Here is a 56,483-nt window from a genome sequence, read left to right as displayed (position 1 = left end):
AAGTTCCGCGCCCAGTTCGCCGCGGACGTGCCGAAGGACAAGGCCGGGCTCATGGCGGCGGGGCAGCGTCCGATCGCCGCGGCGGCGCTGGAGGAGAAGTCGACGAAGGCCGCCTGGAAGACGATTCCCTCCTGGTCGCTGGTCACCACCGAGGACCTCAACATCCCCGTGGAGGCCCAGCGTTACATGTCGGCCCGCGCCCGCTCCCGCACCACGGTCGTCGACGCGTCGCACGCGGTGTCCGTATCCCGGCCGGAGGCCGTCGCCCGCATCGTCCAGCAAGCGGCCCGCACGGTCCGCTGACCGGCCGCCCCGCCCCTTCACCACAGCCGTGCCCGCCCGGGCACGCACCAGCAGACACCCGACGCACTTCCCACCGAAAGGCAGTAACCACCATGGCGTTCATCACCGTTGGCCAGGAGAACTCGACCAGCATCGAGCTGTACTACGAGGACCACGGCACCGGCCAGCCCGTCGTGCTGATCCACGGCTACCCGCTCGACGGCCACTCCTGGGAGAAGCAGTCCGCCGCCCTGCTGGCCGCCGGACACCGCGTGATCACGTACGACCGGCGCGGTTTCGGCCGCTCCAGCCAGCCCACCACCGGCTACGACTACGACACCTTCGCCGCCGACCTGAACACGGTCCTGGAGACCCTCGACCTCAACGACGTCGTCCTGGTCGGTTTCTCCATGGGCACCGGCGAGGTCGGCCGCTACCTGGGCACCTACGGTTCCGCCCGGATCGCCAAGGCCGCCTTCCTGGCCTCCCTCGAACCCTTCCTCCTCAAGACCGCCGACAACCCGGGCGGCGTCGACGGTGCCGTCTTCCAGGACATCGAAGAGGCCGTCACCGCCGACCGCTACGCCTACTTCACCGCGTTCTACGAGAACTTCTACAACCTCGACGAGAACCTCGGCACCCGCATCAGCGAGGAGGCCGTCCGCAACAGCTGGAACGTCGCCGCCGGAGCCTCCGCCTACGCCTCCCTGGCCTGCGTGGCGACCTGGTCCACCGACTTCCGCGCCGACCTGCTCAAGATCGACGTCCCGGCACTGATCCTGCACGGCACCGCCGACCGCATCCTGCCCATCGAGGCCACCGGAGACCTCTTCCACCAGGCACTTCCGCAGGCCGATTACGTCGTCATCGACGGCGCCCCGCACGGCCTGCTGTGGACCCACGCCCAGGAAGTCACCCAGGCCCTCCTCGCCTTCCTGGCGAAGTGACCCGACGCTGACGGCCCTGGTGGGGCCGGGAGCTGATGCGCGTACCCCGCCGTCGTGACCACGACGGCGGGGTACGCGCATCCCCGGGAGCCGGAGCGACGCCCAGACGTCCCGAGCCGCTCCGCTGAGGTACGGCTGGAGGACGTACGACTGGGTGACGTACGGCTGGAAGTACTAGTGAGGGACCGGGCACACCCCCGAGGCGACCGTGTTGTAGCTGGGTGTGGCCTTCAGGGTGGTCGTTTTGCCGAGCTGGTTGAGGATCTCGTCGGACAGCAGGTCCTGCTGGCCCTTCAGCGCGTCGGCGACCTTCGTGTCCTTGGGGAAGACCATCTCGGCGGCGACGTTGTCCTGCACGATCCGCGCGAGGTTGTCGAGCGCGGTGAAGATCGGGTCCACGGGCGGCTCCAGGCCCGGCAGGTCGATCAGGTGGGTGGCGACCTTCGCCGCGTTCATGCAGTCCTTGAGGATGATGGTGTTCTGGTTGAGGAGGCTCGTGGTCCACTGCGACAGGACCACGCAGTACAGGTCGGCCCACGCCGCCTCGCCGACCTTGGCGCGCCAGGTCTTCATGATGGTCTGCACGCCGCTGATCTGGGCCTGCGAGGCGTGCTCCATGTTGACGCGGATGTCCGGGTACACGCTGCCGGAGAACGCCTCGAACGACGCCATGTCGAACGTCTTGGCCGTGATCGAGGCGTTGATGAACTTCAGGCCGCCGGTGAGGATGTTGCCGCAGGACGTGGCCAGCGCCGGGGGCAGACCGGCGGAGGCGAGCTGGCGGCGGGCCGTGGTGAGCCGGGTGGCGTACGCCTGGAGCGGCGGGATCCACGCGGTGGACTTGTCGTCGTTGAACGCCACCATGACGAGGTCGTGGGGGTCGATGCGGTTCGCGTTGGGCAGGTTCGGGATCTTGTCCGCCAGGTAGGAGGCGATCACCGAGAAGATGCCGAGCGGGACGTGAGCGATGGACTTCGCCAGCTCGAACGTCTCCGACACGGGGTTGGTGGACTCCTGGCCGTCCTTGGTCACGAGGGTGAACCGGCCGCCCTTGGCGTCGTTCTGCACGACGACCACGGGGGAGAGATGCTTGATCAACTCCGCTTTGAGGGTGGCGTAGTTGGTGCGCATCCCGGCATTGACGGCGAGCATCGACGACCGTGCCGTCTGCTGGCTCACCGCCTCGGCACCGGCGTCGACCGGCGGGACGTCCGCGTAGCTCGGCGAGGCGGAGTAGCCGAGCAAAGCGGCCGTACCGATACCGGTGGCGCTGCCTATGAAGCCTCTGCGGGTAGCCATCTTCGTTTTCTCCATGGGGTCTTGCTGATCTGTTTCTTGCGGTTCTTTGATGGGGGGATCGCATTCATGGGGGGACCTTCACATGGGGGGATGGGGGGAGTGGGGGTGTGGGGTTTACGGGCGCGGTAGGGCGCGCCCTTCGGCGTGGGCAGAGAACAGATATTCCCTGCCCACGCCGAAGTCAGATGATTCGAGCGTTACTTGATGTCGCTCTGCTGCGGGACGACCACGCCGAAGCGGTCCTGGATCGTGGCGAGCGCGGCCTCGTGGACCTGCTTCGCGGGGATGCCGTTGGGGTTGCCCTTGACCGGCAGCGGCCGGGTCGCGGAGGCGTCGCCCACCACGGTCGGGTTGTAGCCGTTGTAGACGGCGCCCTCGGTGGTGAACAGGGTGCACATGTGCGTCATAAAACCGGCGATGATGACGTTCTTGCGGCCGGTCTTCTTGAGCTGCTCGTTGAGGTTCGTGTCGTGGAAGCCGTTGGGGACGGCCTTCTCGACGACGGCCTCGCCCTTGGCGGGCTTGAGCGCCGGAATGATCTGTCCGGCCTTCGACGTGAGGTCGTAGCCCTTCTCGACGATGTGGATCACCGGCGTCTTGGCCTTGCGGGCCCGTTCCAGCAGGGCCTTGGTGCTGTTCACCGCCTCTTTCCAGCCGGTGAGTTCCATCGGGCCGCCGGTGTAGACGTTCTGGTAGTCGACGAGGACCAGCGCGGCGTTGGACAGCGTCGCCGGGGTTTCGTCGAGCTTCATGAGCTGACGCAGCGTCGTGGTGTTCTTCGCGACGTTCTCCCCGGCGGTCGGCGCGGCGGTCGGCGACGCCTTCTTGTCCTGCCGGTCGGTGCTGGTGGCGGCCTGGGTCTCCCCACCGCACGCGGTCACGGTGACGGCGAGCAGAGCGGTGGCGCCCAGGGCGACGAGCGTACGCAGCGGCTTCATCAGTTGATCTCCTTCTGGGAGGCGACGACGACCCCGTACAGGTCGGCGATGGTGGCGAGGGCGCCCTGGTGCACCTGCTCGGCCGGGACGGCGGTGCCCGCGACGGGCAGCGAGCGGGTGGCGGTGGCGTCGGCGGCGACCGTGGGGCGGTTGCCGTTCAGGAACGCGCCCTGCGCCGTGAACGCGACGCACATGTGGGTCATCCACCCCGCGACGACGACGTCCTGGCCTTCCGTGAGGTGACTCGCCAGCTCTGTCCCGACGAACGCGTTCGGGACCTGCTTGACGACGACCGGCTCGCCGTCCACCGGGGCGACCTTCGGGTGGATCTGGCCGATCTCCACCCGGATGTCGTACGGGGTCCCCTCCCCGCCGTCGTTGATGACGTGCACGATCTTCGTGCCTGCCGCGCGGGCTCGGGCCAGGAGCTGCGCGGCGGCTTCGAGGGACTCCTCCCATCCGTCGAGTTCCATCACGCCCTGGGTGTAGGTGTTCTGGAAGTCGATCAGGATGAGCGTCGACTCGGCCAGCGTCGCGGGCGTCTGGTCGAAGCCGTTCAGCTCGCGCAGCGTGGTCCTGGACATGGGTGTACCGCCTTTGTGTCGCGTAGGGAGAGACACAGCCCGCGTCCCCGGTCCTGCCGGTCTGGGGGGCTGTGTCCACAACGCTACGAGCTGGAGGCGATGTCAACAATGACGTCTAACATGCAGATACCGACCTGGGGCCGGACGGCACATCGGACGGCACACCGGACGCCCCAGCGGACGGCACAGCGGAAGCGACAGCAGGGGGAAGCATGGCGGACACCGCGAGACGGCTCATCGTGATCGTGATCTTCGAGGACGTGGACCTGCTCGACGTCACCGGGCCGCCGGAGGTATTCGCACTGGCCCGCCGGGAGACCGCGGACGCGGCCGGCTACCACGTGGTCCTCGCGGCCGAGACCATGGACCCGGTCACCACCGGCGCCGGTGTCCGCGTCCTGCCGGACCTCACCTTCGACGAGGTCGCGGCACGCGGCATCGACACGCTCATCGTCCCGGGTGCGGTCGAGGTCGACGACGACGGGCGGGTCCACCCCCTCGTCGACCCCGCACTGGTCGATCGGGTGAAGGCGCTCGCCGCGCGGACGCGCCGGATCACCTCGGTGTGCGTCGGGGCGCATCTGCTCGCCGCCGCCGGGCTGCTCGACGGCAAACGGGCCACCACGCACTGGTCGACCGCGCAGCAACTGGCCGCCGACCATCCGGAGGTGAAGGTCGACGCCGACCCGATCTTCATCCGCGAGGGCAACGTGTGGACCGGCGCCGGGATCAGCGCCTGCCTCGACCTCTCCCTCGCCCTGATCGCCGACGACCTCGGGGAGGCCGTCGCGCTGCGCGTGGCCCGCCAGCTCGTGATGTACCTCAAACGCTCCAGCGGCCAGAGCCAGTTCAGCGTCCCGTTGGAGCAGGTCTCCACGACCCGGCGCATCGAGGACCTGCGCCACCACATCCTGCGCCACATCTCCGAGCCGCTCACCGTCGTGGACCTCGCCGCGTACGCCCACGTCAGCGACCGGCACCTGACCCGCCTGTTCAAGACCGAACTGGGCACGACCCCGCACGCGTACATCGAGTCGATGCGCGTCGAGAAGGCCCGCCACGAACTGGAGTCCTCCGACGCCACGCTCGACCGCATCTCGTCCCTGTGCGGCTTCGGGACCACCGACACCCTGGTGCGGGCCTTCCGCCGTCGCCTGAACACGACGCCGACGGAGTACCGGCGCCGGTTCCGGGTTCCGCAAGTCCCCTGACGGATGCGCCTTCTGCGGGGGACTCGCTCAGAGCACGGGAGCCTTGTCCAGATACGGGTTGGCGGGTTCCGGGACACGGGTGACGGACACGGCGTCGAGCGCGAGCGCAGCGGAGGTGGTGCCGAACGTGCCGCCCGGCCGCCAGCGGGCGGTGACCCGTACCCAGGCGTCGGCGGGCGGCGCCTGCGCCCCGTGCACGGTGACGCGGAGGGCCTGCGAGTCGGCGGCGCAGCAGGAGACCAGGAGCCGGGTCAGTTCCCAGGTCCCGGCCTTGGTCCCGGCGGACTCCCGGGCGGGAGTGACGAAGCCCTGGAGGACCAGGGTGCGGCCCTTGAGGCTGCCGCTCTCGTCCTGCTGGAGACGGGCGACGAGCTCGGTGAGGGAGAGGGGTACGGGGCTTCCCGCGGCGGGCAGCGGGTCGAAGTGCTCGTAGTCCTGGACGAGTTGCGGCTGATCGCGAGACGCGGTGTACGAACCCAGCGCGGGCGGGGCGAAGAGCAGCAGGAGCAGCGCGGGCGGCAGCAGCAGCCAGGCCACGCGCGGGCCCCGGGAGTGGTCGTGGCCGTGCACCTCCGCTTCGGCTTCGGCGTCGTGGCTGTGGTGATGCGCGTACTCGTGCGAGGCCGGGCCGTGGGCATCCTGCCGTATCGACTCGGAGGTCGCGGCGGACTTCTCGGTGCCTTTGCCGGGGGCCCCCTGCGTCCGCTCCCGTGCGCGCGGTACGACGTCGCGCGCGAGCCCCGCGAGGCCCAGGGCCGCGAGCAGGAGTCCGGTCGCGATCAGGAACGGCTGGGCGCTCTCCTTCACGTACCGCAGACACACGTCGCTGAACAGTGACACCCGCAGGACCGCCACGCCGAGGGTCAGCAGGAGGAGGGGCTGGGCGTGACGTCTCACAGCAGCCACCATCCGGTTCACAGCAGCCATCACCCGGCTCACAGCAGCCACCATCCGGTCAGCGCGGTGCACGCGACGGCCGCGACGGCGGTCGTCGCCGAGAAGCGCCAGGCGAACGCCCGGCCGAAGGTCCCCGCCTGGAGGGCGATCAGCTTCAGGTCGACCATCGGGCCGACGACCATGAACGCCAGCCGGGCGGTCGGCGAGAACCCGGTCAGCGAGGCGGCGAGGAAGGCGTCCGCCTCCGAACAGACGGCCAGCACGACGGCCAGGGCGGCGAGGAAGAGCACCGAGAGCCAGGGTGAGGACGAGAAGGTCTCCAGCACCGACTTCGGCACGGCGACGTTGAAGGTGGCCGCGGCCATCGCGCCCAGCACGAGGAAGCCGCCCGCGTGCAGGAAGTCGTGCTGGAAGCCGACCCGGAACTCCTCCAGGCGGCTGTCGCCGTGTTGATGGCCGGTGTGGCGTGCGGGCATCCGCAGCCATTGCGTACGTCCGAACCGCAGCCAGAGCCAGCCCATCAGCACCGACGTCGCCAGCGAGGCGACCAGGCGGGCGACGACCATGTCAGGGCTGCCGGGGAAGGCGACGGCCGTGGACACGAGGACGACGGGGTTGATCGCGGGGGCCGCCAGGAGGAAGGCGAACGCGGCGGACGGGGTGACTCCGCGCTGGATCAGACTCCTGGCGACCGGTACCGAGGCGCACTCGCAGCCCGGCAGCACGATTCCCGCGGCGCTCGCCACCGGAACCGCGAGAACAGGATTGCGCGGCAGCGCCTTTCCGAACACGTGGGCCGGGACGAAGGCGTTGACCGCGCCGGATATGAGAGTGCCCAGCAGCAGGAACGGCAGGGCCTGTACGAGGATCGCCACGGTGATCGTCTGCCAGGCGCGGAATCCGGGACCGGTCAGCAGTTCGTCGCCCCCCGCGGCCCAGGCGATCGCACACACGGTCACCACCGACACGGCACCCGCGACCCGGACCGAAGCCGGAGTGCCCCGGCCCGGTGAGATGCCCGGCGGGGCCTGGATCAGACCGGTGGGCGGTTCCATGGGGGCTCCGGGGCGGAAGGCGTCGGGAAGGACGTCACCCTATCCGGACCGTCCCGACGCGCACCTTCCCGGGCCCGCCGGGGCCGCCCCACCTCTGGGCCCCGGTGGTCACGCCTCCGCGTGACCACCGGCTTAGCGGCCCGGCCGAAGACCCTCCGCCTCACCGGCTCGGCACCCAACTCCCAACCGGTACGAGGGAGTCGCCCGGAGCGGGAGGTGTGCAGCGCGTTATCGGGGAGCCCAGGGCCCGATCGCTTCGTTCATCGCGTCCGTCATGGCGAACTGGAGCAGCGGACCGAAGGTGATCCGGCCGACGCCGAGGCGGCGGAAGCGCTCAAGGTCGTGCTTGACGGGGTGGGCCGTCGAGTTCACGGGAACGGTGACGGCACTGGTCACCGCCGTGAGCAGCTCGTCGTTGTCCTGAATGCCCACCGGGTAGACGCTGTCGGCACCTGCCTGTTCCAGGGCCCGCAGCCGCTCGATCGCTTCGTCGAGGACGCCGGGGGCGTCCTTCGCGTGCAGGAAGAGGTCGGTGCGTCCGTTGATCCAGACCGGGATTCCGGCCTTGTCGGCCGCCGCGCGGAGGCCGGCGATGTAGTTCGCGTGCTCCTGCGTGGTCCGCACGCGTCCGCCCTCGGAGTGGACGGTGTCCTCGACGTTGAGGCCGACCCCGCCGACCTCGGTCAGCCCGGCGATGAGGTCTGCGGGCTCCTGCCCGTAACCCGCCTCCAGGTCGACGGAAACGGGGACGTCGACCGCCGCGATGATCGGCCTGACGGCGGCGAGCACTTCCTCGAAGGTCTGGCCCTCGTGGTCGCCGGCTCCTCGGGAGTCGGCGAGCGGATGGCTGCCGATGGTCAGCGCGGGGAATCCGGCGGCGGCTGCGGTCCGCGCGGACCAGACGTCCCAGACGGTCGGCAGTACCAGGGGCTTGTACTCGGCATGCAGCTTCTTGAGGCGCTGAGCGCGCTCAACGGCGGTGTGAAAGTCCATGCCGAAGAAGCTACCTCCTGCGGTGCCGCAGACAAGTGCCACCGCAGACAAGTGCTGCCGCAGGCAAGCGCCACCGCAGGCAAGCGCTGCCGCAGGCAAGCGCCATCGCCGTCCCTTGCCGGAGGCGGTGGGCGGAGCCCCGGCCCTGTGCCCCGGCAGTGCGAGCGGCGACGTGCGGACGCCGATCCAGCCGTCGCGCGGATGCAGCCGTCGTGCGGCTACGACGTGGAGTTGTCGGAATCGTCTTGCGCCAGGGGGTGAGTTCCCGATAGAAACTCACTGGTCCGAGTAAGTTCCTAAAAGAGACTCACTGGAGTCCGCCGGAGAAGGGCGTCGTATGAACGAGACCCCGACAGTCCCGGGGCGCGTCCGCCCCAGCCCCGAGCCCCCGCACCAACCGGCCGCCCCCTCCGCCCACTTCTGGCGCTACTGGGCCGCCTCCACCGTCAGCCACGCAGGCACCGCCGTCACCGCACTCGCCCTGCCCCTGGTCGCCCTCGTCGTCCTCGACGCCACCGCCCTCCAGGCAACCCTCCTCGCCGCCGCCGGTCAGATCTCCTGGCTGCTGCTCAGCCTTCCGGCGGGCGTGGTCGCCCAGCGCGTACCACTGCGCCGTCTCCAAGTCACCCTGGATCTCGTACGGTTCGCCGCCCTCGGGTCCCTGCCGCTCGCCTGGTGGTTCGACGGGCTCACCTACGCCCATCTGTTGCTCGCCGCTCTGGTCACCGGCGCCTCGACCGTCCTCTTCGACATAGCGAACTCGACGTTCCTGCCGGCCGTCGTCCCGGCCGAGCAACTCGCCGCGCGCAACAGCCTGATGTCCGGCACCGATGCCGTCACCGAGACCGGCGGCCCCTCCGTAGGCGGCCTCCTCGTCCAGGCCGCAGGCCCGGTGGGTGCGCTCCTCGTGGACGCCGCCAGCTACCTCGTCTCCGCCGTACTGCTGCGCACCCTCCCCGAACGCCGCCCCGCGCCCCGTACCGGCGACAGCGCAGGGCGACAGATCCGCGAGGGCTGGCGGTACGTGACCCGGCACCCGGTGATGCTGCCCTGCATGCTCTGGGCGACCGCCACCAACTTCGTCTGCGCCGCGCTGATCGCCCTCACCCCCCTCTACCTGGTCCGCGAGGCCGGGCTGACGCCCGCCCAACTCGGCCTGGTGCTCGCCATGGACGGAGTCGGCGCACTCGCCGGATCCTCGCTGGCGGTACGGATCACCCGGCGGTTCGGCACCGCGCGCGGGGTCGTCGGGGCCTCGCTGGCAGGCGGCGTCGCGGCCGCGGCCCTGATCCCGCTGACCACGTCCGCCGCCGACGCCTACTGGTTCGCCCTCGGCAACGCCGGTTTCGCCTTCGGCGTCGTCATCGGTTCGATCACCACCCGCACCTACCGTCAGACGGAGTCGCCGCCCGAGCTCCTCTCCCGCGTCATGGCCACCGTCCGCTTCGTCTCCTGGGGCGCCCAGCCCGTCGGCGCCCTCACCGCCGGCCTGCTCGCCACGTACGCGGGAACGCACACAGCTCTGTCGGCGGTGTGCGCGGCAGCCGTCCTGCCGCCGCTCTACCTGCTCACGGCCAAGGCGGGCCGCCGCCGGGACTTCGCCTGAGCGCGTCAGGGCCCAGGACGCCGTACGGATTCTGCTACCGGAGGACGAACCCGGTGCCGAGGTCGTCGTCGGGGTCGAGTGTGAAGCGGTGCTCGCCGGTGCGGTAGGCGGTCCCGGTGACCTCGGGAATGACGGCCCGGTAGCCGTCCGCGCTCAGCTCCGAGGCGATGCGAGCGGTGAAGCGGCTGCCTACGAGGGAGTCGTGGACGAGGGTCTGGCCCGAGGTGAGAGAGCCGGTCGCGGCGAGCACGGCGACCCGCGAGCAGGTGCCGGAACCGCACGGGGAGCGGTCGACCTGGCCGTCGGCGAAGACGGTGACGTTGCGCTGGTGCGGATTGCCGTCGGAGTCGGTGCCGAGGTCTTCGTAGAGGATGGTGCCGTAGATGCCGCTGAGGCGGTCGTCGACGGGGTGGCGGGCGTGGGCGGTCTCGTTCAGTGCCCACTTCACCTCGCGCCCGATGCCGATGAGGTCGGTGTAGTGCTCGGGTGTCACGGTCAGTCCGACGGCGGCTGCGTCGAGATGGGCGTAGATGGCGCCGCCGTAGGCGATGTCGACGACGACGTCACCCCGGGAGGTGGCCAGGGCGACCTTCTCCGCGAGGCGGTAGCTGGGCACGTTGACGAAGTCGATCCCGGTGATCCTGTCGCCGTCGCTCCGCACCCGCAGGGTGACGCGTCCCGAGGGGACGTCGATGACGACGGTGGTCGTCCCGGAAGGGTCGCGTGCGACGAGGCCGCTCCCCACGGCCCACGCCGCGAGTGCGATGGAGCCGTGGCCGCAGGCCGTGGAGAAGCCGTCCTTGTGCCAGAACAGCACTCCGAAGTGGGCGCCTTCGTCGTCGGGCGGAGTGATGAAACCGCCGTACATGTCGGCATGCCCACGAGGTTCGCAGCACAGCAGCCTCCGCAGGCGGTCGACCTCCGGGTCGGCCATGGCGAAGACGCGGCGCTCGGCGACGGTGGTCCCCTCGATGGCGACGAGCGGGTCGCTGACGATACGGAAGGGCTCGCCGCCGGTGTGGTAGTCGACGGTGCTGATGCTGAAGCCCTGCTGTCCGGGCATGGATGTCTCCTTGCGCACTGGTCTGCCGTACCACCACGCCGCACGGCCAAAGGGATGCGGATGCTCACTGTCCGGTTCTCACCGTCCGGCGAGTTAGGTGTAATACATTACCCAACACCAGTCAACGGCTGGGTGTGCACCGCGAGGACCCGGGGCGGGCCGCACGCCGAACTCCCGGCCCCTTGCGGGACGTTCAGGAAGCAGGCTCCGCGTGCCCGGCCCAGATGCCCCGGCTGTGGGCGAGGTGATCGCGCATCAACTCCACCGCGAGCTCGGCCTGTCCGGCCTCGATCGCATCGATCAGCGTGATGTGCTCCTCGCCGGACTGGGTCAACTCGCCCTGGTCCGCCAGCTTCTGGAGCCCCCGCATCCGGGCCTGATCGCGCAACTGGGCAACCATCGCCACCAGACGGCCGTTGCCCAACAGCTCCAGCAGCCCGAGGTGGAACTGCCGGTCCTTGTCCAGGAACGCCGCCAGGTCGCCCTTCCTGGCTGCCGAGGTGATCTCCTCGGCAAGCCGCCGGAACTCCGGGACCCGGGCACCGCCCAGTACCCGTACCACGTCCGCCATCGCCGGAGCCTCCAGCAGCGTACGGATACGGAAGATCTCGTCCAGGTCGTGCTCGCTGAGCTGCGGCACCCTGAAACCCCGGTTGCGGATGACCTCGACCATGCCCTGATTCGCCAGGTCCATCACCGCCTCGCGCACGGGAGTGATGGACACCCCGAGTTCCTCGGCGATGCTGATCACGCTGCGGACCTTGCCCGGCTCGATCTGTCCGAGCGTGATCCGGGCCCGCAGCTCCTCTCGGGCCTGCTCGCGGAGGCTGACGGACCTCAGGCGAGTGGTGGGCGCGGCGGCAGGTCGGGAATCGGTCACGCCTTATGCATAACACAGGGCCGCCCGTCCTCGGTCGGCCCTCTTCCCGATCGGGAGCAGCTCTGTAAGGTGTAATACCTTACTGACTTCCTGTCGCCGTTCGGGCGGCCGACGACGGACCCGACGAACCCCTCCACCGACGATGCGGAGATCCCATGCAGACCGTCACCCTCTCAGCGGACGAGGTCCGCGAAGCCGTCACCATGCGCGAGGCCATCAACGCGGTACGCGACGGATTCATCGGCCTGGCCGCCGGGGAGTTCGAGATGCCCACCCGCACCGTCATGCGCGACGGCCAGTTCCTGGTGATGAACGCCCACCACCGGGCGAGCGGCTCTGCCATGACCAAAACGCTGAGCCTCAACTTCGACCGCACACCTGCCATCGCCGGCACGGTGGTGTGGACCGAAACCAGGCGCACGGACACCCTGATCGCGGACGCCGGAGCCGTCACCACCCTGCGCACCGGTGCGGCCGTAGGCGTCGCCACCGACCTCCTCGCCCCCGCCGACGCGGGCCGGCTCACCCTCATCGGTGCGGGCGGCCAGGCCCCCGATCAGGTCCGTGCCGTCCACGCGGTGCGCCCCCTGCGCGAGTTGACCGTGGTGGACACCGACGTCCGGCGCGCCGAAGCCCTTGCCCGGATGCTCGCTCCCGAACTGCCCGCGACCCGGATCCGTACCGCCAACGATCCCGAGACGGCAGTCGGCGATGCGGAGATCGTCTGCTGCGCCACTCCCGCGACCAGTCCGCTCTTCACCGAGGAAGCCCTGCCCGCCCGGGTCCACGTCAACGCCATCGGCGCCTTCCGCCCCACCATGCGTGAGCTGCCCGACGGCCTCCTCGCCGACAGCACTGTGGTGATCGACGAGCGCGAGGCGATCCTCGAAGAGTCCGGCGAGATCCTGCACGCCCTCAAGACCGGGGCCCTCACGGAAGCCAGCCTGACCGAACTGGGCACCGCCCTGTCCGCCGCCGAGGCGCTGCCGGGCGGTCGTACGGTCTTCAAGACCGTCGGCGTGGCCATGCAGGACTGGGCCGTCGCCCGCATACTGGCCGACAAGTTCCTGACGTGAGACCGGTGACGGCCCCGGTGCGGCGGGGCACCTGGGGCCCGTGAAGTTCACGTTCGGGAGCCCATATCCGGATGGTATGAGGTGGATGACAGTAGGCGCGGGGCGTGCGGAGTCCTAGGTTGCGTGGTCAGTGCCGGGCGGTGCGGCGACCTGCCTGCCGTGCCTGCGTACGACCGCTTCGAGATGAGGTCCTCGTGAGCCGTAGAGTCTCCTTCCGCCTGCTGACCGTGTGTCTTGCCCTGGCCCTGGGAACGGGCACCGCAGTCGCCTCGGGTCCCGCCGAGACCGTCCCCTCGGGTGACACCCGGCAGATACGCGTCCCGGATCCCTACTGCTACGACGAACCGTCGCAGCCCAATGCCGACCTGAGCGACCTCAAGGCGTCCTTCAACTCCTCGAACTGGATGCGGACCCTCCAGGCGATGTACAAGCGGCGCTGGCCCAGCGGAGAGGCGCTGGCGATCGCCCAGGCCAACGACCAGTACTGGAACCAGTTCGTGGACAGGCGGAGCTTCGAGGGGTTCGCCGAATCGATGATGGTGGCGATCCACGAGGAGACCCACATGTGGGACCTCGACCCGTCCCGAACCGACTGGGACGTGCGCACCGCGGCCTGGATCAACGGCGGCCGGCAGGCGCTGGCGGTGCCCCTGCACGGCGGCTTCCCCCGCAAGGAGATCCTGCCGCTGATCAAGGACAGCCTCAGTTCCACCATGGACGACATCTATCTGCGCGACAGGACCCAGGGGACGTACCGCCTCCAGGGGGTGCTGGCGGAGCAGAACGCCGGGCTGACCGGGCTGCCCGCGGTGACCGTGCTCCAGGAGTACATCAAGGGAGTCGGCGCCAGTAATGCCCGCGACATCGCCGCCACCAACCTGCGGTACCTGCTGCTCTACCTGCGCGTCGCCAAGGACAAGCACCCCGACTACTGGGCCAGGATCAAGGCCGAACCCACGCTGCGCGACCTGGTCCTGACACAGTTCCTGCGGACGGCCTACTGGCTGGAGAAGTCCGCGCCCTACACCGGCAAGCTGGGCAGCCGGGACGCCGACCGGATCACCGCGACGAACTACGCCCCGCAGAACATCGCCGTACTGGAGGAATTCACCGGCCGCAAGGTGCGCCTGGATGCGCAGAAGCACTGCACCGCCTGACGGGCCCTCGCGGTCAGGTCGCGGTGGAGGAGGTGCCCGGGGTGTTCGCGCGGACCGCGGTTGCGGAAGCACACCGGGCACCTCGTGCGTCTCAGGACTGGCAGACGCCGCGCTCGTGGTCGAACGTGGCCGTCGCCTGCGAGTACTTCCACTGCGGCGCGAGCAGCTTCTCCTTCAGCTGGGCGGCCGCTTCGGGGCTCTCCACCACGTAACCGAAGTCCTGGAGCCAGGACGGGTACAGGTTCTTCGAACCGATGTAGAACGCCGCGTCGTCGACCGCGACCAGCTTGTGGTGCTGGGCGTACGGGTGGCCGTCGGCCCAGGTGGCACCGGCCGAGCTGCGGAAGGTGGCCAGCTGGAGGGTGGAGCACATCGCCGTGCGGGCGGCGGTCTTGTCGCCGGTCAGCCGGGCGAGGCGGTCGCGCAGGGTGTCGCTGATCTCGTTGAGGGACTTGATCTGCGAGTAGCCGCCGCTGCCGACCGCTCCCCGGTTGGCGGGGTCGCTGACCACGATGCGTACCTTCACGCCCGCGGCCATCTTCGCGGCGAGCGCGTCGTAGAGCCGGATGTCGTAGCGCGGCAACGGCGGGCAGGTGGCGTTGAGGTCCTGCTGGGAGATCTCGATGTGGTCGCGGGCGCTGGCGACCAGGGCGCGCAGGGCGCTCTCCTCGGGGTTGACCGTGTCGTAGTCGCGGTCGGCGTTGGTGTTGTCGTGCAGCCCGACGACGCACTTGGTGTCCGCTGCCGTGGGCAGGGTCGGGCGGTAGCCGGACGCCGGGTCGTTGTCCTTGATGCCGACGCCGAGGCCGCCGACGGCGATGACGGGGACGTTCCCGGTGGGCTTCGGGGTGGCGGTGCCCGTGGCCAGGGACGGCATGCAGTCGGCGCCCTTGGAGGAGGCGAACCAGACGGAGGCGACGTTCTTCTTGTTCGCGCAGGTCCAGGACCACAGCGTGTCCAGGTACGAGCCCGCGGACTTCGCGGCGGGGCCGGTGAGCGCCAGGTCGACGTCGGTCACCGGGTGGGTGGTGGTGAGGTAGTCGTCCTTCCAGCTGTTGATGCCGCCGGTGACGACCGACTGGTTGTCGACGACGAGCAGCTTGGAGTGGTTCCAGGAGAAGGCGGTCTTCGAGGTGGTCATCGACGCCACGTTCAGCGTGATGCTCGCGGCCGCGTCGCCCAGCTTGGCGGTCAGTTCGTCGCGGAACTTCGACGGCACCACGTTGAGGTGGTAGATGGGCGCCGCGCCGACGAGGACGCGGACCTTGAGCTTGTTGCCCGAGGCGACCGACGCTTTGAGGCCGTCGGCGATCGCGTCCTGGAAGGCGCCGTTGGGGAACGGGGCGAGCGTGGATATGTCGACGGTGCCCGTCGCCCTGGCGATGTTCTCCGTCACCTTGGCGAGCAGGCGCTCGGTGCCGGGCCGGTCGGTGCACTTGTCGTCGCCCCAGCAACCGGGGGTCTGGAGCAGCCAGTCGGAGGCATCGAGAGCGGAGGAGTCGAGCCGGTTGCCCGAGGTGCGCTCCCAGACGCCGCCCTCAAGGCCGGGCGAGACCTCGCGCAGCGCTTGCTCCACGGCGTCCAGGTGCGGAGTCGCCGATGCCCCGGCGGGGGCTGCGGAGGCTGCGAGAGCGGGGGCGGCGGGGAGTGCGGACAGGATGAGTGAGCAGGCGGCGAGGCGGCCGGTGAGACGGACACGACGGCTCAACTGACGGTGGATCAATTCGGTTCGCATTTCTGGTAGGCGCCGACGGGCGCACCCTCAAGATCAACTTTCGGAGACTACCAACGAGTAGGGGAGGCGTCGGACCGCCCGCCGACGCCTCCGGCCGAAAACACCCCCTGGTCCTCACGTGTCAGCCGGTCGTGTACGCCATGGCCAGACACTTCTTCTCGTCGGTCGAGGACTTCCGGGGCTTGCCGATCATCCGGCCGGACATGAACAGGCGGCCGTGGGCGTAGAGGATCTCCGCGCCGGAGGAGAAGGCACACTCCTTGCCGTGCGCGCTTCCCCAGACCCGGCTCTCCAGCAGGGGCACCGGCTGGAAGACGGCACCGTCGATGCTGACGATCTGCCTGCTGCCCTCGCCGGCCAGCGGAGCTCTGTACGCGATGACGTTGCCGCCGTCCATACGCAGCGGGTACATCTCGTGCCGCTCGCCCGCGTCCGCCTTGTCGGAGGTCGGTTTCCCCGTGGTGAGGTCGAGCGAGACGATCTCGTTGGTCCGGGGGAACTGTGCCGTGCCGACCTGGTGTTCCTTGGTGGGGAGGTAGATCCTGCCGTTGCCGACGACCGCACCGTGACAACCGTCCACCTCGTCGAAGGGGCAGTCCGCCGCGTACCGGTCGGCCGGCGCGGGGATGATGGTCCTGAGCTTGCCGGTCTTCTCGTCGATCGAGAAGAAGTCCGAGATGCCCGAGCCGCCGCCCGAGGCGCTGCTGAGCTTGGCGGCGACGACCAGCGGCCTGGTGGAGACGATCGACGGGTAGTCGAAGCCCCTGGGCATTCTGAACGTCGAAATCGGTGTGCCCGTGGCCGTGTTGACGTTCTGGATCTCCACGTACCGGTTCTCGTACGGACCGCACCTGCGGACCGCCACGAGCGCCTCGCCGCCGCCGTATCCCTCGTCGGCGCACTTCTCGGTGTTGCTCCGGGGCTTCCACAGTTGCCTGCCGTCGGTCAAGTCCCAGGCGGCGCCTCCCTTTTCGCCGGAGGCGGCGACGGTGTTCCCGCTCAGCGTGACCTCGTCGAACCGCACCTTCTCGTTACCGGTCGTGTCACCCGTGACGGACGTGCTCCACAGGAGTCTGCCCGTGGTGAGGTCGATCGCACCGACTTCGGTGCAGGGCACGATGTCCTTCGTCGTCCCGGGCTTGCCTGCCTCGAAGGCGATCGCGGTCCTGTTGTCCTTGGACGTGTGGCGCGAGGCCGCGCAGAGCTGGCCCGGCAGCGGGATCGTCCACAGGGGGGTGCCGTTGGTGATGTCGTACCCGCTGATCGAGGTGACGCCCGTCTTGACGTACACCGTGTCGGTCAGCCAGGAGCCGGTGACCTTCGTGTCGTCGGTGACGACGGGCTCGGGCAGTTGGAAGGCCACCCTGGACCGGGTGCTCGGGGGCGCCTTCTCCTTGCCCGGGCCGTCCACGGCCGCCTTTCCGCCCCCGCCGTTCCCTGGCGGGCCGGACGCGCCGTCGGCAGCGTTCCGCTGCCCGCCTTGGCCGCTGTTCGCGTACCAGATCCCTCCACCGATGATCAGCACTGCGGCGACCGCCGCGGCGATGACGACCCGCATCCGCGTGGTCAGCTTCCTGCCGCCGCCGGGGCCGGGGGGCGGCGGGCCGAACGCGCCGGGTGGGGCCTGCCGGGGTGGGCCGAACGCGCCGGGTGGGGCCTGCCGGGGTGGGCCGAACCCTTCCGGGGGCTGGTGGGGGGAAGGATTCGGGTACGGAGGCGGCTGCGTCATGAGTGTGTACCTCTCACTTGCCGAACACCATCACGATCTTCTTCGTCTTCTCCTCGGCGTCCGTGATCGCGGTGGAGACGGAGCTGTTGGCAAGGTAGAAGGCATCGTTCGCGTAGACGTAGCGCGCTTTCCAGAAAGTGCTCTCGATCGGCGCCGTCGACGCCGGATGCTGGAGCAGCACCTTCGGCGCGCCGCCCGTCGGAGGGAGGGAGGCGACCGAGCCGCCCCTGTCGGTGGAGGCTGCCAGGTACAGCAGGAGATCGCCGCCCGTCCCCAGTTGGAGCGGTGTCATGGTGCGCCCGGTGGGAGCCGCAGCACGCCACTTGGGCTTGCCGGTGTCCAGGTCGAAGGCCACGACGGCGTTCGCGGTGCGGCTGGCGCTGGAGTCGGTCGCCAGGTAGAGGGTGTTCGTGTCGGCGGCGACACCGGTGCAGTCCTCCAGGCCCTCGGCCTTGGCCGCGAACGTACCGGTGCACGTGGGTTCGTACGTGTCGTCGCCGACCTGGATGCGAGAGCGGAGCTTTCCCGCGTCGGTCAGTGCGAGGACGGCCCGCTTCTTGGTGTTGCTGTCGTCGCGCTGGTACGCGGAGAGGACGAGCGGACTGACCGAGTAGACCTTCTCGACCCTCCAGCCGAGGTCGAGCCGGTAGGCCCACTTGATTCTGCCCGTGACCGGGTCGACCTCGCTGACCTCGTTCTGTACCTGGTTGGGGTCGCTCGTCGGGCACGAGGCGGCGGCGATCAGCCTCGGCCCTCCCGCGAAGGCGTTCGGCTGACAGCTGCCCTGCGCGCGCCTGCCCCACAACTGCTGCCCGTCGGCGAGGGAGAAGGCGAAGGACTGCTGGCCACCGGCCACGGTCACGGTGCCGCCGCTGATGGTCAGCGTGATGTCGGAGGGCAGGGGGGAGTTCGCATCCTTGGGGATCGGTTTCTTCCAGCCCGCCTGCCCGCTCCGCAGGTCGATCTGCTGGAGCCCGGTGCACTTCTCGCGGTTGCCGGGCTTGTTGACGCCGACGACGATGGTGCCGTTTCCGGCGGGCGCCGGGGGAGCGGCACACAGCCCGGTGGGCATGGCCAGGGCCCACTTGCGTGTGCCGTCGACCGCCGAGTGGCCGGTGACGGACTCGTGGACGCCCACGACGACGGTGTCGCCGACGACCCACGGCCCGAACACGTCGGCACCCTTGCCGGGCAGGTCCACGTCATTCCTGAGCAGCCAGTTGACCTTGGCCTCACCCGGCTTGCGCCCTGCGTTGAGGTCCTCGTGCTGGCCGCCGCCGGGGTCACTGCCCGCTCCCTGACCGGCGGAAGGCGGCGCTGAGGTCTTGGCGTCCTGGCCCGGTCTGGCCTCCGGCGGGGTCTTGGCCTTGCCGCCGACCGCTAACCAGACACCGCCGCCGATCACGAGCAGAGCCGCCACGACCGCGCCGACGATCGCTGCGCGCCTGCCCTTGAACCAGCCGCCGCCACCGCTGCCACCGCCGGGCAGAGTGGGGGCACCCGGGAGTTGCTGCGGGGGTTGGCCGCCGTGGGGATTGAGCCGACTGCCGTACGGGCCGGGGGACTCGGGCACCGGTGTGACCGGCGGCCCGCCGTAGGAGCCGGGCCGGGAAGCGTACGGACCGGGCAGGCCGGGCGCCTGCGGGGGTCCGTAACCGGACTGGCGGGGGTGCGGCGGCAGGCCCTGCGGAGCCCCGTGAGAAGGGTCCTGCGGCACGCCGAAACCCTCCGGCGGCGGCTGGCTGGGCGGGTGAGTCATCCGTGCTCTTCCCTTCGTACGGTGCGCTGACCATCTGCCGTATGCGGCGGGTGAGCCGCCACCGCCCCCGCCGCTGCCTTCGCCGTCACCGCTTCGTTCACGCGGGACCACGGGGCGCCTGCCCTGCTGGGGTCCCGAGCGGAGTTGGCTGCGTCGACCCTCGCGTTCACCTCCGGGCCGCTGAAGCGGCCGTGGTTGCCGGAGGCCGGACAGCCGGGGTGACGGCCGCCGAAGCAGTCGGGCCGGAAGGTGCTGTGTACGTCGATCACCGTGCCACCTGCTGTCAGCCGATTCTGGGGAGGGCAGTCCGGGCCCGGAGGGACGATACCTCTCGACGTAAGCCTTCGTACCGCGCAGGAAGCAAAGCGTGATCGCGATCACGGTGAGGATCAACACTCAGGGAATCCAGCGGAGTTGGGCCCGCGTGGACTCTGGGGAGTTCGGCCCATGGTGAGTGACTGGAGCAGTGCGTCGGTAGGAGTGACGACCCGTCCGAGGAGTTGTCCCCCGGGCTGGACACTGGGGCCAAGCCGCCGACACGGGACGCTGGACCGCATGCGCCCGTACCTGCGGTACGACTACTCACCGTTGCGGGTGGCAGAGTGCATGGCTGCGGCGACGCCTGGGGAGATCGGCGTGCACAACACCCCTGCATCCTCTGGGAGATCTGCCGACATGCATCGCCGAGCCGCCGCTCTCGCTCTCGTCATCGCCTCAGCGTTCCTGACCGCTGCCCCGGCGTCCGCCGCGGACGCCCGTGCCCTGCCCGCCCCGGATCGGGCGGCGGCGCCGGGAGACGTCTGCTTCTACTCCGAACCCAACTACGCCGGGGCGAGCTGGTGCTACCGCCCGTTCGGCTACGTCGACGTACCGGAAGCGGTGCACAGGAAGGCCGCCTCCTTCGAGTCGAACGCCGATGTCGCCGTCTACGCCCTTCACTGGACCGGGCCCGGCCAGTGTCTCTACCGGACCATCTGGACGGGCGACCGGAGCACCAGCTGGGAATGGCGGAGCAAGCTGGACGCGGTGCAGAGCACCAAGCCCTCCGACTGCCAACCCGGCTGACCTGTACGGCCGAGCAGCCCTGCCCCGCCCCGGTCCGGCCGGGGCGGGGCAGGGCGGGCCCGTCAGTAGCCGACGGTGATCCGTTCCTGGACGAAGGTGCCTTGCTCCAGCGTGTCCAGGACCGCGGCTGCGAAGTCGCCCACCGAGATGCGGCTCTCGCCGTCGGCGTCGGCAATCGGGGTGTCCCGGGCCTCGACCCGGAAGGAGCCGGTCTTCGGTCCGGGAACCAGGTGCATCGGCGGCGGGCTGACGTAGGTCCACTCGACCGGCGTCCGCGCGGCGCGCAGCAGGTCGAGGGCCTCGGTCTGGTCGCGCGCTGTCTCCAGGTACGCGGCGGGGAAACCGGGTGCGTCGACGAACCGCTCGCCCGGTGCGTACTCCAGGCTGCCGCCACCGCCCAGGAACACCAGCCGGGAGACCCCGGCATCCGGCAGTGCCTTCAGCAGAGCCTGCGCGCTCCTCGGCACCAGGTGGTCAGGACCCTTGACGCCGACCACCACGGCGTCGTGCCCCGCAACGGCCTCGGCCAGGGCGGTGGGGTCGCTGACATCGGTGGTGGCACGACCGAGCGGTGTGACCTGGTGGCCGCGTGAGACGGCCTCCGCCGCGACGGCACCGCCGAGGTTTCCGCTCGCTCCGACAATCGCGATCCTCATGGGTGTCCTCTTCTTGACGTCAGCGGGGTTCGTGGTGTCTGTGGCGCTCATGGTGTCAGTGGGGCGTGCGGACGCGTCGAGGAATGCGGCGATCAGGGGAGCCATCTCGGGGAGTTTCTCCTCCAGCGCGAAGTGGCCGGTGTCGAAGACGTGCACCTGCGCCTCGGGCAGATCGCGCAGATAGGCGTGCGCCCCGGCCTCCGGGAAGAACGCGTCACCGCGGCCCCACAGCACCAGAGTCGGCGGACGGTGCTCGCGCAGCCACTGCTGCCAGACCGGGTAGCGGTCGATGTTGGAGTGGTAGTCGAGGGCCAGTGCGACCTGGGCCTCCTTGCGGCCCGGCAGGTCGAGGAAATGCTGGTCCAGGGTCCAGCCGTCGGGGGCGATCAGGGAGGGGTCGCCGGTGCCGCCCTCGTACTGGCTCCGGGTGACGGGGAGCGTCAGGATCTCGCGGACCCGTTCCTCGGCTCCCGGTACGCCGGGTCGGTTCGCGGTCAGGCCCAGGGCGAGGTCGGACAGGCCCTCGGCGTAGGCGTTGGCGTTCTGCACGATCAGCCCGTTGATCCACTCGGGGTGCCGGGCGGCCAGTCGCATGCCGACCGGGCCGCCGAAGTCGAAGGTGTAGAGCGCGAACCCGTCCGCGCCCAGTCCCAGAGCTTCGACGAAGCCCTCCATGACGTCAGTGAGGCTTTCGAAGGAGTACGTGAAGTCCTCGGGAGCCTCGGTGTGACCGAAGCCGGGGTAGTCGGGAGCGACCAGGTGGTAACGGGTGCCGAGAGTGTCGATCAGCCGCCGGAACTGGTGCGAGGCGGACGGGAATCCGTGGAGCAGTACCAGCGTTGGCGCGTCGGTGGGGCCGGCTTCCCGGTAGAAGACCCGGACCCCGTCCACCTCCACGAAGCGGTGGACCGTTCGCGTGACCTCGGTGCCTGCCGTGCTGTGCGTCGTCATGTCACATGCCCCCTCGTGGTGTTGATGCATTAGTTATAGCGGGCGGACTCCTAATGGGTCAATGGTTTGGTGTGGCATTAGATGTAGGAGTGGGTGCGGGTCGGCCGTCACTGCCAGCGGCACAAGGGGGATGCGGCTTGAGGCGATCCGTGCGTGGCCGACGCGTTCTGGCGCTGCCCGCCGCTGTCGGGCGCTCCGAGGTGGGAGGGCGCGTCGCATCGCGCCCTCCCACGGTCGGTCACTTACTCCGTCGCCGCCCGGCCGAGCCGGTGGTCACATCCATCAGGAGGAACCCGAGCAGGGTCACGCCCAGGACGGGCAGCGCCCAGCCGATGGCGATGGCCAAGGGAACGCCCAGTACCAGTACGGACAGTGGCAGCCGTCGCCAGACCCCCCTCGCCGGGGGCTTGCCCACGACCGCGCGCTTGTCCCCGCGAGTGGGCCGCCGCTGCCACCACATGCGATAGCCCCAGACCGTCACGAGGATCAGCCCGATCGCGACGAGCGCGAGCACGATCTGGTTGACGAGTCCGAACAGCACGCCCATGTGGCCCTGGACTCCGAGCTTGCTGAGCTTGGCCGTCAGGGGGTAGTCCGCCCACCGGACGCGCGAGGTGACTTCTCCCGTGGCGGCGTCGACGGCGACCTTGTCGTAGTGGACCGGCCAGACGTTGTCGTTCTGCGCCACCACCCACGCGCTGGTCGTTTCGGCGGGAGGCGTCAGGGTGACGGTTCCGCCGAGGTCCGCCTCACGGGCCACCGCGAGGGCCTTGTCGAAGTCGGCCGGATCCACTGCGGCGCTCTGCCCGGCACCCCCGTGACCGGCGTGTTCCCCGGTTCCGTCCGCTGCCGGGGGCGGCGCGCCGGGAAGGCGCGGGTCCAGTTTCGGCGCGCTCCCCTTGATCGCGTCGAGGAACTGCCCGAACCGTTCACCAGCATGGTTCGACCAGGTCAGGCCGGTGGCACTGAGGAAGAACAGTCCCAGGGCGAGCCACACGCCGGTGGCCGCGTGCCAGCTGCGGGTGCGCCGCACACCACGGGCGGAGCGGTCGGGCAGTACGGCACCCCGTACCGACTTCGCCCGCTGCCCCCGGCTGCGGCCGAGCCACAGGATGAGGCCGCCCGCGGCGATCACCCAGAGCCAGCTGGCGGCGACCTCGGAGTAGAGGCGTCCGGTCTCGCCCAGATGCAGGTTGCGATGCAGGTCGTCGAGCCAGGTGGTCAGGGGTGTCGACCCGGCCCACGTGGTCAGTTCGCCCTGGACCTCGGCGGTATAGGGGTCCACGAAGACGGTCCGCTGCTTGTCACCCAGTTCGGGCACGGACAGCACCACGCGGGTGGTGTCCTCGGGCCCGGGCGGTGTGATCACGGAGGCCAGCGTGCCTTCCGGATGCGCGGTGCGGGCGGCGGCCACCTGGTCCGCCAGCGGACGCGGTTGCTCGCCCGCCTGCTCGACGCGCAGCTTGTCCCCGTAGACGAGCTGGTCGAGCTGGGGGGTGAAGGTGTAGAGGAGGCCGGTGAGGGCGGCCACGAGAAGGAACGGTGCGACGAACACGCCGGCGTAGAAGTGCAGGCGGGTCAGCAACGCCCGTACTCCCTGCCAGGAGCGTCCGGTGGGCGGAGGGGCGGTTTCCGGGGAGGGGCTTGTCGGCCCTGCCGTATCTGACGGATCTATCTGATCTATTCGATCTATCCGATCTACCGGATCCATCGGTTCTCTTGCATCGGTCGGTGGGGCGTGCTCTCTGGCGGAAGACATCCGTGATCCCTCTGGGGAAGCGCACGCGGGACATCGCTGCGCGCGTGCGGAGAAGCCGGTGAGTGAAGGGGCCGCCGTGATGGGCGGGTGTCGTGATCGCGTGTCGGGCGATCAGCCGTGCATCACTCGGGGAGGGCCTCTGCGCAGGCAGGAACTGGCGAGGAGTACGCCGAAACGGACGCGGACGGCGGCGGGTGGTGGCGTTGGCGAGATCTCCGGGGGCACCGGTCGCGCCACCGGGAAGACGGCGAGGAGACAGCGCGGCAGAACAAGGGTGGCCAGTCGCCGCAGGACCCGTTCCCCGTGGATGACACACAGGGCCGTGCCGAGCGTGGCGAGAGCGTGCGCCGCCGTCATCGCGACGCCCATCGAGTGCCCCGCGCTGTGGGAGGCCGCCTCGGCCGACATCGCGCCCGCGTGGTGGCCGCCCATCGCGTGGTGCGCGGGGCCGCCGCCGTCTGCCATGTGTGGTGCCCGCCGGTCCGGGTCCGGCATGGTCAGGCGGTGGAAGGCGAGGTGCAGGACGAACTGGGTTCCGCCGAGCGTCAGAGTGACGATGTCGAAGCGGTACCGCCGCTCGCCGAAAAGGGCACTTCCCAGGAGGGCCAACGCGACGAAGAGCACGCCGAGCGGCCCCGGACCGGGCAGAATGCCGCCGGCGGCGACATGGCTCAGTGCGCCCAGCAGCAGGCATGCGGAAGCACAGGCCAGCCCGCCCCGGGTCCGCCTCAGCCAGCTTCCCGGTCTGTGCACCGCCACAAGATAACCGTTGCCCGCACCGGCTGAAGTACCCCGACCGGCTGGGCGACGATCCGGCGGAGCCCGCTCAGGCCACCTGCCTGCACGGCGGATGCGGGCGTCGGCATGAGGGCAGGGCCCGGGTGCCCCGGGTCGGCACCAGGTGCCTCGGGTCGCCCCGTCCGCGCCTACGGGTGGTAGAGGGCGTGGGCGCGCACCGGATCCGCGGGGCCGTCCCGGCCGAGGTCGAAGAAGAAGTCCGCCTGCCATGCCTGGGTGCTGCGGGCCTGCCGGTTGGTCGTGGTCACCCACGGCGGATAGACGCGGAATCCGCGCTTCCCGCCGGAGCCGTCGCGGGAGACGATGCCGCGCTCGCACAACACCTCGCGCGGGAACACGAACTGTCCGAAGCCGACGTCGTCGCGGCTGCTGATGACGAAGAGGTCCACGCCGTCGTCGGCGTCGAAGGGCCGGATCGGCCCCTCGTCGGACCGCTGCCACACGGTGACGAACTGTCCCACCTTCGTCGGGGTGGTCTTGGCCACGCGAAACCGAACCGCCCGGCCGTCGAGCGTGAACCCGTAAGCCGCGTACTCGGCACTCTCCGGTTCGGGCGCCGGCTGCGAGCAAACGAATCCGCTCGGGGCGTACACCAGCGCCTGCGCTGCCAGTAGATCGTCGTGAAGCCCGGTCCACGGCTGATGCGTCACCATGCCGCCATCCTGTCATCACCCGGCCTCGGGGCCGTGGTCCGCGTCCTGGAAAGCCCGAGTCCGCCGCGTCAGACCCCACCGAACAATGCGGAGAGCCCGCGCTCAAGGCCGGGGCCCAGATCCTCGTGCCCGGCCGGCACGATCGCGTACGAGCGCAGCAGGAAGCGGCGCAGGACGGCCGTGTCGAACTGCACCAGGGCCAGACCGTCCGGTGAATGCAGCTCCACCACGACCTGCGCCCTGCCGCACGGCCAGATGTGCACGTCACCGCTGCCGGACGGGGCGCGCAGCCCCGCATTCAGCAGCTCGCGGGCGAACGTCCAGCTCACCGGAGTGCCGTCGAGCGAGGCTTCGGCGGCGAAGGTGGCGCGGACGGCCAAGGGGTCGTTCGCGTCGTAGTGGAGAACGACCGGCACAGCCGTCTCGTACTGCTCCAGCTGTTCCGGCTGTTCCGGCTGTTCCGAGGTGATCAGGCGGGCACGGGTCGGCTGATCGAATGCGGCGATGGTCATGATCGGCTCCACTTCTGCGTGTTTCCTGTGCCCCTACGACCTCCGGTGGCCGGATTCCATTACGGCGATTCGGCGAGCAGTTGATGTGACCTGCACCACAAGGGTCCCTAAAGCGGACATTCGATACTTAAGCTTTCGAACTCATCCAATCCCTCGTAGTGGGACAGGAGTGTTCTGCCATGCCCGACGGCCCCATCGCCGTGTCGACCGCCGCTGCGTCGGCCGCCGCCTCGTACGCGCAGATCTACGAGGAGCAGCAGCCGCAACTCGTCGCCTACGCGCGTTCGCTGACCGGCAACCCCTGGCTCGCCGAGGATCTGGTCGCCGAAGCGCACTTCCGGGTCTGGCGGCGCCTGTCCGCCGGGCACTCCGTCGACAACGTCCCGGCCTACCTCACGACCACGGTGCGCAATCTCGCCACGACGGTCGGTCGCAGCAGCAGGGAATCCCCGCAGGACCCGCAGGACACCCACGGGCCGTGGGGCGCCGAGCCCGTCGACGCCACGGGCGCCGACCACGATCCCGGCACCCGGATCGCCTCGGTGGACCTGCTGGCGCGCGTCCTCAAGCAGCTGCCCGAGCGATGGGTGAAGGTGCTCTGGCTGGCCGAGGCGGAGGACCGGCCGCTGGAAGCGGTGGCCAGGGAGGTGGGCGCCGGGCGCGGTGCCACGGCGGTGCTGCTGCACCGGGCGCGGGAGGGGATGCGGCAGGCTTTTCTGCGGGCGTACCCCGGAACGCCCGTGAACCCGGCCTGTGACGCGCACTGGGAGCGGATACCCGCCCATGTGCGGGGCATGGACTCCGAGCGCCAGTCGGACAAGCTCCAGCGGCATCTCGGCGACTGCGCGGACTGCCGGGACCGGCTCGCCGTACTCATGCAGGCCAATACGAGGCTGCCCGCGTTGGTGGGACCGGCACTGCTGATCTTCGTGCTGGGTGGCGCGGCCAAGTTCCTGGTGCCGACGGCCGGTGCAGCCGCTGTCGCATCGGCATCGGCTTCGACGTCGGGAGTGGCAGGTGGGCACGGGGGTGAGTCGCTGCGCGCGGTACGTCACGTCCTCACGGGCGGCTCGAAGGTTTCCGCGACCGTGCTTGGTGCGGTGGCCGTATCGGTGGCCGCCGCCGCGGTCGGGTTGGTACTCGGCGGTGCGGACGCGCCGGTGCCGCAGCACGGCACGGCGACGGTGGAGGGCGGGGTGCCCGCACCCAGGCTGAAGTCCCCGGCCGCCCTGCCCGAGATCCCGGCCACGCGGCCGGAGCAGGAACCGGTGGCCGAGGAGATGCCCCGCGCTCCGGAGCCGCGACAGGAGCGGGCACCCGTTTTGATCCCGGTCCAACAGTCCCCGGACGAACCTGATCCGGCCGCGCCCCGGCCCGAGGCGCCCGCACCGACAGAGGCGGAGGCGATGGCCCCGGTGCGGACGGAGGATCCCAAGCCGGTGGACCCCAAGCCGGAGGACCCCAAGCCGGTGGAGCCGACGCCAGTTGTGCCCACTCCGGTGGAGCCGACACCCGTGGAGCCCAAGCCGGTGGAGCCGACGCCAGTTGTGCCCACTCCGGTGGAGCCGACACCCGTGGAGCCGACGCCCGTGGAACCCACGCCAGTTGTGCCTACTCCGGTGGAGCCGACGCCCGTGGAGCCCACCCCGGTCGTGCCCACCCCGGTCGTGCCCACCCCGGTCGAACCGGAGCCGGTTGAGCCCACGCCCCCGCCTGAGCCGATCTGCCGACCATGGGTCGGTCCTGTCTGGATCTGTCGCCTGCCTTAAGGCCGGACACCCACCAGGGGCAGTCGGCAGGTGTCGCGCGGGTTCATCTGCACTCTGCTTCGGAGCGGGGTGACCCCGACGAGCGGCCGGAGGGCCCACGGGTCACCCGCCCGTGGGATGATTTCCGAGGTCGGCAGCGTGCCGATCGTGGGAAGGGGACCATCGCATGGCCGCAGGTTTTTCGGCGTGGAAAGTAAACAAGCAGTACGTGGTGAACGACCGCACGTCCCTCAACGGCAAGCACTACCTCTGCTTGGTGGCACACAAGTCCAACTCGGCGAACAACCCCAAGAGCGCCGTTAAGCTCTGGAAGCGGTACGAAACCTGACAGTCCCTTCCCGCGCCAGTCTCTTCCCACGCCGTCACCGTCTGGCAGGGCTTCAGGGCTTCAGGGCTTGGCGGCGAGACCCAGCAGGGGTAGCCGGAGGGGGCGGTTTCCGCGCTCCCAGGCTTCGTAGAGCAGGGTCTCGGGACCGGTGATCCGCAGACCGTCGCGCAGTCCGGTCACGGCCATCCGCGCCAGTCGGCGGTAGTCGCCCGACGGTGACGGCCAGCCCAGCCACGTCTCCCAGTTGTGGCTGGAGACGGTGTCTTCGGATGGCTGCCAGCCCGCCTCGGCGATCAGCCGGGACCCGGACTCTCCGGCCCGCGCGGCCGGATCGAGGTAGTGGTCGCCGACCAGTTCGGCCTCCAACTTCGCATCGGTCTGGAGGAACTGTACGAACCGGCCCTCCGGACCCTTCTCCCTGATGATCAGTACCGATCCCGAAGCCAGTGTGCTCAGTTGCTCGGCGAGCCCCTCGCCGAAACCTTCCCACCCCGTCACAGCCGCCCCTCCTCTTCGTCCTCGGTCAGCTGCCGGAGCTCCTCGTCGAGCGACAGCCGTTTGTCGGTCACCAGCTCCAGGTACACGCAGCTTCCCGCGTGCTCAAGGAGCAGGGTGGTCTCGTCACCGGCCGCCCAGTGAATCTCGGCGGGCGAGCCGGGCTTGCGCACCGTCGGCTCGCCCAGGGCGTCGCAGAGCGCGTCGGCCATCCTGGCGAACGCGTCCAGGGTCCGGTCCCACTGCCCCGTGAAGTCGTAGTCGGTCAGGCGCAGCCGAATGCGCTCCACCATCTTCTCTTCCTGCACCCGCGCCCAATCGGCCGCCTCGCGACTGCTTCTCGCCAGCCCGGTGTCGAGCAGGTCCCACCTCGGCCAGATCACCAGCCCCCGCCGAAGGAACGTCGGCGACCGCCGCGAACTCGGCGTCGCACCCAGCTCCCAGGTGCATTCCAACGACCGCATTCGTAGCGCCAGTTGAACCACCTCGGCATCACCCAACGCATGCCATTGCGTCATACGCGACCGGAGAAGCGGCATCCTCGCGGATCCGCCCCCCGCCTCCCCTCGCCCTCGAAGCGGCCCATCCCGCACCCCACAGATCTCCGTCGATCCTGACACACGGGTCTGACAGACGACTCGGAGGACGACTAGGAGAGGTGACTAGGAGGGCGACACGGCGGAGGGGATCGACGAGGGCCCTCGGGGGCGCCGATTCCGGTAGCCGTGTTCCGGTCAGCCGTGTTCCGAGGCGCGCAAAGCTCGCGCCAGCCATTGCAGTTCCTCGGTCGCGTCGGGCGACGCATGCTGTCCGCGCACGCGGGCGACGAGCCCGCGGTAGCGTTCCGCCCCGGCTTCGATCCCGGCCTCCAGGCTGCGCAGCACGGCGGCCCGGTCGGCGTCACGGAACAGTTCGGACAGCACCTCGGCCGCTTCCGGCCCTCCGGGAGCGACCCCGTCCCTTCTGGCCTCGGCGACGGTCTGCACGATCTGCCGGGCCCACCAGACGGACGCCCCAGGGGGAGCGTCCTGGCCCGGGACGGGCGTGTTGAGCTCCATCCACGTGCGCAACCGGGCGCGGAATCCGGGGTCCCGCACCAGTTCGGCCAGTTCGATCCAGGCGTCGACCTGGTCGGGTGTGGGGTCGTCGGGCAACTCGATGCGGTAGGTGCGTAGGCGGTCGCGCAGACGGGGATCGTCGAGGCCGCCGAACACCTCCTCCTTGAACTCCTCGACGATCTGCGTGCGTTCGGCGGCGGAGAGCCGTGCCAACCGGTTCATCAGTGCTGTCTCCTCAGTGGTCGAACCACGCTTCGCTACGGTGGACAGGACGGCCCGGCTCACCTTGAGCGAGCGGATCTGCGCGTCGAGCGCGGTCACATGTGCTTCGGCGACCGAGGCGACGGTGGTGCGGCCGCTCAGGACGCGGCACACGTCGTCGAGCCCGAGGCCCAACTCCCGCAGCGTACGGACCAGTTCGACACGGGCCACGGCCTCGGCGGCGTACAGCCGGTAGCCGCTCGCGGAGCGGCCCACGGGGGGTATCGCTCCCTCGTCCGACCAGAAACGCAGGGTGCGCACCGGAACTCCGGTGCGGTGTGCGAGGCGGCCGATGGTGAGTACGTCGGGGCGTTCGTCTTCCATGAACGAGATCCTGGACCTTCCAGCCGCTGGAGACTCAAGAGCCCGAGGCTCGCGGGCCCGGGGCTCGCGAGCCGAGGAGCCGCTCACGGCGTCCGCCTGCTCCGGGAGCGCGGCCGCGCCGAGCCCCGGCGCAGTGACATCGCCGGGTGCGTGCCTAAAGGCGCTCGCGCAGTGCGCTGCGGTCCGCTCGCCAAGCATCCAGTACGTGCCTGGCCAGCCGTCCTTCGAGAAGGTCGGTGGCTGCTACGCCGAACACCACGTCCGGTGCGAGGTGCGGCTCGTGTTCCAGGAGTCCTCCGACGACGTCCCGGCGCACCACCTGTTCGTGCACGGCGTCCGCTTCCACGTGTTCGTCGTAGAAGCGCTGGGCCGCCGATCCCGCTCCCAGACGCCGCATGGCCCGGGCCAGCCGTCGCGATCCCGGGGGAGAGGTGATCTCCACGGCGGCGAAGTGCCCCACCAGCGCGCCCCGCAGGGACCGGTGCAGGCCCAGCAGGGACATCAGGTTGACGGTGGCGAGCACCGGTGCGGGTGCCGCGTCGAGGTAGTGGCCGTAGGCGGTCTCCAGGCCGAGGTCCCGCATCAGGTCCGCGAAGAGGCGGGCGTGGACGTCCTCGGAGCGGCCCGCGCCGAACTCGTCATACTCGACGGCCACCATCGCGGCCTTGGCCCGCCCGTACAGGCGGGGCAGCACCCACGCGTGCGGATCCGCTTCCTTCAGGTGGTAGAGCGACCGCAGAGCGGCGTACTCGCGAAGCTGCTCGAAGGTCCCCTCGGTCTGCAGGAAGTGGCTGACGCTCGACGGGTCCTGCCCGGTCGGCTCGACCGACAGGTCCGACAGCGTTGCGGCCACATCGGTGCCGCCTGGCGTCTGTGCCCGCAGGACGGCCAGGAACCGCCGCTCCAGTTCCCTTCGAAGTGCCAGAAGGTCCGGATCCCACTCCCAGTCCTCGTGCACTCCGACGAAGCCTTGGTAGTGCAGCTCGTACAGGACGTACAGGCTCAGTTGCAGGTCCTCACCGTACGGATCGAGGTCCGTGTCCGAGCCTGGACGGGCCAGTGCGGAAAGGTCTCCGGTGCGCAGGGCTTCGACGAGTCCCGCGCTGAGCGGACCTCGGGTGGCGGGCAGCGCGGGGTCGACCGCACGGGGCTCCCTGAACCCGTTCACGCGTGTTCTCCTCGGCTTCGCCTGCGGTGGCTGGTGTCGCACCACGGATAGGTACGGCTGCGCCGGCACGTGCAGAGTGCCACCTGGAAGCGGTCCGAGACGGCTACGTTGCCGTCCTCGTCGACCACCTCCACCGGCCCCTCGACCAGGACGGGCCCCTCGGGCCCCTGCCGGTCCACTCGGATACGGGTGCGGCGCGGCTCGCCGCACTCCGCGGGCCTGCCCTCAGATGCGTATGGCACGGATGACCACCAGCTCTTCCTTGTCCTCGTCGGCGTCCAGCAGGCCCTGGTCACGCAGCCACCCGAGCCGGGAGCGCAGCACCGGGCCGAACGGTACGAGCACCCTGTCCACCACCTCGGGCTCCAGTCCGTGCGCGGCGAGATTCCGCAGTGTGGCCGGGGTGTCGCTGAGCGCGGAGTGGACCATCAGCAGCCTGCCGCCGGGCCGCAGCAGACGCGGCGACGTCGCACAGATCCGGTCGATGACCGCCCGGCCGTCGGGCCCGGCGTCCCAGGCCCGGGCCGGGCCTCTGCGGGGCGGGGCGGGTTGCGGGCTGGGCACGTACGGCGGATTGCTCAGGAGCAGGTCGTACCCGCCCGCCGGTGCCACCGACGCGAGGTCCCCGCGCGTCACACGGACGTACTGTCCCTGCCGCCAGGCATTGAATCGGGCGGCCAGAACCGCGCGCCGGGAGACGTCGACCGCGTGCACCCTGGCGCCGAGCCGGGCGGCCTCGATCGCCAGTGCGCCGCTCCCCGTGCCGATGTCGAGGACTCTGCAGGACGGGCCCAGCGCCTCCTGGCGCAACGCCGCGAGCAGCAGGCGGGTGTCGTCCTGCGGTGCGTACACCCCGACGGGCACTTGTATCGCGACAGTCTCTCGTCGGCTGGCCGACCGCCTCACGACCTCACCCTCCTTCTTGGCCGACAGGTATCGACGCCTTCCGCTGACCCCTTCCAGGGTCACCGTGTCGCCAGGTTCTGCGGCACCGGACTCCCTCTCCACGTTCCTCCCTCCAGGAACGCGCCACCACTCGTGGCACGTCTGCCCCGCTCATCGGTTCGCCACGGCATCGGGCCGGCAGCTTGTTGGGAGTGCCCCGCTCCGGTGATCTCACACCTCACCGCGCTCGAAGGTGCTGGCGGGCGGGACGGACACGGAGCGTGGAGGGGGCAGGGTGATGCTGCCGCAGCAGCACGGGGCGCGGCACAGGAGGGCGGATCGCGCCGCCGCGTCGGCGTGGGTCTGAAGAGCCCTGCGCGCCCGCAGCACGGACAGTACGAGAGCCGTGGCTCACTGATCGTCCAGCCTCCGCCCCGCCTTCACCGAAGGAAGACGGGGAGACGGGGCGGAGACTGACTGCTTCTAGTTCTCGGGAGGGACGCGATCGGTGAGGAGGGTGGCGAACCAGCCTGCTTCTGCGGCGAGTTCGTCGTCTTCGGCAGCGATCAGGCGCAGCAGGCGCAGGAGATCGTGGGCCTCGTCCAGGCTGAACAGGGCGAGGCGCGTGGCGGCAGGCCCAGCGGGGAGGGGCTGCGGCACGGTGGTTGATTCGGGAAGTGTCACAGCCCTCTCAACGGGCACGTCGGTGTTCTGGACACGCACCTCCCCCCGTTCTCACACGTTCCGCCGCACCCGGGGAGCAGGCGCCGACGGGCGCTCGCGTCGGTACGGGTCCTGGTAGGGGGCACGGCGGAGTTGCCGCACGTCAGCAGACGCCCCTCGTTGTTGGTCTCCGAGCGCTCCGCGTCCAGCCGCTCCGGCCCCCGCTGGCAGATGCCGGAGGCGTGGCCCAGCCAGATCGCGGCGAGCGGCAGGATGTCGGCGGCCATGACCTTCTCCCGCAGGGCGGGTCAGTTGCCGGACGCGTCTTCCTGTGCGTCCTTGTTGGTGGAGAGGGCGTCTCCTGCTTCGCCGTCGTGTTCGTCGGGGAGGTCGGTTCGGCCGACGTCGTGGGTTTCGGCTTCCTCGAATTCCTTCAGGGCTTCACCAGCGGCCGTTTCCGGGTGGTCGGCGTCCTGGTCGTCCTGGTGGGACCGGGACTGGTGCTGGGGGCTGGTCATCCGTCATCGCTCCCTGAGGGGTCGGGGGCTGATTCCTTCGCCCCGGTTACCTGGCGTCCGGTGTTCTGACGATCGCTCGGCCGATCGCTCGGCCTGACGCACATCCGGGGAACGACCGCCGCGCGGATTCCCCGGATGTGTGCCGTCGGCACCGCCGCAGCGGTGACACGGCTCCGCCGCAGGCTGGTCAGTCGCTGGAGAGCGCCTCCACGAGCTGCCCGGCCTTGGGGTCGGACAGCGCCCGTGCCGCGTCGGCGAGTGCGACCATCCCGACGAGCGCATGCCCGTCGATGACGGGCAGCCTGCGGACCTTGTGGCTGGTGAGGGTCGCGAAGACCTCCTCCGCGCTGTCGTCCGCCCCGATGGTGACGGCCTCGCCCTGCGCCAGCTCGCCGACCGTCGTGTTGGCCGGGTCCTTGCCCTCGGCCAGGACCTTGATGACGATGTCCCGGTCGGTGAGTACGCCCTTGAGCCGCTCGTCCGTTCCGCAGATCGGCAGGGCTCCGACGCCGAGCCGGGCCATCTTCTTGGCCGCGTCCAGCACACTGTCGCGCGCACCGGCACATTCGGCGCCGGCGGTCATGATGTCCCGTGCGGTCGTCATACGTCATTCCTCCTACGGGGAGTTGTGAAGTGGTCGAACCGGCTGACCGGCCCGTTGTCGGTGTACGCCGCGGTGCGGCGTGCGGGTGCCGAGTGCCCAGGTCCGTACACGCGTAACAGCCACAAGAAGACATGGTTCGAGGAGAGGGCTGTCGGGCGCCGACGAGGTCAGTTCGAGCCCGACGGAAGACGCCCTGTGTTGCGGGCCGTACGCAGGGCAGGCGAGCGGAGAACGTACGACCACCGGAGGGCGCTTCACCGGCCCGGGGTCGAACGGGCCCGCACCGCAAGAGGGCCAGTGGCAGTCGGGACGGAGCCGCCACGCCCCGACGACACGCCTGGAAGGTCAGGCGGCTTCGCAGAATCAGGCAGCGAGAAAACGGAGATTTCGATGCGTGCACTCACCTGGCAGGGCAAGCGCGACGTACGGGTGGAGACCGTCCCCGACCCGCGGATCCAGGAGCCGACGGATGTGATCGTACGGATCACCTCGACCGGCGTCTGTGGGTCGGACCTGCACCTGTACGAGGTCATGGGCCCCTACCTCGACCCCGGCGACATCCTCGGCCACGAGCCGATGGGCATCGTCGAGGAGGTCGGTTCCGAGGTGACCGCCCTGGCGCCGGGGGACCGGGTGGTCGTCCCGTTCAACCTCTCCTGCGGCCACTGCCACATGTGCGACCTCGGTCTGCACTCGCAGTGCGAGACCACGCAGGTACGGGAGCGGGGCATGGGCGCCGCCCTGTTCGGCTACACCAAGCTCTACGGCCAAGTGCCGGGCGGGCAGGCCGAGTTCCTGCGCGTACCGTTCGGGAACACCCTCCCGATCAAGGTGGAGCACGGCCCGCCGGACGAGCGTTTCGTCTACCTCTCCGATGTACTGCCCACCGCCTGGCAGGCAGTCGAGTATGCCGACGTCCCGCCCGGCGGCACCGTCGCCGTCCTCGGGCTCGGCCCGATCGGCGAGATGGCGGCCCGGGTCGCCCAGCACCGGGGAGCGGGCCGGGTGATCGGCGTCGACCTGGTCCCCGCCCGGCTCTCCCGCGCGCACAGCCGTGGCATCAAGGCGATCGACCTGCGCGCGCACGGCAAGCGGATCGGCGATGCGATCCGTGACCTCACCGACGGCCGGGGCCCCGACGCCGTCATCGACGCAGTGGGCATGGAGGCCCACGGAGCTCCCGTCGCCAAGGCGGCGCAGTGGGCGGCGGGCCTGCTGCCCGACGCGCTCGCCGAGAAGCTGATGGAGTCGGCCGGGCTCGACCGGCTGAGCGCCCTGTACGCGGCGATCGACATCGTCCGCCGAGGCGGCACGATCTCCCTGGCCGGGGTGTACGGGGGAGCGGCCGACCCGCTGCCCCTGCTGACCATGTTCGACAAGCAGATTCAGCTGCGCATGGGACAGGCCAACGTCCGGCGCTGGACGGACGACCTTCTGCCGCTGCTCAACGAGCAGGACCCCCTGGGGGTGGAGGGCTTCGCCACGCACAGCATGCCGCTGGAGGAGGGACCGAAGGCGTACGAGATGTTCCAGGCCAAGGACGACGGAATGATCAAGACCCTGCTCAAGCCGTAGCCGTAGCCACGGCCGTGTTCCGCAAGGACAGGCCGGTCCCCGTGGTGCGGCGGTGAACGTCGGCGCCGCGGGGCCCGGCTGCCGGGCCTTGGAGGACTGTGCCGTCCGTGCTGAAGCACGAGCCGTGGCACGGGCCTTCCCAGGCGGCGTCACTGGTTTCGGCGTCGTCGCCCGGGGGTGAAGCTCTCCCACCCCCGGGCGGGGCGGCTGATCGAAGCCCTCCCCACCGACTCAGCACGGCCCCTTTCCGACCCGCTGTTCACGATCCGGACACGAGACGGTGTGCGGGATGCCGTGTTCGGTCCTGTCGTCACTGATCATTCCGGCACGGGCAGGCACTCGGCGAGCAGGCCGACGACGTCCTGCCAGGCTCGCTGCGCCTGCCGAGGGTGGTATCCGACGCCGGGGCGCACGGTGTGGTCGACCGACGGGTGGTGGAAGGCGTGCAAGGCGCCGCCGTAGACCACGAGGCGCCAGTCGACGCCCGCGGCCTGCATCTCGGCCGTGAAGGCGTCCCGTTGCGCGGGCGACATGATCGGGTCTTCCGATCCGACCCCGGCCCACACCGGGCAGCGGATGCGCGCCGCCTCGTCCGGTCGGCCGGTGGTCAGCCCGTTGACGGTCCCGATCGCACGCAGGTCGACGCCGTCGCGCCCGAGTTCCAGCGCGATCGCGCCGCCGGTGCCGTAGCCGACGGCGGCTGTCCGGTCGGGGTCGACCCGAGGTTCGGCGCGCAGCACATCGAGTGCCGCATGGCCGATGCCCCGCATCCGGTCGGGGTCGGCGAGCAACGGCATGCAACGGGCCAGCATCTCCTCGGGGTCGCTCAGATAGCGTCCGCCGTGGATGTCGAAGGCAAGCGCCACGTACCCCAGTTCGGCGAGGGCGTCGGCCCGGCGGCGCTCGACGTCGCTGAGCCCCGTGCCCTCTGGCCCGAGCAACACTGCGGGCCGGCGGTCGGTACCGGCAGGGAGCGCGAGGTGCCCGACCATCGTCAGACCGTCGGCCGGGTACTCGACCGTGCGCGTGGTGATCGTCGTCATGGGACGGGACTGTAGTGATCGACGGGCACGGGCGGGCCGGGGTTCACCGCCGGCAGAACAGTGCGGGCGTCCCGCTGGTCGACGAGCACAACACCGCGAGCATGGTGATGTTTTCCCACCTGATGGCAGCGGACGGATTCGAGCTGCGCGACGCGAGGGCGAGCAGCCCGACTCCCTCAGCTCGGTGGCGTCCTGACCGTGGGCCGCGCCGAGGAGGACCACGCCTTGCCGGGGAGTCGTCTGTGGCGGCGGTCGCTCACGGTCGTCCCCGGGAGCGGCGTCGGCCGTTGGGCAGGACGACCGGGGCGGCACCCGTGACCACGGTGTTGGAGACCGTGCCGATGCCTTCGACGGTGAGGGTGACGGTGTCGCCGGGCTGGAGAGGCGGCGGGGACTGCTCGCCGCGCAGGCCCCACAGTTCGGCGAGGCAGCCGCCGTTGCCGCAGGTGCCGGAGCCCAGGACGTCGCCGGGGACGACGCGTGTGCCGCGTGATGCGTACGCGGTCATCTCCTCGAAGGTCCAGCTCATGTTGGACAGCAGGTCCCTGCCGATGACCTGCCCGTTCACGGAGGCGGTCAGCGCGAGGCGCAGAAAACCGTCTGAGTCGCGGTACGGCTCCAGCTCGTCGGAGGTGACGAGACAGGGCCCGAGGGTGGCGGCGGTGTCCTTGCCCTTGCAGGGGCCGAGGCCCACCCTCATCTCGGCGGACTGGAGATCGCGGGCGGACCAGTCGTTGAAGACGGTGTAGCCGATGACGTGGTCGCGGGCCTGCTCGGGCGTGAGGTCGCTGCCCTCGCGGCCGATGACGGCGGCGACTTCGAGTTCGTAGTCGAGGGCGGTCGAGCCCGGGGGCATCGGGATGTCGTCGTGCGCCCCGAACACGGCGTGCGGGTTGGTGAAGTAGAAGGTGGGCGCCGCGTACCACTGCTCGGGCACCCCGGCGACGCCGTCCACGGCCTTGCGTACGCCTTCGACGTGTTCTTCGAAGGTGACGAAGTCCCGTACGGAGGACGGCTGGAGCGGAGGCAGCAGCCGTACCTGGGAGACGTGCGGTCCTGGCGGTACGTCGAGCGCGGCGGCGCCGGCGTCGAGGAGTGCGGGCAGACCGTCGCCGGAGCGGATCAGCTCGGTGAGTGACGTGGTGCCGGGCAGCGGGTAGAGGATGCCGTCCGCCTCGACGACGGCGACGCGGGTGCGGTGCTGGTGTTCGTAGGTGGCGAATCGCATGGGGGCTCCTGGCACGGGCGGGGACCGGGGACGCGGAGGGCGGAGTCAGGGCATGGACGGGCCGCCGCGCCCCCGGAACTCGGGGTGGTCAGACCGGCGGGGCGACGAACACACCGCGGTCGGGGTCGTTGAAGGACTCCCTGGCGACGAGTTCGTTCATCGCGTTCGCCGTGCCCCACTGGTCGGTGACCTCGGGCTGGGAGAAGTCGTACACGTGCGGGTGCCAGGTGTCCTCGTCCAGGCACTCCAGCTCTGTGGTGTACTCCACGGTGTTGCCGTGCGGGTCGAGGAAGTACGTGAACGTGTTGTCGCCCGCCATGTGCCGGCCAGGCCCCCAGATCTTCCGGTGCCCGGCCCGCATCACCCGGCCCGAGCCGCGCAGGTACTCGTCGATGCCGCGCATCTCGAAGGAGACATGGTGCAGGGCCGTGTGCGGGCCCTGCGCGATGGCCATCGAGTGGTGCTGGTTGCTGATCCGCATGAAGTGCATGACCTCGCCCATGTGGGGCGAACTCAACGTGTCCGAGAGCGCGAAGCCGAGGTGGCGCTCGTACCACTCCCGGGTCCGGTTCAGATCGGGGGAGTTGAGGACCACGTGGGAGAGCTTGACCGGGATGGCCTCCTTCTCCTCGATCTTGCGGTGCTGCCGTACCTCGACGTCGGCGGAGACCTCGATGGTGCGGCCGTCGACGTCGAAGAAGCGGAAACCGTAGCCCCCTCCGGGGGTGTCGACCTTCCCGGGCTGTGAGATCAACTGGACCCCACCGGACAGGAGTTGCTCGGCGAGCGTGTCGACGTCCTGCGGGGAGGCCGCCCCGTACGAGACGAGGTCGAGGCGCTTCTCGTCGGCCTGGCGCAGCCGTATGACGTACTGCTCGGGGGAGCCCTCGGCGGCGAGGAAGGAGATGCCGGAGTCCTCGGCGACCTTGGTCAGGCCCCAGACGCCGGAGTAGAAGTCGAGCTGCTTGTCGTAGTCGGGCACGGCCAGGTCGACGTGCCGCAGGTGGGTGAGCAGACGTCCGCTCATGGTGGTCAGCCCTTCTGGAGGCGGAGGAGGGCGGCAGCGGTGCCGCCTCGGATGGCGTCGAAGTCGGCAGTCGGCAGGTGTGCCGAGCGCAGGGCACCGAGCGGGTCGTCGCTGCCCATGTCGAAGGGGAAGTCGGAGCCGAGCAGCACCCGGTCCGCTCCGGCCGCGCGCACCAACTCCCGCAGCACGTGAGGGTCGTGGACCAGTGAGTCGAAGTAGAGACGCTTGAGGTAGCTGCTGGGCAGGTGGGCGCAGCCCGCGCCCGCGTCCGGGCGGGCTGACCAGGCGTGGTCGGCGCGGCCGATGTGGGTGGGCAGGTAGCCGCCGCCGTGCGCCGCGATGATCTTCAGGTCGGGGTGGCGGTCCAGGACCCCGGAGAAGATGAGGTGCGCGAGGGCGACGGCGTTCTCGGTGGGCTGGCCGACCGAGTTGGACAAGTACCACTGGTCGAGGCGCTCGTCGAGGGTGCAGCCGAAGGGGTGCAGGAAGACGATCGCCCCGGTCTCCTCGGCGTACGACCAGAAGGGTTCGTACGCCGGGTCGGACAGATCGCGCCCGGGGGCGTGGCTGGAGATCTCCACCCCTGCGAGGCCCTGGTCCCGGGCGTGGTCGAGAGCACGCCGCAGCTGATCAGGGTGCTGGAGGGGTACGAGGCCCAGGCCGCGCAGCCGGTCGGGTGCGGCGGAACAGTGCGCGGCGGTCGCCTCGTTGGCGAGCCGGTACACCTTCTCGGCCGTCTCCTCGTCGGCCCAGTAGTGGTAGTGCGAGGGGGAGGGGCTGACGAGTTGGACGTCCACGCCCTGGGCGTCCATCGCGGCGAGGCGGACGGCCGGATCGGTGAGGCGGGGAACGCGTTCGCCGATCATCGGGCCGTTGACCTTGAGTGCGGCCGGTCCGTTGCGGCGGGCGTCCAGGGCCTTTGCCCCGGCGAGGCCCGGCAGGCCGTCCACCAGCGTCTCGATCTCGGGCAGCAGGACGTGGGCGTGCACGTCGACGGTGGGCGGTGTCGTCACGGCAGCTCCCGCAGCATGGCCATGGTGCGGCCCATCAGCCCGGGCACGTCCGCGTCGCGCACCCCGTCGAGCTGCCACTGGCCGATCTGTACGGAGGCTTCGACGACGGGGCGAACCCGGCCGACGCGTCGCTCGTAGTACGTCTGGAACAGCGCGTCGTCCCAGGTGTCGGCGGCGGTCAGCAGCTGGGCGAGCACCCAGGCGTCCTCCATCGACAGGGCCGCCCCCTGGGCGAGGGTGGGCGGGCAGCAGTGCGCGGCGTCACCGACGAGGACGACGCGGCCGCGGTGCCAGGACCCCTCGACCAGCATCCTGTCGAACCAGGTGTAGTTGACCTGCGTCGGGTCGGTGAGGTGTGCGGTGATCTCGGGCCAGTGGCCGCCGTAGTGCTGTGCCAGGGAGCGCATCTCGTCCGCATAGCGCGCCGAGGGCAGGGACGCCCGGTCGCGCTTCGCCTCGACGACGTACGCGTAGAGCGTGCTCTCGCTGGTCGGGCAGTAGCCGGCGATGTAGGCGGGGCCGCCGTAGGCGAGGTCGGTACGGGTCACACCGGCGGGGCGGGGCGCGGCGACGCGCCAGATGGCCATGCCGGTGGGCTCGGGCCGGTCGGTGATGCCGATCGCCGCGCGGGTGGTGGAGCCCATGCCGTCGGCGGCGATCACCAGGTCGTAGCGGGATGCGGTGCCGTCGCTGAAGTTGACGGTCACGCCGTCGCCGTCGGACTGGTCCAGCGACGACGCCCGGAGGCCGAGGCGGACGGTGGCACCACTGGCGCGGACCGCGTCGATCAGGATCCGCTGCAACCGCGGACGCTGCATGCCGACGGTGGCGGGCAGGTCGTCACCGCCGGTGCGCAGGTCTTCCGCGACGTGCAGGACGGTGCCGTCGGGCGCGGTGATGCCGACCGCGCCGAAGCCGTAACCGGACTTCTCCACCTGGTCCCACACGCCGAGTTCGCGCAGCACGCGCAGGGCGTTGCCCTGGAGGGTGATGCCGGACCCGGCGGTGGCGTTCCAGTCGTCCTTGGCCTCGATCAGGTCGACCGCGATCCCGGCGCGGCGCAGCAGGATCGTCGCGGCGTTGCCGGCCGCGCCACCGCCGATGACGAGGACCGTGCGGGGTGTGCTCATGAGGGGAACTCCTTCGTTCCGCTGGTGAAGGGGCGGGCTGGAGCGGGCTATTTGACGGCGACCGGGTTGACCGGGGAGCCGACCGCGCCGGTGATCGGCAGCGGAGCGGCGGTCAGCCAGAACGCGTACGCACCGTCGCGTGCGCAGTCCTCGGCGAGCGCGTCCAGGTCCCACATCTCGCCGATGAGCAGGCCCATGTTGGGGATGGCGACCTGATGCAGCGGCTGGAAGGCGTGGTCGAACTCGTTGGGCCGGACCTCGAAGCCCCAGGTGTCGGTGGCGATCGCGGCGATCTCGGTACGGTGCAGCCAGCCGGCCGTGGTGAACGAGAGGCCGGGCGCCGGGCCGCCGGCGTACTCGCCCCAGCCCTCGCGCCGGGCCCGGGCGAGGCGCCCGGTGCGCACCACCACGATGTCGCCCCGGCCGACGGTCACCCCGTGTGCCTGGGCGGCCTCGGCCAGATGCTCCTCGGTGATCGCGAAGCCGTCCGGCAACTCGCCGTCCTCACCGGCCACGTGGCCGACGTCCAGGAGGACGCCGCGCCCGGCCACGTACGGGGCCATGTGCTCGATGCCGGTCACCAGGTCGCCGTCGGAGGTGACGACCTTCTCCGCCGGGCGCCCGTTCCATGCCTTGCCGTGGTCGAAGATGTGGCCGAGCCCGTCCCACTGCGTGGAGCACTGCAGGGGCATGGCGATCACGTCGTCGGCACCGCCGAGTCCGTGCGGGAAACCCTGGTTGCCGAGGACGGCGTCGCTGCCGGTGTCCAGCATCGTGTGCACGGGGTTGGTCCGGCGGCGCCAGCCCTTCTGCGGGCCGTCCATGTCGAACCGCTGCGCCAGCGAGAAACTGACGCCCCGCCGCACCAGCGCGGCGCCTTCGCGACGCTTGGCCTCGTCGAGGAAGTTGAGCGTGCCCAGCCGGTCGTCCTCTCCCCAACGTCCCCAGTTCGAGTACGCCTTAGCGGCCTCGGCGATCGCACCTTCCGGATCGGTCCGGTCCGGAGCCGTCACGACGCCACCTCCGCCACACATCGGGTGCGCTGCGCACCGAGCCCGGCGATCGAAGCGTCCATCACGTCGCCGTCGCGCAACAGCCGCCCCCAGTGCATGCCGTTCCCGGCCGGAGAGCCCGTCAACACCAGGTCACCAGGGAGGAGCTGAGCCAACTGGGAGGTGTAGGACACCATCCGTGCCACGTTGAAGAGCATGTCCTGGGTGGACTCGTCCTGCATGGTCGCGCCGTTCAGCTTCAGTACCAGGCGCAGGTCGTCGGGGTCGGCGATGGACTCGGCGGGCACGAGCCACGGGCCGAGCGGGGTGAACCCGGGCGCGTTCTTGCTGCGCAGCCAGTCGGTGCCGATCTGCGGCATGTCCCGGCGGAAGACGGTGGCCCGGTCGGTGAGGTCGTTGGCGATCGTGTACCCGGCGACGTGGTCCAGCGCCTCGTCGACGGAGATCCGGTGCGCGGGCCGGCCGATGACGGCCGCCAACTCCAGCTCCCAGTCGGGCTTTTCGGCCCACTGGGGGAGTACGACGTCGTCGTAGGGGCCGGTGACGGCGCTCGGCAGGCCGATGAAGACGTACGGCAGGTCCTCCTCCGCCCGCCGGTCCATGAGCTCCGCCGCCTCGGCGCGCCGCTCGTCCTTGGGCCGGTCGTCACCGGGCGCGCGATGGGCGACATGCAGATCGATGACGTGCTGGCGGTAGTTGGCGCCGGACTGGAAGACCTGCCGGGGCTCGACGGGAGCGTGCACCCGGAACTCCGCCAGCGGCCTGCGCCCTACGGAACCTTCGTCGGCCAGGGACCGCAACCGGGGCAGCACCGTCGGCCAGTTCTCCAGGAGGCGGCGAACGGTCAACCGTTCGTCACCGAGGGCGTCACCGAAGGCGTCGCGCAGGTCGACGACGCGCTCGTCGGCCGTGACCAGGGCGGGGAACGCCGGGCCTGTCGGGGCCGAGAGCGTCGCGAGGGCGAAGGGGCCGACGAAGGGCGCGGAAGCGGGAGCGGGTTTCACGGACATGTCCTCCTGATTGCGGTGGGACTAATCTGGACCCGCCACCAACGATCAGGGAAATAGATTGTGTGGATGAAAGCTATCCACTCGGTGGATTGAGCCTGGTCAGGGACGTAACGGCGCCGTACAGCAAGGGGAAAGAACGTGAATCTGGCCCGCCTGGACCTCAACCTCGTCGTGGCCCTGCGCGCCCTGCTGGAGGAGCGCAACGTCACCCGTGCCGGGCAGCGCGTCGGACTGAGCCAGCCCGCCATGAGCGCCGCCCTGTCCCGACTGCGCCGGCACTTCGACGACGACCTGCTCGCCCGCGTCGGCGGCCACTACGAACTCACCGCACTCGGCCAGGTCCTGCTCGACCGCACCGCCACCGCGTACGACGTCATCGAACGGCTCTTCTCCAGCCAGGCCGCGTTCGACCCGGCCGTGGAGAGCCGCGAGTTCAAGCTGGTGGCCTCCGACTACGCCGTCGCCGTCTTCGGCTCCGAACTCGCCCGCGTCGTCCACGAGGAGGCCCCCGGTATCCGGCTGCGGTTCGGGCAGACCCCGCCCACCGTGGTGGACGACACCGCCACGCTGCTCAGCACCGTCGACGGACTGCTCATGCCGCACGGCGTCATCAGCGACTTCCCCGCCACCGACCTCTACGACGACCGTTGGGTCTTCGTGGTCGCCGACGACCATCCGACCGTCACGGACGGGCTCACCCGGCAGGACCTCGCGGACCTGCCCTGGGTCATCTACCAGCGCACGTACGACGCACCGGCCGTGCGCCAGCTGGGGATGCTCGGGGTGGAGCCGCGCGTGGAGGTGTCCGTCGACAGCTTTCAGCTGCTGCCGCAACTGGTGGCCGGAACCCGGCGCATCGCCATGGTCCAGGCCCGGCTTGCCCGCCTGCTCGCGCCGATCACCCCCGTACGGGTCGTGGAACCTCCCTACGAGGCGGTTTCCCTGCGGGAGGCCCTGTGGTGGCATCCGGTGCACACGCACGACGCCGCTCACATCTGGCTGCGGGAGACAGCGGCGCGCGTCGGGTCGACCCTGTCCCCGCCGCTCGGCGGATGAACCTCTGTGCGGCACGGCGGCCTCTGAACCTCTGTGCGGCGCGTCGGCCTCATCCGGCGGCGGTCATGTTCGTGGCTTCCTGAACGAAGCCGAGCGGTGCTGGCTGGGCGCCGAGGGCGGAGCTGCCCTGCCACCAGCAGCCGATCGAGGCGAGGTCGGCCGGATGGATGCGTACGCTGTCCCCCTCCGGCGGTCGCTCCACGAGGTCGGCGACGGGGCCGGACAGCTGGTAGCGGCCCGTGCGGAGACTCCAGTCGAGGTTGGCTCGGATCCACTGGCTCAGCGCGGCGAGGAAATCCCGGGTCGCGTCATTGACCTGGGGTGCGACGCGGTCGCGGAGGAGGAGGAACTGCGCGAGCACCAGATTCCGGGTGGTGATGGCCTCGTCGAGGGCCTCGGCCACGCCGATCCGGTGTTCGCAGGCGATGACATCGACGAGGTTCTGCCTGTCGGCGGTCTGTTGCTCCTTTCCGCGGGACAACAGGTCGTTGTCCCAGCCGACCAGCAGGGAGCACATCTCCGTCAGGGCCCGGACGGAGGGGAGACGGAAGTCCGCTTCCGGGACTTCGTAGCCGCCTCCCACGTCCAGGAGCGTGACGGTGGTCATGACGGCACCGCTGTGGATCCGCATGAGCGCGTACGCGTCGAGGCTCGGGGTGATGTGTTCGTACCGGTTCGCGGCCTTCCCCACGAGGCTGGACAAGTAGCCCCGCATCGCCGTGGACCACCGCTGAAGCTGGGCCGTGCTGGCGAGAACGGCGAGGTGCTCGGTGATCTCGTACAGACTGCTCTCGAACGCGGTGGCGTCGCGGGGCAGCGTGCGGGAGTCCAGGCCGCGGACGAGCCGCGCACAGATGGCTGTGATCAGGGCCGGATCCGGCGGTGTGCCCACGTCGTCGTAGTGACGGTCGTCGAAGGCGAACAGCCAGACGAAGAACCGGGTGACGAGGGTGAGCCGGTCGGCCGGTGCGCGCGGCAGGATCTGCCCGGTCAGCTGGGCCGGCAGCGTACGGGCGATCTTGTCCCGATGTTCGGGCAGCGGGCACATTCCGCTCTGTGCCACCCATGGGGTGATCTGGCTGTCGATACGGGCGGCCTCCGGGTGCGCAGCCGGAGGGACGGGGCAGTAGATGCGGCGGGTCATGACCTGTGCCCCCGGGCGGAGCGGGGAGGGAAGGGAAGCAGCAGCGTCACGGGCGAGGCCACCATGTGCTGCACGTTCAGGAACCTCCGGTAGAGGTCCGGTTCGGTGGGGATCCTGCTCAGTACGTGCAGGAGTGCGGCCCGGCCCGCCCGGGCGGTGAGCGACGTCGGGCCCGAGGACCAGCCCCGGTCGAGGCTGGTGGACATGAACCACGGCAGCAGCAAGGTGCGCGTCGCGCGTTTCTGGTAGGCGCGGCACGCCTCGTCCGGGGAATGCGTGGTGACGGTGTCGCCGAGGAGCCGGGCCTGTTGAGCGGCGACGGTCATGCCGTGCCCGTAGAGGGGGTTGAGGGCGCACAAGGCGTCGCCTATGACGGCGAGCCCGCGCAGCTGTGGCGTGAGACGGTCGTAGCGGTGCCAGTGGCCGCCCAGCCCGGCGTAACGGTGGATGGAGCTCAGGGGCTGGCAGCTCCGCACGATCTCCTTCACATGGGGGTTGTCGAGGGCGGAGGCGTAGGAGTCGAATTGCTCGGGAACGGTGGGGGCGGAGATCCCGCCCGCTCCGAAGAGGCAGACGAGCCAGCGGTCGTTCTCGATCGCGACCACCGTGCCGCCCCGTGGGGTGGTGGGGGCGACGGTGGCCTGCAAGGAGGCTTGGAACCCCAGGTCACAGCCCGGGTCGCGGCGGTAGAGCCGTGAGGTGTAGGCGAGGCTCCCCTCCACCTTCAGGTGCGCGGGCGGCCGCAGACGCGCCTGCCGGAGCCAGTGGGGCAGCCGGGAGTAGCGGCCGTCGGCGACGACGACGAGATCGGCTTCGTACGAACAGGACTCAACAGCCGAGCAGGACTCGTCAGCCGAGCCGGACTCGTCGGCGCCCCTGGGCCGTGCGGTGACCCCTCGTGCGCGGCCGTCACCGGTGATGAGGGCCTCGACCTCGGTGGCGTGGTGGATCCTGACGTTGCTCAGGGCGCCCACACGGCGGCGGATGAGGAACTCCAGCAGGGGCCGGCTGAAGGTTTGCAGTACGAGCCCGGTCCGGACGGAGGGCGACCATCCGGCGGGATAGAGCATCGGGAACTGACCGAAGTCCGAGACGGGCGCGCCGTGTTGGGACAACTCCTCCCGCAGCCCGGGGAAGAGGCCCTCCAACAGGTCCGCCCCGCGCGTGAGCAGTGCGTGCGGGTGCCGGCTCTGCGGCGTGCCGGGCCGGTGTGCGGGGGAGGGGGGAAGGACGTCCTTGTCGAGGACGTCCACCCGGCCGAAGTGGTCCGCGAGAACGCGCGCGGTGACGAGTCCCGCGTACCCGCCGCCTACGACGACCGCACAGCCGTGCGCGGCGCCGCTCACGGTTCGTTGCGCCGCTTCACTCGCAGGAACAGCCTGCGTGGCCGGTAGAACGCGGCCAGCGGAACGGGCCTCACGTCCGGGACGGGCAGGGTCTCCACCTGCCAGCGCCGCGCGACGGACGCCAGGGCGAGGGTGCACTCGCCCACCCCGTACGCGTCGCCGATGCACTTGCGCGCCCCCGCACCGAATCCGGCGAACGCCCCGCGCGGCAGCGTGGCGGCACGCTCGGGCAGCCACCGGTCGGGGTCGAAGGCGTCGGGCCGGGAGAAGACGGCCGGGTTGCGGTGCACCGGCACGGGAGTGATGACGACGGTGGTGCCGGGTTTGAGGTGGCGCCCGGCCAGCTCGGTACCGGTCGAGGTGACCCGGGTGAACAGCCAGCCCGGCGGATACAGGCGGATGGTCTCGGTGATGACCCGGTGGGTGTAGGGCAGCGCCGGAACCTCGCTCCACACGGCGAGCGGACCGGCCAATCGGGCGTCGGCCTCCCTCTGGAGCGCGTCCTGCGCCTCGCGGTTCTGCGACAGCAGGTACAGGCTCCACGTCAGGGTCGAAGCCACCGTCTCGCTGCCGGCGGCGAGCACGGTCACGATGTGGTCGCGCAGTTCGGAGTCGACCACGGTGGCCCCTTCGGCCTTGTGCGCGGCCAGCAGAGCGGCAAGGACGTTGTTCCCGTCGTCGCCCCCGCGCGACTCGGTGATGACGCGCTCGACCGCTCCCCGCAACAGGGCGAGGGCCTCACGGTGACGTCGATTGCCGGGCAGCGGGAGCCGGTTCACCGCCTGCGGCACGAACATCCGCCGGAAGAAGTTGCTGAACACCACGTCGAAGGACTCGCGGATGTCCTCGGTGACCGCGTCGTCGACATGAGTGGAGAACAGCGTGTGCGTGACGATCCGCAGGGCCAGCCCGTACAGCACCGGGTACGCCTCGAAGCTGTGACCGGTGCCCCAGGACGCGGTGAGGTCGGCGATCTGCTGTTCCATGACGGTGGCGTACTTGTCCAGCTGCGCCTCGTGGAACGCGGGCTGCAGCAGCCGCCGTTGCCGTCGGTGGTCCTGGTGGGGGCAGGTGGCCACCCCGTTGCCGGCCATCTCGCGGGCCCGGTCGTAGTACGTGCCGCCCTTGTCGAAGGTGCGGTCGTCCACGAGGGTCTGCCGCAGCAGTTCGGGGTGGGTGGGCACGTAGACACGCGTCGGGCCCAGCCGCATTTCGACCAGGTCCCCGTGCTGCGGCAGCGATGCCAGGAACGCGAACGGGGCCTTGAACAGCGGCCACGCATGCCCGAGCAGGGGCCACCCGCTGGGCACCACACCTGAAGTGAACGTCTGCTCGGGCACGGATTCTCACCTTCCCCAAGGCTGACTGCGTCGCCGCCGGTGGTCCTGGTGGGGGAAGCCTGCCCGAACCCGGACCGCAGCGGTACGCGCATGCCCTGGCGCAGAGGGACATGCGCAGGGCGCACCGCACGTGCTGCCCCAGCCGCCCCGGCCTCGCGGTCCCGCATCGGGTTGCGGCATCACAGCACGTCGGGGTGCGGGCTCCGGAGATCGGAAGCAGGCCACTGGCTGGACGTCAGGTGAGGTCCGTAGGTGGCGCTCCTGGAAACATGCTGATCGTTTCCGGCCCTTCCGTGCACTCGTACACGGTGACCGGCGTCCGCCCTACGCCGTGCTGGAGCGGGTCGAGGTGATCACGACGGAGGTGTAGGGCATGGTGGCGCGGCCGCCGAGCCTGTCGATCGCGGTCCCGGCGCTGTCCAGGACCTCCGCGATGTTGTCCGCGGGGAGCCGGGTGAGGCCGCCGAAGGTGGGGAGTTGGTCGAGCCACTCCTCTCGGGAGTAGGTGCGTTCCCAGGTGAAGCGCCACTGTTCCGGTTCACTGAAGCTGCCGGTCTGCCGGATCCCGTCGGCGATCCTCGCGAACAGCGGCTGGTACGCGTCCACGGCCGACCCCCTCAGCAGGCCGGGGTTGAACGGGGAATCGGGGGCGACCCGTTGGAGGGCTTCGGCGAGGGCGTCGATCACCTCGGCCGGGAGCTGGGGGACGTGGTGGAAGGGCGCGAGCCGACCGCCTGGCCGGAGCACCTGGGCCGCCTTGGCCGCGCCGACGACGGGATCCACCCAGTGCCAGGCGGTGCCGGAGACGACCGTGTCGAACTGCCGCCCGGCCGGCTGCCAGTCCTCGAACCTGGCGATCTCGACCTCAACACCGCTGCGTCGCGCGAAGGCGGCCATCCGCTCGTCGGGCTCGACACCGAGCACCGTGCAGCCGGCCGCCTGGAACTGCCGGGCCTCGATGCCGGTCCCGGCTCCGACGTCGAGGACGCGCCGACCGGGGCTTGCCGCGACGATCCTGTCCACCAGGGCCTCGGGGTACGGCGGCCGGGCGCGGTCGTAGCGTTCGGCGTCCACTCCGAACGACTCGGCCGTCCGCCGGTGGCGATGGGGCTCGGGTCCGGGCTCGTCCGGCTGTCCCTGCGATAAAGTGGGCATGCGCCCACTCTAATGGGCGGTTGCCCACTTGTTAAGGCGGGGCGGAGGGGGAGACCATGCCGTCAGGGGTGCACATCCACAACGTGCGCGGCCAACTGTTCGCAGCAGCCGAGCGCGTCCTGCTCCGGGACGGGCCTGACGCGTTGACCAGCCGGGCGGTCACGGAGGAAGCGAACTGCGCCAAGGGCGTGCTGCACCGGCACTTCACCGACTTCGACGCTTTCCTGGCGGAACTGGTCCTCGACCGCGTCCGCGGCATCGAGGACCGCACCACGACTCTGCGCGCGGCCGCCGGGACCGGGAGCGTGGTGGACAACCTCGCCGACGCGCTGCGGGACCTGTTCGGGCCCGTCACGGTGGCAACCGTCGCGCTCATCATCTTCCGCGACGGCCTCCGCGTCCGACTGCGCGAGGCCGGTCTGACCGGCATCCCGCTGGCCGTGCACGGCGCCGCCATGGTCGCCGCGTACCTCACCGCCGAGCGGGAGCTGGGGCGTCTGGCCGGTGACACCGACATCGAAACACTCGCCCCCACCCTCGTCGGGGCCGGGCACCTGCTGTTCGCCGACCGGACGAGCGCCCCGCCCCAGACCGCCGCCGTCCGCAAGATGGTGACCACCGTCATCGCGGGCGTCCTGCGACCTCAGGCATAGGCCGGGCCACCGGTCGGGCGGCGGAGGTTCGCGCTGCGTCCATGAGGCCGAGCGGCCGGATGACCGGGAAGACGTCGGCACGCAGCGCGGGCCGACCGCCGCTATCGGCAAGCGAATCCACCTCAACGCTCAGGGGGTGGAACTAACGGCTGGCACGCGTACGCGTATCGATGAAGTGGTCAAGCAGTGAAGGAATTAGAGGGGGAGATGGTGGAGAAGTGAAGGGGTGAGATGCCGGTTCCGTCGGGCGGTTGAGACGACCGGTGGCCCGGCCGCCTTTGAACTGTGTTCTCGTGCCGGATTTCCGGGCGTACGCATTTCCCGGGCCTCGCTCTCCTGTACGCATCGCCACGGACTGCGGCCGGCCCCGGTGTACTCCGGGGGCATGCGGTACGCAGGGGGGGAGCGCTCCCACCGCGAGGCAGGTCGTCGCCGAGGCGTCGCCTGTGATCCGTGTAGCCCCTCCCCGAGCCCGCCCGGAGCGGCGCGCGATGGCCCGCCAACGCCCCGCGCGTCGCGTCGAAGGACGTTCCGATCAGGTGAACGGGCATGCACTCCGCATGAATTGGGCGGCCGATCCACCCCCGGCGGTGGCTGATCCACCCTCAGCGGTGGCCGATCCACCCCCGTCGGCGGTCGTGGCGGCCGGTCCGGCACGGGGTTCCGCGCACCCCGGCGGAGCCGAACTCCCCCGTCGTCCGTACCGCCACCACCGTGCTCCGGCCCGCCGTGCCGCCCCCTCCGTGGTGCCCGGTTCGCCCGCCCCGGGCACTGCGAAAGACGGGGCCGTGCCGTCCGTGTCAACTGCCTTTGAACCGTGGGCCGAGCGGACGGAACGCTGCCCGATTCGCGTACCGATCCGTGAAACGCAAACGCCGTTGGACTTCCCGTACGGGGTTCCGGTCCGGCCGCACCGGTGTCGCGCTCTCACGCACAGCGACGACGGGGCGTGGTGCGCCGTCTCGCCCCGGCTGCCGGTGCCCTGCCCGGAGTTCCGTCTCGGCCGGGGCGGACGTCCGCCTGCCGGACGTCCGGCAGGCCGACTCTGACGTTCTGCAATCGATTGACCGCAGAACACGGCACACCGGCATGCGGGCGTGACTCTCGGTATCGGTGGCCACCGCTGTCCTCGCCCACCCGTCTGCCTTCCGTCCGCCTCCCGCCCGCCTCGCGGAGTGCGGCGGCGCCAGGGCGGCAGTGCGCCCCCGTCACGGAAAGGAACCGGCCCTTCCGGAGGAATTCATTGTGCTCAGCCCTTCGCAGGCGCGACATCGTAAAGGCCGTCGGAGGGCAGCCGTGCGCGGTCACCGGGTTTCTGTATGCGCATTCCTGAAGGTCGGGTGCAGTGCTCGTTCTGATGCGAACGTTCCGTCTGGCGGGCACCGAAGTCAGTGGCTGTCACGGCCCCCGTGGCATTGCCCGGCGCGCCGTTGTGATTGCGGGTGCGGTGGTGTCTTTTCGCCAAAAGGGGAGAGGCGAAAGCGCCACGGGGCCCGCCGGTCGGTGAAAGGCTGACTTTCCCCCTTCCGGGAAGGGGTGACGAGCCGGAATCAGTCCCGAGTGGGTGAACCGTTTGGCGCTATAGATCAGTTGTTGTCCCTTTTATGGTCTCTGGTTTTGCGCCCCGTTCGGCCTCCGGTCGTCGACGGAGAGTGGTCAAAGCTCATCCTCCGGCCTTCCTCAAGGTCAGATTCAGCCAACCGAAACCTCTCATAAACCGTGCTTGACGCCTCCCGGGGGAACTGTTAAAAAAGCGGCGGAAAACCTGCGTCACCGCTGGTGACAGCAGAAGAGAGGTGGGGGCACTTCCTGGGGGGCACCTGCGAGAGATTCCGGCCAACGCTGCTGGATTCGCGTGGGAGTTCGCAGATCAATCGCATTCAGACCTTTTTCTTGCTGCTCGCAGGCGTGCCTGTCGAGCCTGACGAGCACGTTGAGAAAAAGGTTCCTTTCTTTCGCACACCCAAAGCGTATGTGGCGTGTTCTGCACGCCGTCCCGTCCGCTTTGCTTGCCATCTTCGGCCTACTGAACGGTGTGGAACGTGAAAGCATATTTGGCCATCCTGCGCATCGGTGACTACCGATTGCTCTGGTCGGCCCTCGTCCTGAATCTCCTCGGGGACGGCGCCACCTACGCCGCTCTCGCGTGGATCACGCTGGAGAAGGCGGGAGCCGCGGGGCTCGGCGTTCTCGGTGTGTGCCTCACCCTCCCGGTGATCCTGGGCGGGGCAGTCGTCGGACCACTTCTCGACCGGTTCTCCCGGCGCAAGCTCTTCATCTACGACTCGGTGTTCCGTGGTTTCGTCGTCGCCCTGATCCCCCTGCTCGCCATGCTGGACGCGCTCCAGACCTGGCACCTCTACGGGGTGGCGCTGGTCTACGGACTCCTCAAGATCATCCCGTTGGCGGGCACGCCCGCCGTGCTGCCCGAACTGGTTCCCGAGGACAAGCTCCAGGCGGCCTCCGGCCTGGAGGCCACCGCGATGGGCGTCGCCAACGTGGTCGGCCCGGCCCTCGGCGTCGCGTTGATCACCGCCTTCGGCGCACCTCAGGTGCTCATCCTGGACGCCGTGACCTATCTGGTCTTCGCCTTCCTGATCAGCCGCATCAAGGCCCCGATGGGCCGGCCCGAACCGGTGGGCGAGCCCGGCACCAAGGACGCCCGGCCCGGCTGGGGCCCGGTGTTCCGCCTCATCGTGCGCGACCGCTTCCTCCTCGTGCTCACCCTGTCCTTCGGCGCCTTCAACGTCTCGGCGGGCGCGCTGATCGTGGCGTTGCCCTGGCTCTCGAAGTTCGAGTTCGGCGGCGGCCCTGGCATCCTCGGCCTGATGCTGGCCGTCATGGCGGCGGGCGAGCTGATCGGCTCCCTCGTCTCGGGCGCGGTGCAGACCTCCGAGCGGCAGATGCTCCGCATCGGCGTGCTCCAACTCCTGTCCGGTGCCGTGCTGTTCCTGCTGCTGCCGACCGCACTGCCGTGGATTCTGCTCGGCCTCGTGCTCAACGGCATCCTGTCCGCGCCGATGACGGTGCTGGGCGGCGTGGTGCGCATGACCCGCGTCCCCAACGCGATGCGCGGCCGGGCCATGACGCTGATGCGCACCGTGATGGCCGGCTCACTGCCCGCCGGTTCGGCGCTCGGCGGCATGTTGCTGGCAGGCAGCCACTACAGTGCCCTGATCCTGGTGGTCTCCGCGCTCGCGGCGGCTCCCGGCGTCCTGACCGTGCTCCTCTTCCGCAACACCCCGTTCCGGCTGGGGGTGACTGCAGCAGATGACCAGCGCGCCCAGCGGGACTCCGACCCCGACTCCGATGCCGTCCGCGCCACGTCCTGACATCCGGCTCCCGGAACTCCGGTTCCCCGAGCAGCGGGTTCCCGGGTCCCGGCCGGACACGGAGGGCGACGCCACACTCCTGATCACCGACAGGCCGCGTACCCGGGAGTCCGCCTCCGGTCCCCTCGGCATCCTCCGGGTTCCCGGAGCGGGCGGACCGACGGCTCTCGCGGCACTCGCGATCCTGCTGCACCGTCACACCGGCCAGTCCCGGCTGCTCCTCGACATCGGCACCGCCGAGGGCGGCGTGGGCGCACTGACCCTGACGGTGGACCCGGCCGAGTCCGTGGCCGAACTGCTCGCCAGGACGGACCGGGCTCCGGCGCGGGAGCCTGCCGCCGGCGCACCCGTACGGTTCGTGCGGGCCCCGCGCGCCGGGGCCGACGGATCGTACGAACCCCCCGAGGGGCCGTACGAACTGATCGTGACCCGCGACGGCCACGACCTGCTCCTCGGGTACCGCACAGCGCTCTTCGAGGAGGACACCGCCGCCCGGCTGGCACGGCAACTCATGCTGATCAGCGCCTTCCTGACGGAACGTCCGCAGGCGGCGACCGGCGACGTGGACCTGCTGGCCGAGGGCGAGCGGGACCAGGTGGTCGGGGCCTTCAACAACACCGGGCTCCCCTACCCCGACACCGCCACGGTGCACGGACTGTTCACCGAACAGGCCGAACACACTCCGCACGCCGTGGCCGTCAGCTGGCGCACCAAGCACCTGACGTACCGTCAACTCAACTTGCTGTCCAACGAGTTGGCGGGACGTATCGTCGCCTCCGGTGCACGGCCTGGCGACCGGGTGGGCCTGCGCACCGGACGTACCCCCGATTTCGTGATCGGCGCCCTGGGCATCCTCAAGGCGGGCTGCGCCTACCTCTCGGTGGAGCCCGACTACCCCGCCGAACGCGCCGCCTGGCTGCTCGCTGACGCGTCCGTACGGGTTCTGGTGACGGCCGGAGACCTGCCGGTGGACCTGCCCTTCGACGGCACGGTCCTCACCCCGGACTCCGAGGCGGTGGACGGGCCCACCCGTCCCGGCGGGACCGGGGTGCCGGTGGCCGCGCACGACCTGGCGTACGTCTGCTACACCTCCGGCACCACCGGCAAGCCCAAGGGCGTCGAGGTCGTCCACCGCAACGTGGTGCGGCTGGTGAAGGGCGCCGGGTACGTGGATCTCGGGCCGGACGTCAGGATGCTGCCCACCGGCTCGACCGCCTTCGACGCGAACACCTTCGAGATGTGGGGAGCCCTCCTCAACGGCGGCTCGCTGCGCCTGGTGGACAGCGACGTGATCCTCGACGCCCACTGTCTGGGACGGGAGTTGGCCGAGCACCGCATCACCACGCTGTGGCTCACCTCGCCCCTGTTCAACCAGTTGGTGGAACAGGACGCGGCGCTCTTCGCCCCGCTGCGCGAACTGGTGGTGGGCGGCGACGCGCTGTCGCCCGTACACGTCCGGAAGGTGATGGACGCCTGCCCCGGCGTGACGCTCGTCAACGGGTACGGCCCCACGGAGAACACCACCTTCTCCGTGACGCACCGGCTGGAGCGCTCGGACCTCGGGCGCATCCCGATCGGGCGGCCGATCACCAACTCCACGGCGTACGTCCTGGACGAGCGGGGCCGCCCCTGCCCGGTCGGCGTGCCCGGCGAGCTGTGGCTCGGCGGGGCCGGGGTCGCCCGAGGCTACCTGGGGCGTCCCGAGCTGACGCAGGAACGTTTCGTCGCGGACCCCTTCGGCCCCGAGGGAGCCCGGCTCTACCGCAGCGGCGACCTGGCGCGCTGGCGCCCCGACGGGGTGCTGGAGTTCTTCGGCAGGCGCGACCTCCAGGTCAAGGTGCGCGGCTTCCGGGTCGAGCCCGCCGAGATCGAGACGGCCATGCTCGCCCACCCCGACGTGGCGGAGGCCGTCGTCGTCGCCCGGTCCCGGCCGGGCCGAGGCGACAAGTACCTGTGCGGCTACTACACGGGTCCCTGCCCGCCCGACCCCCACCGCCTGCGCGACCTGCTCGCGGCCGAACTGCCGGGTCACATGGTCCCCGCGTACCTCGTCCCGCTGCCCGCGCTGCCGCTCAACCACAGCGGCAAGGTGGACAGGGCCCGGCTGCCCGACCCCGACGGCGGGCACCTGCTCGCGGGGGCCGACTACCTCGCGCCCTCGGACGAGACCGAGCGCGCGGTCGTCGACATCGCCGAACGGGCGCTCGGGATCAGCGGCATCGGCACAGCCCACGACCTGCGCGAACTCGGAGCCGACTCGCTCACCGCGACCCTGATCGCGGCGGGCGTGCAGGAACGGCTCGGCCGGCACTGCCCGGTCAGCGCGGTGCTGCGCGCCGGCACCCCCGCCAGGCTCGCGGAACTGCTGCGGCAGGCCGCACCCGGGCCCGCCCGCCGACTGCCGCTCGCGCCCGAGCAGGAGACGTACCCCCTGACCCCGCAGCAGCGCCAGCTCTACTTCGAGCAGGTCAAGGACGGCCGGGCGGTGCACTACAACGTGCCGCTCAGCCTGGAGCTGCCCGCCGACACCGATCCGCAGCGCCTCGCGCGCGCCCTGGCCGACCTGGCCGTGCACCACGAGACGCTGCGCACCCGCTTCGTCGTCGAGGAGGGCGAGGTGCGTCAGCGCATCGAGCCGCACGTCGAGGTCGAGGTGCGGGTGAGCGAGCAACCCCCTTACCCCATGGGGGAGTTCGTCCGCCCCTTCGACCTGGGGAGAGCGCCGCTGTGGCGGGCGGACGTGCACCGCACGCCGTCCGCGGTGATCCTGCGGCTCGACCTGCACCACATCGTGGTGGACGGGTTCTCGCTCGCGCCGCTGCTCCAGGACCTGGCGACGCTCTACGCGGGAGGAGCGCCGCAGCCCGCGTCCACCCGCTACCGGGACTACGCCGTATGGCGCGAAGGCCCCGCCGGGAGAGCCCTGCGCGAGGCCCAGGAGCCGCACTGGCAGCAGGTCCTCGCCGCCCCCGTCGATCCGGCGGACCTGCCGACCGACACCGCCAGGCCCGCCCTGCGCGAACTCGACGGCGCTGTGACCGAGTCGGAGATAGGACCCGAACTCACCGCGCGGCTGCGCCAGTTGGCCCGGGATGAGGGAGTGACGCTGTTCGCGGTGCTCGCCGGTGCGTACGGCGCCCTGCTCGCCTCGCTCAAGGGCACCGACGACATCACCGTCGGCACCCCCGTCTCCGGCCGCACCGCCCCCGGGCTGCACCGTACGGTCGGCATGTTCGCGAACACGGTCGTGCTGCGCACCGCGGCCACGCCTGCCCTGTCCTTCGCCGCCTACCTGCGCCACTTCGCGGACGTCGCCGAAGCGGCCTTCGCGCACCAGGACTTCCCCTTCGAGGACCTGGTCTCCGGGGCGGCCCCGGCACGCGACTACAGCCGCACCCCCCTGTTCGACGCGTTCGTCGCGCTGCACAGCGGCCGCTACCTCGCGGTCGACTTCCAGGGGGCCAGGGTCCCGGTGCGCCTGGAACAGACCGGTCAGGCCGTGTTCGACCTGGACCTCCAGGTCTACGAGGTCGCCGGATCGCTGCGGACGGCCTGGCGGTACTCCAGCGGACTGCTGCGCCCGGACACCGTGGACGCCTGGCGGCGCGAGTTCCTCCGGCTGCTGGAGACGGTCGCCGAGGATCCCTCGGTCACGCTCGGCACCCTTCTGCCCGCACTGGTCCGCACGCCCGGCGCGCCCGAACCGGTACTCGACTTCGACTTCTGACACCCGACGGGCA

50 protein-coding genes and 1 pseudogene (1 of these 51 running past the window's edge) are annotated in these 56,483 nt (G+C 70.4%); 14 read left to right on the top strand and 37 right to left on the bottom strand.

What is annotated here, in order from left to right:
- Both OG897_RS33230 and OG897_RS33225 read left to right on the top strand, forming a co-directional pair.
- Window positions 1–303, top strand: the final stretch of a protein-coding gene (locus tag OG897_RS33230) for an alpha/beta fold hydrolase (RefSeq protein WP_266662821.1). It extends 537 nt beyond the left edge of the window; 303 of the gene's 840 nt are visible here — the last part of the coding sequence; its start codon lies off the left edge, out of view; it ends in the stop codon at window positions 301–303.
- Window positions 304–395: 92 nt separating this feature from the next.
- Window positions 396–1,229, top strand: a complete 834-nt coding sequence (locus tag OG897_RS33225) for an alpha/beta fold hydrolase (protein WP_266662819.1) — start codon at window positions 396–398, stop codon at window positions 1,227–1,229.
- 174 nt (window positions 1,230–1,403) lie between these two features.
- On the opposite strand, the gene OG897_RS33220 is transcribed toward OG897_RS33225, so the two are convergent.
- The 3 genes from OG897_RS33220 to OG897_RS33210 all read right to left on the bottom strand — a co-directional run bounded on the left by OG897_RS33220 (window position 1,404) and on the right by OG897_RS33210 (window position 4,050).
- Complete coding sequence (locus OG897_RS33220; protein ID WP_266662817.1) at window positions 1,404–2,528, bottom strand: hypothetical protein; 1,125 nt, start codon at window positions 2,526–2,528, stop codon at window positions 1,404–1,406.
- Window positions 2,529–2,725: 197 nt separating this feature from the next.
- Window positions 2,726–3,466: a cysteine hydrolase family protein gene (locus OG897_RS33215; protein WP_323188138.1), complete on the bottom strand. Its 741-nt coding sequence runs from the start codon at window positions 3,464–3,466 to the stop codon at window positions 2,726–2,728.
- Window positions 3,466–4,050 carry an isochorismatase family protein gene (locus tag OG897_RS33210; RefSeq protein ID WP_266662815.1) on the bottom strand — a complete coding sequence of 195 codons (585 nt, stop codon included), beginning with the start codon at window positions 4,048–4,050 and terminating at the stop codon, window positions 3,466–3,468. The genes OG897_RS33215 and OG897_RS33210 overlap by 1 nt, the downstream gene beginning before the upstream one ends.
- A 212-nt stretch (window positions 4,051–4,262) precedes the next feature.
- Between OG897_RS33210 and OG897_RS33205 the strand changes: the two genes are divergently transcribed.
- Window positions 4,263–5,261 carry a GlxA family transcriptional regulator gene (locus tag OG897_RS33205; RefSeq protein WP_266662813.1) on the top strand — a complete coding sequence of 333 codons (999 nt, stop codon included), beginning with the start codon at window positions 4,263–4,265 and terminating at the stop codon, window positions 5,259–5,261.
- A gap of 27 nt (window positions 5,262–5,288) precedes the next feature.
- Here the strand turns inward: OG897_RS33205 and OG897_RS33200 are convergent, their stop codons facing one another.
- The 3 genes from OG897_RS33200 to OG897_RS33190 form a co-directional block, all read right to left on the bottom strand.
- On the bottom strand, window positions 5,289–6,158 hold the full coding sequence (locus OG897_RS33200; RefSeq protein ID WP_266662811.1) for a TIGR03943 family protein: 870 nt from the start codon (window positions 6,156–6,158) through the stop codon (window positions 5,289–5,291).
- Between the two features lie 38 nt (window positions 6,159–6,196).
- A complete protein-coding gene (locus OG897_RS33195) occupies window positions 6,197–7,213 on the bottom strand; it encodes a permease (RefSeq protein ID WP_266662809.1) in 1,017 nt (338 codons plus the stop codon).
- Between the two features lie 228 nt (window positions 7,214–7,441).
- Entirely contained in the window at window positions 7,442–8,206 is a 765-nt protein-coding gene (locus OG897_RS33190) for an isocitrate lyase/phosphoenolpyruvate mutase family protein (protein ID WP_266662807.1), read from the bottom strand.
- A gap of 337 nt (window positions 8,207–8,543) precedes the next feature.
- Between OG897_RS33190 and OG897_RS33185 the strand changes: the two genes are divergently transcribed.
- On the top strand, window positions 8,544–9,812 hold the full coding sequence (locus OG897_RS33185) for an MFS transporter (protein ID WP_266662805.1): 1,269 nt from the start codon (window positions 8,544–8,546) through the stop codon (window positions 9,810–9,812).
- Window positions 9,813–9,846: 34 nt separating this feature from the next.
- Here OG897_RS33185 and OG897_RS33180 read toward each other — a convergent pair whose 3' ends face one another.
- Together OG897_RS33180 and OG897_RS33175 are read right to left on the bottom strand one after the other, a co-directional pair.
- Window positions 9,847–10,875 carry a proline racemase family protein gene (locus tag OG897_RS33180; protein WP_266662803.1) on the bottom strand — a complete coding sequence of 343 codons (1,029 nt, stop codon included), beginning with the start codon at window positions 10,873–10,875 and terminating at the stop codon, window positions 9,847–9,849.
- 193 nt (window positions 10,876–11,068) lie between these two features.
- Window positions 11,069–11,755, bottom strand: coding sequence for a GntR family transcriptional regulator (locus OG897_RS33175; protein ID WP_266662801.1), 687 nt, complete (start codon window positions 11,753–11,755; stop codon window positions 11,069–11,071).
- A gap of 155 nt (window positions 11,756–11,910) precedes the next feature.
- Between OG897_RS33175 and OG897_RS33170 the strand changes: the two genes are divergently transcribed.
- Together OG897_RS33170 and OG897_RS33165 are read left to right on the top strand one after the other, a co-directional pair.
- On the top strand, window positions 11,911–12,831 hold the full coding sequence (locus OG897_RS33170; RefSeq protein ID WP_266662799.1) for an ornithine cyclodeaminase family protein: 921 nt from the start codon (window positions 11,911–11,913) through the stop codon (window positions 12,829–12,831).
- Window positions 12,832–13,025: 194 nt separating this feature from the next.
- On the top strand, window positions 13,026–13,988 hold the full coding sequence (locus OG897_RS33165; protein WP_266662798.1) for a hypothetical protein: 963 nt from the start codon (window positions 13,026–13,028) through the stop codon (window positions 13,986–13,988).
- 91 nt (window positions 13,989–14,079) lie between these two features.
- On the opposite strand, the gene OG897_RS33160 is transcribed toward OG897_RS33165, so the two are convergent.
- The 3 genes from OG897_RS33160 to OG897_RS33150 all read right to left on the bottom strand — a co-directional run bounded on the left by OG897_RS33160 (window position 14,080) and on the right by OG897_RS33150 (window position 19,211).
- On the bottom strand, window positions 14,080–15,723 hold the full coding sequence (locus OG897_RS33160; protein WP_266662796.1) for a phospholipase D-like domain-containing protein: 1,644 nt from the start codon (window positions 15,721–15,723) through the stop codon (window positions 14,080–14,082).
- Between the two features lie 121 nt (window positions 15,724–15,844).
- A complete protein-coding gene (locus OG897_RS33155) occupies window positions 15,845–17,452 on the bottom strand; it encodes a PQQ-binding-like beta-propeller repeat protein (RefSeq protein WP_266662795.1) in 1,608 nt (535 codons plus the stop codon).
- 13 nt (window positions 17,453–17,465) lie between these two features.
- A complete protein-coding gene (locus OG897_RS33150) occupies window positions 17,466–19,211 on the bottom strand; it encodes a PQQ-binding-like beta-propeller repeat protein (protein WP_266662794.1) in 1,746 nt (581 codons plus the stop codon).
- 675 nt (window positions 19,212–19,886) lie between these two features.
- Between OG897_RS33150 and OG897_RS33145 the strand changes: the two genes are divergently transcribed.
- Window positions 19,887–20,276: a hypothetical protein gene (locus OG897_RS33145; RefSeq protein ID WP_266662793.1), complete on the top strand. Its 390-nt coding sequence runs from the start codon at window positions 19,887–19,889 to the stop codon at window positions 20,274–20,276.
- Window positions 20,277–20,338: 62 nt separating this feature from the next.
- Here the strand turns inward: OG897_RS33145 and OG897_RS40900 are convergent, their stop codons facing one another.
- From OG897_RS40900 to OG897_RS33115, 5 genes are all read right to left on the bottom strand, one after another.
- Window positions 20,339–21,883 (bottom strand): alpha/beta fold hydrolase, encoded by a 1,545-nt coding sequence (locus OG897_RS40900; protein ID WP_323188137.1) that lies wholly within the window; start codon window positions 21,881–21,883, stop codon window positions 20,339–20,341.
- Window positions 21,884–22,121: 238 nt separating this feature from the next.
- Entirely contained in the window at window positions 22,122–23,594 is a 1,473-nt protein-coding gene (locus OG897_RS33130; RefSeq protein ID WP_266662791.1) for a PepSY domain-containing protein, read from the bottom strand.
- Window positions 23,595–23,753: 159 nt separating this feature from the next.
- The gene (locus tag OG897_RS33125; protein ID WP_266662789.1) at window positions 23,754–24,395 is read right to left on the bottom strand and encodes a hypothetical protein; all 642 of its coding nucleotides are present in this window, start codon (window positions 24,393–24,395) and stop codon (window positions 23,754–23,756) included.
- A gap of 173 nt (window positions 24,396–24,568) precedes the next feature.
- Window positions 24,569–25,093, bottom strand: a complete 525-nt coding sequence (locus OG897_RS33120) for a MepB family protein (RefSeq protein ID WP_266662787.1) — start codon at window positions 25,091–25,093, stop codon at window positions 24,569–24,571.
- 68 nt (window positions 25,094–25,161) lie between these two features.
- Window positions 25,162–25,605, bottom strand: a complete 444-nt coding sequence (locus OG897_RS33115; protein WP_266662785.1) for an SsgA family sporulation/cell division regulator — start codon at window positions 25,603–25,605, stop codon at window positions 25,162–25,164.
- A 179-nt stretch (window positions 25,606–25,784) separates the two neighbouring features.
- On the opposite strand from OG897_RS33115, the gene OG897_RS33110 reads away from it, so the two are divergent.
- Both OG897_RS33110 and OG897_RS40895 read left to right on the top strand, forming a co-directional pair.
- Complete coding sequence (locus tag OG897_RS33110) at window positions 25,785–27,374, top strand: sigma-70 family RNA polymerase sigma factor (RefSeq protein ID WP_266662783.1); 1,590 nt, start codon at window positions 25,785–25,787, stop codon at window positions 27,372–27,374.
- A 166-nt stretch (window positions 27,375–27,540) separates the two neighbouring features.
- Entirely contained in the window at window positions 27,541–27,702 is a 162-nt protein-coding gene (locus OG897_RS40895; protein ID WP_323188136.1) for a carbohydrate-binding protein, read from the top strand.
- 60 nt (window positions 27,703–27,762) lie between these two features.
- Here the strand turns inward: OG897_RS40895 and OG897_RS33105 are convergent, their stop codons facing one another.
- The 10 genes and pseudogenes from OG897_RS33105 to OG897_RS33060 all read right to left on the bottom strand — a co-directional run bounded on the left by OG897_RS33105 (window position 27,763) and on the right by OG897_RS33060 (window position 33,678).
- On the bottom strand, window positions 27,763–28,200 hold the full coding sequence (locus OG897_RS33105; RefSeq protein ID WP_266662781.1) for a hypothetical protein: 438 nt from the start codon (window positions 28,198–28,200) through the stop codon (window positions 27,763–27,765).
- Window positions 28,197–28,661, bottom strand: coding sequence for a DUF6301 family protein (locus tag OG897_RS33100; RefSeq protein WP_266662779.1), 465 nt, complete (start codon window positions 28,659–28,661; stop codon window positions 28,197–28,199). The genes OG897_RS33105 and OG897_RS33100 overlap by 4 nt, the downstream gene beginning before the upstream one ends.
- Before the next feature lie 270 nt (window positions 28,662–28,931).
- Entirely contained in the window at window positions 28,932–29,840 is a 909-nt protein-coding gene (locus tag OG897_RS33095; protein ID WP_266662777.1) for a MerR family transcriptional regulator, read from the bottom strand.
- A gap of 154 nt (window positions 29,841–29,994) precedes the next feature.
- Window positions 29,995–31,008, bottom strand: coding sequence for an iron-containing redox enzyme family protein (locus OG897_RS33090; RefSeq protein ID WP_266662775.1), 1,014 nt, complete (start codon window positions 31,006–31,008; stop codon window positions 29,995–29,997).
- A complete protein-coding gene (locus OG897_RS33085) occupies window positions 31,005–31,193 on the bottom strand; it encodes a CDGSH iron-sulfur domain-containing protein (RefSeq protein ID WP_266663680.1) in 189 nt (62 codons plus the stop codon). Before OG897_RS33085 ends, OG897_RS33090 begins: the two co-directional genes overlap by 4 nt.
- Window positions 31,194–31,233: 40 nt before the next feature.
- Window positions 31,234–31,914, bottom strand: coding sequence for a HemK2/MTQ2 family protein methyltransferase (locus OG897_RS33080; RefSeq protein ID WP_266662773.1), 681 nt, complete (start codon window positions 31,912–31,914; stop codon window positions 31,234–31,236).
- Window positions 31,915–32,376: 462 nt separating this feature from the next.
- Window positions 32,377–32,553: a DUF6417 family protein gene (locus OG897_RS33075; protein ID WP_266662771.1), complete on the bottom strand. Its 177-nt coding sequence runs from the start codon at window positions 32,551–32,553 to the stop codon at window positions 32,377–32,379.
- A gap of 167 nt (window positions 32,554–32,720) precedes the next feature.
- Window positions 32,721–32,864 (bottom strand): annotated as a pseudogene (locus tag OG897_RS33070) (NADPH-dependent oxidoreductase); the annotation flags it as partial.
- Window positions 32,865–33,074: a hypothetical protein gene (locus tag OG897_RS33065; RefSeq protein ID WP_266662769.1), complete on the bottom strand. Its 210-nt coding sequence runs from the start codon at window positions 33,072–33,074 to the stop codon at window positions 32,865–32,867. It abuts the pseudogene before it with no gap.
- A 187-nt stretch (window positions 33,075–33,261) separates the two neighbouring features.
- The gene (locus OG897_RS33060; protein ID WP_266662767.1) at window positions 33,262–33,678 is read right to left on the bottom strand and encodes a CBS domain-containing protein; all 417 of its coding nucleotides are present in this window, start codon (window positions 33,676–33,678) and stop codon (window positions 33,262–33,264) included.
- Between the two features lie 390 nt (window positions 33,679–34,068).
- Between OG897_RS33060 and OG897_RS33055 the strand changes: the two genes are divergently transcribed.
- Window positions 34,069–35,253 (top strand): zinc-dependent alcohol dehydrogenase, encoded by a 1,185-nt coding sequence (locus tag OG897_RS33055; protein ID WP_266662765.1) that lies wholly within the window; start codon window positions 34,069–34,071, stop codon window positions 35,251–35,253.
- A 317-nt stretch (window positions 35,254–35,570) separates the two neighbouring features.
- On the opposite strand, the gene OG897_RS33050 is transcribed toward OG897_RS33055, so the two are convergent.
- The 7 genes from OG897_RS33050 to OG897_RS33020 form a co-directional block, all read right to left on the bottom strand.
- Complete coding sequence (locus OG897_RS33050) at window positions 35,571–36,296, bottom strand: dienelactone hydrolase family protein (RefSeq protein ID WP_266662763.1); 726 nt, start codon at window positions 36,294–36,296, stop codon at window positions 35,571–35,573.
- A gap of 256 nt (window positions 36,297–36,552) precedes the next feature.
- Window positions 36,553–37,524 carry a fumarylacetoacetate hydrolase family protein gene (locus OG897_RS33045; protein ID WP_266662761.1) on the bottom strand — a complete coding sequence of 324 codons (972 nt, stop codon included), beginning with the start codon at window positions 37,522–37,524 and terminating at the stop codon, window positions 36,553–36,555.
- 88 nt (window positions 37,525–37,612) lie between these two features.
- Window positions 37,613–38,551, bottom strand: coding sequence for a VOC family protein (locus OG897_RS33040; RefSeq protein ID WP_266662759.1), 939 nt, complete (start codon window positions 38,549–38,551; stop codon window positions 37,613–37,615).
- Window positions 38,552–38,556: 5 nt separating this feature from the next.
- Window positions 38,557–39,564 carry an amidohydrolase family protein gene (locus OG897_RS33035; RefSeq protein ID WP_266662757.1) on the bottom strand — a complete coding sequence of 336 codons (1,008 nt, stop codon included), beginning with the start codon at window positions 39,562–39,564 and terminating at the stop codon, window positions 38,557–38,559.
- Complete coding sequence (locus OG897_RS33030) at window positions 39,561–40,694, bottom strand: FAD-dependent oxidoreductase (RefSeq protein ID WP_266662755.1); 1,134 nt, start codon at window positions 40,692–40,694, stop codon at window positions 39,561–39,563. The genes OG897_RS33035 and OG897_RS33030 overlap by 4 nt, the downstream gene beginning before the upstream one ends.
- Before the next feature lie 47 nt (window positions 40,695–40,741).
- A complete protein-coding gene (locus tag OG897_RS33025; RefSeq protein WP_266662753.1) occupies window positions 40,742–41,728 on the bottom strand; it encodes a cyclase family protein in 987 nt (328 codons plus the stop codon).
- On the bottom strand, window positions 41,704–42,717 hold the full coding sequence (locus tag OG897_RS33020) for a fumarylacetoacetate hydrolase family protein (RefSeq protein ID WP_266662752.1): 1,014 nt from the start codon (window positions 42,715–42,717) through the stop codon (window positions 41,704–41,706). The genes OG897_RS33025 and OG897_RS33020 overlap by 25 nt, the downstream gene beginning before the upstream one ends.
- 138 nt (window positions 42,718–42,855) lie before the next feature.
- Between OG897_RS33020 and OG897_RS33015 the strand changes: the two genes are divergently transcribed.
- Window positions 42,856–43,773 carry a LysR family transcriptional regulator gene (locus OG897_RS33015; protein ID WP_266662750.1) on the top strand — a complete coding sequence of 306 codons (918 nt, stop codon included), beginning with the start codon at window positions 42,856–42,858 and terminating at the stop codon, window positions 43,771–43,773.
- Between the two features lie 49 nt (window positions 43,774–43,822).
- On the opposite strand, the gene OG897_RS33010 is transcribed toward OG897_RS33015, so the two are convergent.
- From OG897_RS33010 to OG897_RS32995, 4 genes are all read right to left on the bottom strand, one after another.
- A complete protein-coding gene (locus OG897_RS33010; RefSeq protein WP_266662748.1) occupies window positions 43,823–44,917 on the bottom strand; it encodes a terpene synthase family protein in 1,095 nt (364 codons plus the stop codon).
- On the bottom strand, window positions 44,914–46,263 hold the full coding sequence (locus OG897_RS33005; protein WP_266662745.1) for an NAD(P)/FAD-dependent oxidoreductase: 1,350 nt from the start codon (window positions 46,261–46,263) through the stop codon (window positions 44,914–44,916). The genes OG897_RS33010 and OG897_RS33005 overlap by 4 nt, the downstream gene beginning before the upstream one ends.
- Window positions 46,260–47,603, bottom strand: coding sequence for a cytochrome P450 (locus tag OG897_RS33000; RefSeq protein WP_266662739.1), 1,344 nt, complete (start codon window positions 47,601–47,603; stop codon window positions 46,260–46,262). The genes OG897_RS33005 and OG897_RS33000 overlap by 4 nt, the downstream gene beginning before the upstream one ends.
- Window positions 47,604–47,927: 324 nt before the next feature.
- Window positions 47,928–48,758 (bottom strand): class I SAM-dependent methyltransferase, encoded by an 831-nt coding sequence (locus tag OG897_RS32995; protein ID WP_266662737.1) that lies wholly within the window; start codon window positions 48,756–48,758, stop codon window positions 47,928–47,930.
- 56 nt (window positions 48,759–48,814) lie between these two features.
- On the opposite strand from OG897_RS32995, the gene OG897_RS32990 reads away from it, so the two are divergent.
- The 3 genes from OG897_RS32990 (at window position 48,815) to OG897_RS32980 (ending at window position 56,470) form a co-directional block, all read left to right on the top strand.
- Window positions 48,815–49,411 (top strand): helix-turn-helix domain-containing protein, encoded by a 597-nt coding sequence (locus OG897_RS32990; RefSeq protein ID WP_266662735.1) that lies wholly within the window; start codon window positions 48,815–48,817, stop codon window positions 49,409–49,411.
- 2,042 nt (window positions 49,412–51,453) lie between these two features.
- Entirely contained in the window at window positions 51,454–52,743 is a 1,290-nt protein-coding gene (locus OG897_RS32985) for an MFS transporter (protein ID WP_266662733.1), read from the top strand.
- Window positions 52,721–56,470 carry an amino acid adenylation domain-containing protein gene (locus OG897_RS32980; RefSeq protein WP_266662731.1) on the top strand — a complete coding sequence of 1,250 codons (3,750 nt, stop codon included), beginning with the start codon at window positions 52,721–52,723 and terminating at the stop codon, window positions 56,468–56,470. Before OG897_RS32985 ends, OG897_RS32980 begins: the two co-directional genes overlap by 23 nt.
- Window positions 56,471–56,483 lie beyond the last annotated feature (13 nt).

Source organism: Streptomyces sp. NBC_00237 (assembly GCF_026342435.1).
In the GTDB taxonomy this organism is placed as follows: domain Bacteria; phylum Actinomycetota; class Actinomycetes; order Streptomycetales; family Streptomycetaceae; genus Streptomyces.
This window is presented reverse-complemented; position numbering and strand designations above follow the sequence as displayed.

Excerpts from the sequence above, each read along its gene's own strand:
- OG897_RS33145 (WP_266662793.1), top strand. The coding sequence starts at position 19,887 with ATGCATCGCCGAGCCGCCGCTCTCGCTCTCGTCATCGCCTCAGCGTTC.
- OG897_RS33060 (WP_266662767.1), bottom strand. The coding sequence starts at position 33,678 with ATGACGACCGCACGGGACATCATGACCGCCGGCGCCGAATGTGCCGGT.
- OG897_RS33040 (WP_266662759.1), bottom strand. The coding sequence starts at position 38,551 with ATGAGCGGACGTCTGCTCACCCACCTGCGGCACGTCGACCTGGCCGTG.
- OG897_RS33150 (WP_266662794.1), bottom strand. The coding sequence starts at position 19,211 with ATGACTCACCCGCCCAGCCAGCCGCCGCCGGAGGGTTTCGGCGTGCCG.
- OG897_RS33020 (WP_266662752.1), bottom strand. The coding sequence starts at position 42,717 with ATGTCCGTGAAACCCGCTCCCGCTTCCGCGCCCTTCGTCGGCCCCTTC.
- OG897_RS33220 (WP_266662817.1), bottom strand. The coding sequence starts at position 2,528 with ATGGCTACCCGCAGAGGCTTCATAGGCAGCGCCACCGGTATCGGTACG.
- OG897_RS33055 (WP_266662765.1), top strand. The coding sequence starts at position 34,069 with ATGCGTGCACTCACCTGGCAGGGCAAGCGCGACGTACGGGTGGAGACC.
- OG897_RS33045 (WP_266662761.1), bottom strand. The coding sequence starts at position 37,524 with ATGCGATTCGCCACCTACGAACACCAGCACCGCACCCGCGTCGCCGTC.
- OG897_RS33155 (WP_266662795.1), bottom strand. The coding sequence starts at position 17,452 with ATGACGCAGCCGCCTCCGTACCCGAATCCTTCCCCCCACCAGCCCCCG.
- OG897_RS33215 (WP_323188138.1), bottom strand. The coding sequence starts at position 3,466 with ATGAAGCCGCTGCGTACGCTCGTCGCCCTGGGCGCCACCGCTCTGCTC.
- OG897_RS40900 (WP_323188137.1), bottom strand. The coding sequence starts at position 21,883 with ATGACGACGCACAGCACGGCAGGCACCGAGGTCACGCGAACGGTCCAC.
- OG897_RS33225 (WP_266662819.1), top strand. The coding sequence starts at position 396 with ATGGCGTTCATCACCGTTGGCCAGGAGAACTCGACCAGCATCGAGCTG.
- OG897_RS33160 (WP_266662796.1), bottom strand. The coding sequence starts at position 15,723 with ATGCGAACCGAATTGATCCACCGTCAGTTGAGCCGTCGTGTCCGTCTC.
- OG897_RS33110 (WP_266662783.1), top strand. The coding sequence starts at position 25,785 with ATGCCCGACGGCCCCATCGCCGTGTCGACCGCCGCTGCGTCGGCCGCC.
- OG897_RS33180 (WP_266662803.1), bottom strand. The coding sequence starts at position 10,875 with ATGCCCGGACAGCAGGGCTTCAGCATCAGCACCGTCGACTACCACACC.
- OG897_RS32995 (WP_266662737.1), bottom strand. The coding sequence starts at position 48,758 with ATGCCCACTTTATCGCAGGGACAGCCGGACGAGCCCGGACCCGAGCCC.
- OG897_RS32990 (WP_266662735.1), top strand. The coding sequence starts at position 48,815 with ATGCCGTCAGGGGTGCACATCCACAACGTGCGCGGCCAACTGTTCGCA.
- OG897_RS33025 (WP_266662753.1), bottom strand. The coding sequence starts at position 41,728 with ATGTGTGGCGGAGGTGGCGTCGTGACGGCTCCGGACCGGACCGATCCG.
- OG897_RS33115 (WP_266662785.1), bottom strand. The coding sequence starts at position 25,605 with ATGACCATCGCCGCATTCGATCAGCCGACCCGTGCCCGCCTGATCACC.
- OG897_RS32980 (WP_266662731.1), top strand. The coding sequence starts at position 52,721 with ATGCCGTCCGCGCCACGTCCTGACATCCGGCTCCCGGAACTCCGGTTC.
- OG897_RS33010 (WP_266662748.1), bottom strand. The coding sequence starts at position 44,917 with ATGACCCGCCGCATCTACTGCCCCGTCCCTCCGGCTGCGCACCCGGAG.
- OG897_RS33095 (WP_266662777.1), bottom strand. The coding sequence starts at position 29,840 with ATGGAAGACGAACGCCCCGACGTACTCACCATCGGCCGCCTCGCACAC.
- OG897_RS33185 (WP_266662805.1), top strand. The coding sequence starts at position 8,544 with ATGAACGAGACCCCGACAGTCCCGGGGCGCGTCCGCCCCAGCCCCGAG.
- OG897_RS33195 (WP_266662809.1), bottom strand. The coding sequence starts at position 7,213 with ATGGAACCGCCCACCGGTCTGATCCAGGCCCCGCCGGGCATCTCACCG.
- OG897_RS33210 (WP_266662815.1), bottom strand. The coding sequence starts at position 4,050 with ATGTCCAGGACCACGCTGCGCGAGCTGAACGGCTTCGACCAGACGCCC.
- OG897_RS33030 (WP_266662755.1), bottom strand. The coding sequence starts at position 40,694 with ATGAGCACACCCCGCACGGTCCTCGTCATCGGCGGTGGCGCGGCCGGC.
- OG897_RS33130 (WP_266662791.1), bottom strand. The coding sequence starts at position 23,594 with ATGGATCCGGTAGATCGGATAGATCGAATAGATCAGATAGATCCGTCA.
- OG897_RS33205 (WP_266662813.1), top strand. The coding sequence starts at position 4,263 with ATGGCGGACACCGCGAGACGGCTCATCGTGATCGTGATCTTCGAGGAC.
- OG897_RS33065 (WP_266662769.1), bottom strand. The coding sequence starts at position 33,074 with ATGACCAGCCCCCAGCACCAGTCCCGGTCCCACCAGGACGACCAGGAC.
- OG897_RS40895 (WP_323188136.1), top strand. The coding sequence starts at position 27,541 with ATGGCCGCAGGTTTTTCGGCGTGGAAAGTAAACAAGCAGTACGTGGTG.
- OG897_RS33050 (WP_266662763.1), bottom strand. The coding sequence starts at position 36,296 with ATGACGACGATCACCACGCGCACGGTCGAGTACCCGGCCGACGGTCTG.
- OG897_RS33170 (WP_266662799.1), top strand. The coding sequence starts at position 11,911 with ATGCAGACCGTCACCCTCTCAGCGGACGAGGTCCGCGAAGCCGTCACC.
- OG897_RS33190 (WP_266662807.1), bottom strand. The coding sequence starts at position 8,206 with ATGGACTTTCACACCGCCGTTGAGCGCGCTCAGCGCCTCAAGAAGCTG.
- OG897_RS33100 (WP_266662779.1), bottom strand. The coding sequence starts at position 28,661 with ATGCGGTCGTTGGAATGCACCTGGGAGCTGGGTGCGACGCCGAGTTCG.
- OG897_RS33120 (WP_266662787.1), bottom strand. The coding sequence starts at position 25,093 with ATGGTGACGCATCAGCCGTGGACCGGGCTTCACGACGATCTACTGGCA.